Origin of the sequence: Modestobacter sp. DSM 44400 (assembly GCF_900107175.1) — a bacterium.
In the GTDB taxonomy this organism is placed as follows: domain Bacteria; phylum Actinomycetota; class Actinomycetes; order Mycobacteriales; family Geodermatophilaceae; genus Modestobacter.
Genome location: NZ_FNOZ01000004.1, coordinates 1 through 57671, shown reverse-complemented (window position 1 = coordinate 57671; position 57671 = coordinate 1). Strand labels below are relative to the sequence as shown.

General features: G+C 73.9%; 53 protein-coding genes, 1 tRNA gene and 1 pseudogene. 13 read left to right on the top strand and 42 right to left on the bottom strand.

Annotated elements, in window-relative coordinates; genetic code table 11:
- Positions 1-117 precede the first annotated feature (117 nt).
- The 3 genes from BLW04_RS04510 to disA all read left to right on the top strand — a co-directional run bounded on the left by BLW04_RS04510 (position 118) and on the right by disA (position 3423).
- Positions 118-714, top strand: a complete 597-nt coding sequence (locus BLW04_RS04510; protein ID WP_091537590.1) for a copper chaperone PCu(A)C domain-containing protein — start codon at positions 118-120, stop codon at positions 712-714.
- 52 nt (positions 715-766) lie between these two features.
- On the top strand, positions 767-2128 hold the full coding sequence (gene radA, locus BLW04_RS04505) for a DNA repair protein RadA (RefSeq protein ID WP_254781051.1): 1362 nt from the start codon (positions 767-769) through the stop codon (positions 2126-2128).
- Between the two features lie 212 nt (positions 2129-2340).
- Positions 2341-3423, top strand: a complete 1083-nt coding sequence (disA, locus tag BLW04_RS04500) for a DNA integrity scanning diadenylate cyclase DisA (protein WP_091537588.1) — start codon at positions 2341-2343, stop codon at positions 3421-3423.
- A 56-nt stretch (positions 3424-3479) separates the two neighbouring features.
- Here the strand turns inward: disA and BLW04_RS04495 are convergent, their stop codons facing one another.
- A complete protein-coding gene (locus BLW04_RS04495) occupies positions 3480-4184 on the bottom strand; it encodes a MucR family transcriptional regulator (protein ID WP_091537587.1) in 705 nt (234 codons plus the stop codon).
- 163 nt (positions 4185-4347) lie between these two features.
- Between BLW04_RS04495 and BLW04_RS04490 the strand changes: the two genes are divergently transcribed.
- Positions 4348-5259, top strand: coding sequence for an HhH-GPD family protein (locus BLW04_RS04490; protein WP_091537686.1), 912 nt, complete (start codon positions 4348-4350; stop codon positions 5257-5259).
- A gap of 62 nt (positions 5260-5321) precedes the next feature.
- On the opposite strand, the gene BLW04_RS04485 is transcribed toward BLW04_RS04490, so the two are convergent.
- From BLW04_RS04485 to BLW04_RS04440, 10 genes are all read right to left on the bottom strand, one after another.
- Positions 5322-5528 carry a hypothetical protein gene (locus BLW04_RS04485; RefSeq protein ID WP_091537586.1) on the bottom strand — a complete coding sequence of 69 codons (207 nt, stop codon included), beginning with the start codon at positions 5526-5528 and terminating at the stop codon, positions 5322-5324.
- 162 nt (positions 5529-5690) lie between these two features.
- Complete coding sequence (locus tag BLW04_RS04480; RefSeq protein WP_091537585.1) at positions 5691-8231, bottom strand: ATP-dependent Clp protease ATP-binding subunit; 2541 nt, start codon at positions 8229-8231, stop codon at positions 5691-5693.
- Between the two features lie 341 nt (positions 8232-8572).
- The gene (locus tag BLW04_RS04475) at positions 8573-8926 is read right to left on the bottom strand and encodes a histone-like nucleoid-structuring protein Lsr2 (RefSeq protein ID WP_091537584.1); all 354 of its coding nucleotides are present in this window, start codon (positions 8924-8926) and stop codon (positions 8573-8575) included.
- 142 nt (positions 8927-9068) lie between these two features.
- A complete protein-coding gene (lysS, locus tag BLW04_RS04470) occupies positions 9069-10655 on the bottom strand; it encodes a lysine--tRNA ligase (protein WP_091537685.1) in 1587 nt (528 codons plus the stop codon).
- Between the two features lie 37 nt (positions 10656-10692).
- Positions 10693-11493: a type III pantothenate kinase gene (locus tag BLW04_RS04465; RefSeq protein WP_091537583.1), complete on the bottom strand. Its 801-nt coding sequence runs from the start codon at positions 11491-11493 to the stop codon at positions 10693-10695.
- Positions 11494-11496: 3 nt separating this feature from the next.
- Positions 11497-12438, bottom strand: a complete 942-nt coding sequence (nadC, locus tag BLW04_RS04460) for a carboxylating nicotinate-nucleotide diphosphorylase (protein WP_254781050.1) — start codon at positions 12436-12438, stop codon at positions 11497-11499.
- Positions 12435-14105, bottom strand: coding sequence for an L-aspartate oxidase (locus BLW04_RS04455; RefSeq protein ID WP_091537582.1), 1671 nt, complete (start codon positions 14103-14105; stop codon positions 12435-12437). The genes nadC and BLW04_RS04455 overlap by 4 nt, the downstream gene beginning before the upstream one ends.
- A complete protein-coding gene (gene panD, locus BLW04_RS04450; RefSeq protein ID WP_091537581.1) occupies positions 14102-14524 on the bottom strand; it encodes an aspartate 1-decarboxylase in 423 nt (140 codons plus the stop codon). The genes BLW04_RS04455 and panD overlap by 4 nt, the downstream gene beginning before the upstream one ends.
- Complete coding sequence (gene panC, locus BLW04_RS04445; RefSeq protein ID WP_254781049.1) at positions 14521-15366, bottom strand: pantoate--beta-alanine ligase; 846 nt, start codon at positions 15364-15366, stop codon at positions 14521-14523. Before panC ends, panD begins: the two co-directional genes overlap by 4 nt.
- Positions 15367-15389: 23 nt before the next feature.
- Positions 15390-16319, bottom strand: a complete 930-nt coding sequence (locus tag BLW04_RS04440) for a Rossmann-like and DUF2520 domain-containing protein (RefSeq protein ID WP_091537580.1) — start codon at positions 16317-16319, stop codon at positions 15390-15392.
- Positions 16320-16622: 303 nt separating this feature from the next.
- Between BLW04_RS04440 and BLW04_RS04435 the strand changes: the two genes are divergently transcribed.
- Positions 16623-17375 carry an SDR family oxidoreductase gene (locus BLW04_RS04435; RefSeq protein ID WP_091537579.1) on the top strand — a complete coding sequence of 251 codons (753 nt, stop codon included), beginning with the start codon at positions 16623-16625 and terminating at the stop codon, positions 17373-17375.
- A gap of 76 nt (positions 17376-17451) precedes the next feature.
- On the opposite strand, the gene BLW04_RS04430 is transcribed toward BLW04_RS04435, so the two are convergent.
- Positions 17452-17664, bottom strand: a complete 213-nt coding sequence (locus BLW04_RS04430; protein ID WP_091537578.1) for a hypothetical protein — start codon at positions 17662-17664, stop codon at positions 17452-17454.
- A 586-nt stretch (positions 17665-18250) separates the two neighbouring features.
- Between BLW04_RS04430 and BLW04_RS04425 the strand changes: the two genes are divergently transcribed.
- A complete protein-coding gene (locus BLW04_RS04425) occupies positions 18251-18859 on the top strand; it encodes a DUF1684 domain-containing protein (RefSeq protein WP_091537577.1) in 609 nt (202 codons plus the stop codon).
- A gap of 131 nt (positions 18860-18990) precedes the next feature.
- Here BLW04_RS04425 and BLW04_RS04420 read toward each other — a convergent pair whose 3' ends face one another.
- The 3 genes from BLW04_RS04420 to BLW04_RS04410 form a co-directional block, all read right to left on the bottom strand.
- The gene (locus BLW04_RS04420) at positions 18991-20010 is read right to left on the bottom strand and encodes a glycine betaine ABC transporter substrate-binding protein (RefSeq protein WP_091537576.1); all 1020 of its coding nucleotides are present in this window, start codon (positions 20008-20010) and stop codon (positions 18991-18993) included.
- 144 nt (positions 20011-20154) lie between these two features.
- Positions 20155-20889 carry an ABC transporter permease gene (locus tag BLW04_RS04415; protein ID WP_091537682.1) on the bottom strand — a complete coding sequence of 245 codons (735 nt, stop codon included), beginning with the start codon at positions 20887-20889 and terminating at the stop codon, positions 20155-20157.
- On the bottom strand, positions 20886-21584 hold the full coding sequence (locus tag BLW04_RS04410; RefSeq protein ID WP_091537575.1) for an ABC transporter permease: 699 nt from the start codon (positions 21582-21584) through the stop codon (positions 20886-20888). Before BLW04_RS04410 ends, BLW04_RS04415 begins: the two co-directional genes overlap by 4 nt.
- A 26-nt stretch (positions 21585-21610) precedes the next feature.
- Between BLW04_RS04410 and BLW04_RS04405 the strand changes: the two genes are divergently transcribed.
- Positions 21611-22801 carry an ABC transporter ATP-binding protein gene (locus tag BLW04_RS04405; RefSeq protein ID WP_217630836.1) on the top strand — a complete coding sequence of 397 codons (1191 nt, stop codon included), beginning with the start codon at positions 21611-21613 and terminating at the stop codon, positions 22799-22801.
- A gap of 48 nt (positions 22802-22849) precedes the next feature.
- On the opposite strand, the gene BLW04_RS04400 is transcribed toward BLW04_RS04405, so the two are convergent.
- The 10 genes from BLW04_RS04400 to dacB form a co-directional block, all read right to left on the bottom strand.
- Entirely contained in the window at positions 22850-23356 is a 507-nt protein-coding gene (locus BLW04_RS04400; RefSeq protein ID WP_091537574.1) for a DUF3180 domain-containing protein, read from the bottom strand.
- On the bottom strand, positions 23353-23856 hold the full coding sequence (gene folK / locus BLW04_RS04395) for a 2-amino-4-hydroxy-6-hydroxymethyldihydropteridine diphosphokinase (protein ID WP_091537573.1): 504 nt from the start codon (positions 23854-23856) through the stop codon (positions 23353-23355). The genes BLW04_RS04400 and folK overlap by 4 nt, the downstream gene beginning before the upstream one ends.
- Positions 23853-24368, bottom strand: a complete 516-nt coding sequence (gene folB / locus BLW04_RS04390; RefSeq protein ID WP_254781048.1) for a dihydroneopterin aldolase — start codon at positions 24366-24368, stop codon at positions 23853-23855. Before folB ends, folK begins: the two co-directional genes overlap by 4 nt.
- Positions 24361-25221: a dihydropteroate synthase gene (gene folP, locus BLW04_RS04385; RefSeq protein ID WP_091537571.1), complete on the bottom strand. Its 861-nt coding sequence runs from the start codon at positions 25219-25221 to the stop codon at positions 24361-24363. Before folP ends, folB begins: the two co-directional genes overlap by 8 nt.
- Positions 25222-25425: 204 nt before the next feature.
- The gene (folE, locus tag BLW04_RS04380) at positions 25426-26025 is read right to left on the bottom strand and encodes a GTP cyclohydrolase I FolE (protein ID WP_091537570.1); all 600 of its coding nucleotides are present in this window, start codon (positions 26023-26025) and stop codon (positions 25426-25428) included.
- Complete coding sequence (gene ftsH / locus BLW04_RS04375) at positions 26022-28016, bottom strand: ATP-dependent zinc metalloprotease FtsH (RefSeq protein ID WP_091537569.1); 1995 nt, start codon at positions 28014-28016, stop codon at positions 26022-26024. The genes folE and ftsH overlap by 4 nt, the downstream gene beginning before the upstream one ends.
- A gap of 212 nt (positions 28017-28228) precedes the next feature.
- Complete coding sequence (gene hpt, locus BLW04_RS04370) at positions 28229-28825, bottom strand: hypoxanthine phosphoribosyltransferase (RefSeq protein ID WP_371327769.1); 597 nt, start codon at positions 28823-28825, stop codon at positions 28229-28231.
- Complete coding sequence (tilS, locus tag BLW04_RS04365) at positions 28822-29841, bottom strand: tRNA lysidine(34) synthetase TilS (protein ID WP_217630835.1); 1020 nt, start codon at positions 29839-29841, stop codon at positions 28822-28824. The genes hpt and tilS overlap by 4 nt, the downstream gene beginning before the upstream one ends.
- An 11-nt stretch (positions 29842-29852) precedes the next feature.
- Positions 29853-30947 (bottom strand): zinc-dependent metalloprotease, encoded by a 1095-nt coding sequence (locus tag BLW04_RS04360; RefSeq protein ID WP_091537678.1) that lies wholly within the window; start codon positions 30945-30947, stop codon positions 29853-29855.
- 133 nt (positions 30948-31080) lie between these two features.
- Positions 31081-33135 carry a D-alanyl-D-alanine carboxypeptidase/D-alanyl-D-alanine endopeptidase gene (gene dacB, locus BLW04_RS04355; RefSeq protein ID WP_254781047.1) on the bottom strand — a complete coding sequence of 685 codons (2055 nt, stop codon included), beginning with the start codon at positions 33133-33135 and terminating at the stop codon, positions 31081-31083.
- A gap of 179 nt (positions 33136-33314) precedes the next feature.
- Here dacB and BLW04_RS04350 point away from each other — a divergent pair, with 179 nt between their 5' ends.
- The 3 genes from BLW04_RS04350 (at position 33315) to BLW04_RS04340 (ending at position 35423) form a co-directional block, all read left to right on the top strand.
- Complete coding sequence (locus tag BLW04_RS04350) at positions 33315-33806, top strand: inorganic diphosphatase (RefSeq protein ID WP_091537568.1); 492 nt, start codon at positions 33315-33317, stop codon at positions 33804-33806.
- 702 nt (positions 33807-34508) lie between these two features.
- On the top strand, positions 34509-34931 hold the full coding sequence (locus tag BLW04_RS04345) for a tyrosine-type recombinase/integrase (protein ID WP_091537567.1): 423 nt from the start codon (positions 34509-34511) through the stop codon (positions 34929-34931).
- A 12-nt stretch (positions 34932-34943) separates the two neighbouring features.
- Entirely contained in the window at positions 34944-35423 is a 480-nt protein-coding gene (locus tag BLW04_RS04340) for a site-specific integrase (RefSeq protein ID WP_091537566.1), read from the top strand.
- 55 nt (positions 35424-35478) lie between these two features.
- On the opposite strand, the gene BLW04_RS04335 is transcribed toward BLW04_RS04340, so the two are convergent.
- A complete protein-coding gene (locus BLW04_RS04335) occupies positions 35479-35658 on the bottom strand; it encodes a helix-turn-helix domain-containing protein (protein WP_217630834.1) in 180 nt (59 codons plus the stop codon).
- Positions 35659-36390: 732 nt separating this feature from the next.
- Here BLW04_RS04335 and BLW04_RS04330 point away from each other — a divergent pair.
- Entirely contained in the window at positions 36391-36834 is a 444-nt protein-coding gene (locus BLW04_RS04330; RefSeq protein WP_091537565.1) for a hypothetical protein, read from the top strand.
- Positions 36835-37179: 345 nt separating this feature from the next.
- Here BLW04_RS04330 and BLW04_RS04325 read toward each other — a convergent pair whose 3' ends face one another.
- From BLW04_RS04325 to tmk, 5 genes are all read right to left on the bottom strand, one after another.
- Complete coding sequence (locus BLW04_RS04325; RefSeq protein ID WP_091537564.1) at positions 37180-37728, bottom strand: GNAT family N-acetyltransferase; 549 nt, start codon at positions 37726-37728, stop codon at positions 37180-37182.
- Positions 37729-38072: 344 nt separating this feature from the next.
- Positions 38073-38420 (bottom strand): DUF4288 domain-containing protein, encoded by a 348-nt coding sequence (locus BLW04_RS04320; RefSeq protein ID WP_091537563.1) that lies wholly within the window; start codon positions 38418-38420, stop codon positions 38073-38075.
- Positions 38421-38727: 307 nt separating this feature from the next.
- Positions 38728-38800 (bottom strand) — tRNA-Thr (locus tag BLW04_RS04315).
- A gap of 69 nt (positions 38801-38869) precedes the next feature.
- Positions 38870-40066, bottom strand: coding sequence for a DNA polymerase III subunit delta' (locus tag BLW04_RS04310; RefSeq protein WP_091537562.1), 1197 nt, complete (start codon positions 40064-40066; stop codon positions 38870-38872).
- On the bottom strand, positions 40063-42462 hold the full coding sequence (gene tmk / locus BLW04_RS04305; protein ID WP_254781046.1) for a dTMP kinase: 2400 nt from the start codon (positions 42460-42462) through the stop codon (positions 40063-40065). Before tmk ends, BLW04_RS04310 begins: the two co-directional genes overlap by 4 nt.
- A gap of 43 nt (positions 42463-42505) precedes the next feature.
- Here tmk and BLW04_RS04300 point away from each other — a divergent pair, with 43 nt between their 5' ends.
- Positions 42506-43303 (top strand): trans-aconitate 2-methyltransferase, encoded by a 798-nt coding sequence (locus BLW04_RS04300; RefSeq protein WP_091537561.1) that lies wholly within the window; start codon positions 42506-42508, stop codon positions 43301-43303.
- A gap of 15 nt (positions 43304-43318) precedes the next feature.
- Here BLW04_RS04300 and BLW04_RS04295 read toward each other — a convergent pair whose 3' ends face one another.
- From BLW04_RS04295 to BLW04_RS04275, 5 genes are all read right to left on the bottom strand, one after another.
- On the bottom strand, positions 43319-44062 hold the full coding sequence (locus tag BLW04_RS04295; RefSeq protein WP_091537560.1) for a class I SAM-dependent methyltransferase: 744 nt from the start codon (positions 44060-44062) through the stop codon (positions 43319-43321).
- Positions 44063-44073: 11 nt separating this feature from the next.
- Entirely contained in the window at positions 44074-46917 is a 2844-nt protein-coding gene (gene topA / locus BLW04_RS04290) for a type I DNA topoisomerase (protein WP_091537559.1), read from the bottom strand.
- A gap of 197 nt (positions 46918-47114) precedes the next feature.
- Positions 47115-48674, bottom strand: a complete 1560-nt coding sequence (locus tag BLW04_RS29295) for an alpha/beta hydrolase (protein ID WP_091537558.1) — start codon at positions 48672-48674, stop codon at positions 47115-47117.
- Positions 48671-48988 carry a hypothetical protein gene (locus BLW04_RS04280; protein WP_091537557.1) on the bottom strand — a complete coding sequence of 106 codons (318 nt, stop codon included), beginning with the start codon at positions 48986-48988 and terminating at the stop codon, positions 48671-48673. The genes BLW04_RS29295 and BLW04_RS04280 overlap by 4 nt, the downstream gene beginning before the upstream one ends.
- A gap of 215 nt (positions 48989-49203) precedes the next feature.
- Positions 49204-51534 (bottom strand): sodium-translocating pyrophosphatase, encoded by a 2331-nt coding sequence (locus BLW04_RS04275; RefSeq protein ID WP_175483897.1) that lies wholly within the window; start codon positions 51532-51534, stop codon positions 49204-49206.
- Between the two features lie 194 nt (positions 51535-51728).
- On the opposite strand from BLW04_RS04275, the gene BLW04_RS04270 reads away from it, so the two are divergent.
- The gene (locus BLW04_RS04270; protein WP_254781045.1) at positions 51729-54386 is read left to right on the top strand and encodes a DEAD/DEAH box helicase; all 2658 of its coding nucleotides are present in this window, start codon (positions 51729-51731) and stop codon (positions 54384-54386) included.
- A gap of 57 nt (positions 54387-54443) precedes the next feature.
- On the opposite strand, the pseudogene BLW04_RS29110 reads toward BLW04_RS04270, so the two are convergent.
- The 6 genes and pseudogenes from BLW04_RS29110 to BLW04_RS04235 all read right to left on the bottom strand — a co-directional run.
- Positions 54444-54779, bottom strand: a pseudogene (locus BLW04_RS29110) (Rv3654c family TadE-like protein); the annotation flags it as partial.
- Positions 54776-55117, bottom strand: coding sequence for a TadE family type IV pilus minor pilin (locus tag BLW04_RS04260; RefSeq protein WP_091537556.1), 342 nt, complete (start codon positions 55115-55117; stop codon positions 54776-54778). The pseudogene BLW04_RS29110 and the gene BLW04_RS04260, both read right to left, overlap by 4 nt.
- A 59-nt stretch (positions 55118-55176) precedes the next feature.
- The gene (locus BLW04_RS04255; RefSeq protein WP_091537555.1) at positions 55177-55443 is read right to left on the bottom strand and encodes a DUF4244 domain-containing protein; all 267 of its coding nucleotides are present in this window, start codon (positions 55441-55443) and stop codon (positions 55177-55179) included.
- Between the two features lie 157 nt (positions 55444-55600).
- The gene (locus BLW04_RS04250) at positions 55601-56347 is read right to left on the bottom strand and encodes a type II secretion system F family protein (RefSeq protein ID WP_091537554.1); all 747 of its coding nucleotides are present in this window, start codon (positions 56345-56347) and stop codon (positions 55601-55603) included.
- Positions 56344-57141, bottom strand: a complete 798-nt coding sequence (locus BLW04_RS25685) for a type II secretion system F family protein (protein ID WP_139306727.1) — start codon at positions 57139-57141, stop codon at positions 56344-56346. Before BLW04_RS25685 ends, BLW04_RS04250 begins: the two co-directional genes overlap by 4 nt.
- Entirely contained in the window at positions 57138-57461 is a 324-nt protein-coding gene (locus BLW04_RS04235) for an ATPase, T2SS/T4P/T4SS family (RefSeq protein ID WP_256375462.1), read from the bottom strand. Before BLW04_RS04235 ends, BLW04_RS25685 begins: the two co-directional genes overlap by 4 nt.
- Positions 57462-57671 lie beyond the last annotated feature (210 nt).

Sequence of the window (57671 nt, the reverse complement as noted above, 5' to 3'; positions counted from 1 at the left end):
GTCGGGCGCCCCCGCCCGCCGTGCCGCCTCCCAGCGGGCCCCCTGGGGCGACCGTTACGCTCACCCCGACCCGGCCACCTCCTTCCTCGGTGGCCACACGTCCTGGAGGTCGACGCTGTGAACCGCGCACTGCGCGCTGCCGCGATGGGTGTCCTGCTGCTCACCCCGACCGCACTCTCCGCCTGCAGCGCCGGCCAGGTGGCACAGACCGCCGAGCAGATCCGGGACCAGGACGGCGGCCAGGCGAGGGCCGGGGACATCGCCATCCTCAGTGCCCGGCTGGCCTACCCGGTCAGCGGCGAGTATCAGGAGGGCGGCGACGCCCGGCTGGTACTGGCCATCGCCAACAACGGCCAGACCGACGACACGCTGGTGTCGGTCGAGGGCGAGGGCTTCGACGGCGTCAAGGCGACCGGCACCGGCGAGGCTGCGCCGGCCGCCTCCCCCGCGGCCGGCTCCGGCGACCTGGACCTGCTGATCCCGGCCGACTCCAACGTCTACGTGGGCGGCGACGGCCCGGTCGTCACCCTCACCGGGCTGTCCGGGTCTTTGGCGCCGGGCCAGGCACTGGACGTCACGATGACCTTCGAGGAGGCCGGTGAGGTGCCCGTCCAGGTCCTCGTCGGTGTCTCCTCTCGCGACGTGCCCCGCGGCAAGCCTTTCGGCTTCCACGACGAAGAGGCCCAGGGCGAGAACGCCGGCGCCGTCAACTGACGCAGGGGGCGTGTCTGTCGGGACTGTCGTACCTGCCCGCCACGATGACCGGGTGCCTCCCTCGATGAAGTCCACCCGCCCGGCACACCGCTGCACGGAGTGCGGCTACACCTCGGCCAAGTGGGTCGGCCGTTGCCCCGAGTGCCAGACCTGGGGCAGCATTCACGAGCTCGGCGCGGTCGGCTCACCGCTGCGCGCGGTGAGTGCCGGCCCGGTCAGCGCCAAGGCCCGGCCGATCGGCCAGGTCGATCTGGTCGGCGCCCGCGCGGTGCCCACCGGCATCGCCGAGTTCGACCGGGTGCTCGGTGGCGGCTTGGTGCCCGGCGCCGTCCTGCTGGTGGCCGGCGAGCCCGGAGTCGGCAAGTCGACCCTGCTGCTCGAGGTCGCCCACCGGGTCGCCGAGCGCAACGGCCCCACGCTGGTCGTCTCCGGTGAGGAGTCGGCGGCCCAGGTCCGGCTGCGGGCCGAGCGCATCGGAGCCCTGCACGACCAGCTCTACCTGGCCGCCGAGACCGAGCTGGGCGCCGTGCTCTCCCACGTCGAGGACGTCAACCCCTCACTGCTGGTCCTCGACAGCGTGCAGACCGTCCGTTCCCCCGCCGTGGACGGCACCGACGGCGGCGCGACGCAGGTGCGTGCGGTGGCCAGCGCGCTCAGCGGCGTCGCCAAGGCCCGTGGGATGACCACGATCCTGGTCGGGCACGTCACCAAGGACGGCGCGATTGCCGGGCCCCGGGCCCTCGAGCACCTGGTCGACGTGGTCATCTCCTTCGACGGGGAGCGGCACTCCACCCTGCGGATGGTGCGGGCGACCAAGAACCGCTTCGGGCCGGCCGACGAGATCGGCTGCTTCGAGATCGGCGACAGCGGCGTCGTGGGGGTGCCCGACCCGTCGCACCTGTTCGTCTCCCGCCGGTCGGCGCCGGTGCCGGGCAGCTGCGTGACCGTGACCATGGAGGGCAGCCGTCCGCTGCTGGCCGAGGTGCAGGCCCTGGTGGCCACCGCCGGCGGCGGCTCGCCCCGCCGGGCAGTGAGCGGGCTCGACCCCGCGCGGGTGGCGATGGTCAATGCCGTGGTCGAGCGGCGCGGCGGGGTCAAGCTCGCCGACGCCGACGTCTTCGCCGCCTCCGTGGGCGGTGTCCGCATCGTCGAACCGGCCGCCGACCTCGCACTCGCTCTGGCTATCGCTTCGGCCGCCAAGGACCGGCCGCTGCCGCACGGGATGATCGCCCTGGGCGAGGTGGGGCTGTCCGGTGAGATCCGGCGGGTCGGCGGCACCGGACGCCGGCTGGCAGAGGCCGCCCGGCAGGGCTACACCGCGGCCCTGGTGCCCGAGGACTCCGGCCCGGCTCCGGCGGGCATGCGGCTGATCGAGGTACCCGACATCGGGACGGCGCTGACCCGACTGCAGTGACCCCACCGGCGAGAGCCGACAGGGCGTGAGCATCGCAGCGAGCGCCAGCGAGCGAGGAGCGGAGCGCCCGCGGGCGAGGAGCGGAGCGCCCGCGGAGGCGACCCGTGCTGCCGGAACGCGCCGGCCGTCGGCGCACCCCACCCGAGGTCACGCCATCCCCGACCACGCCACGTAGGATCAGCCGCCGTACCGCCCGACCGTCAGGAGCGCTCGTGCCCCCCGCTGTGGACCCAGAGGCCGCGCTGCGGGAACTGCTCGGCCGGATCGCCCCCGGCACGGCCCTGCGGGACGGACTCGAGCGGATCCTGGCCGGTCGCACCGGCGCGCTGATCGTGCTCGGCTACGACCGGGTGGTCGAGTCCCTGTGCACGGGCGGCTTCGCCCTGGACGTCGCCCTGTCGGCCACCCGGCTGCGCGAGTTGGCCAAGATGGACGGCGCGGTGATCGTCTCCTACGACGGGTCCCGGATCGTGCGCGCCGGCGTGCACCTGATGCCCGACCCGACCATCCCGACCGAGGAGTCCGGCACCCGGCACCGCACCGCCGAGCGGGTGGCGCTGCAGACCGGGTTCCCGGTGATCTCGGTCAGCCAGTCGATGCACATCATCTCCGTCTACGTCGCCGGGCGCCGCTACACCCTCGAGCACCCCACGACGATCCTCGCGCGGGCCAACCAGGCGCTGGCCGCCCTGGAGCGGTACAAGCTCCGGCTCGACGAGGTCGCCAGCACACTGTCGGCATTGGAGATCGAGGACCTGGTCACCGTGCGCGACGCGATGAGCGTCAGCCAGCGCCTGGAGATGGTCCGGCGGATCGCCGACGAGATCGAGGGCTTCGTCGTCGAGCTCGGCACCGACGGCCGGCTGCTGGCCCTGCAGCTCGACGAGATGCTCGCCGGGGTCGAGGAGGACCGCGGCCTGCTGGTCCGCGACTACCTCCCCGGCGGCCGGCGCACCCGGTCGGGCGAGGAGGTGCTGTCCGACCTGCGGGCACTCACGGCCACCGAGCTGCTGGACCTGTCCGCCGTCGCCCGTTGCTACGGTCTGCCGACCTCCCCGGACGCACTGGACTCCCCGGTCAGCCCGCGGGGCTACCGGTTGCTCGCCCGGGTCCCCCGGCTGCCCGCCGGCATCATCGACCGCCTGGTGACCCACTTCGGCGGCCTGCAGAAGCTGCTGGCCGCCACCATCGAAGACCTGCTGGCCGTCGAGGGCGTCGGCGAGGCGAGGGCCCGAGGCATCCGCGAAGGACTGTCCCGGCTGGCCGAGACCTCGATCCTCGACCGCTACAGTTGAAGGACCCCCCGCCCCCACCGCTCGCAAGCTCACGGTGGGACCCTGCAGGGGGCCGATCAGGTGAGGTTGAGGGCGGCGTCGGCGCTGAGCTTGGTGTCCAGCCGGCCGCGCAGCACATACGTGCCCGGTGCTGGGGCGACCCGGGGAGCGGTGCAGGTCGGCTCGCTGGTGAGCCCGCCCCAAATGATCGGGAAGTCGACCGCCTGACCGGCAGGCAGGGGGCGGACGTCGGAGCTGGACTCCGGGAAGCAGTCGTTGCTGCCCCACACGCGCCCGCCACCGCCGTCGAGCAGCACGATCTCCTGCAGCCCCTTGTCCAGCGCCCGGGTGCACGACACCGGTGAGGTGTTCGTGACGACCAGCACGAGCGTGGGTTTGTCCCCCACGGCGACGGTCGGCGCGCTGGGTCGCACATCGACGCTGATCATGTCGTCGGTGCACGGTCCGCCGTCGACCAGCGCCGGCGCCGCCGGTGGCGCCGGCGTGGTGTCCGGGACCGGCGCCGGGGTCGAGCTCGGGGCCGGCGTGGGCACCTGGACGGCGGCCAGCGAGGGCACCACCTGCTCCAGGGACGGCGTCGCCGCGGACGAGCCGGCCTCGCGGGTGGCCGCGGCCGCCACCGAGGTGTCGCTCCCCGGCCCGGTCGCCGCCGCGACGGCCAGCCAGCCACCGCCGACCAGCACGGCCACGACCAATCCGAGCAGCACCGCACGGCGCCGCCAGTAAACGGCGGCGGGCTGGGGGCCGACCGGGTGCAGCACGTCCAGGACGCTAACCGTCGCAGGGCTCGGCCACGGCACGCCACGCCACGACACACCCGCCGCGCGAACTGATCCGTCACATCGGGCCGGGCGCGCCCGGCCCGCAGCAGCGACCAGCGGGTCCCCGGCTCCGGCACGCGTCGCGTCGGGGACACTCGTGGCGATGAGCCAGCCCTCCCCCGCCCACGACGACGCCCCGGACGGCGGAGACGCCGAAGTGGGCGACACGATCGTCGACTGGTACGCCGGCGCAGCCCGGGACCTGCCCTGGCGGGCGCCGGGCACCGACCCGTGGGCCGTGCTGGTCAGCGAAGTGATGCTCCAGCAGACGCCGGTCAACCGGGTCGAGCCGGTCTGGCGGGAGTGGCTGGCCCGCTGGCCGCAAGCTGCGGCCCTGGCGGCCGCCAGCCCGGCCGAGGTGATCCGTGCCTGGGGGAAACTGGGGTACCCCCGGCGAGCGCTGCGGCTGCGCGAGGCCGCGGTGGCGATCACCGCGCAGCACGCCGGGCGGGTGCCGGCCGACGTCGCCGAGCTGGAGGCGCTGCCGGGGATCGGCACGTACACCGCCCGGGCGGTGGCCTGCTTCGGCCACGGGCAGCGTCAGCCGGTGGTCGACACCAACGTGCGCCGGGTGGTCGCGCGGCTGGTGCACGGCCGGGCCGAGGCGGCGCCGGCCCGGGCCACGGACCTGACCGACGTCGCCGTCCTGGCGCCGGTGGATCACGACCGGGCGGTGCGGTTCTCCGTCGCCGTCATGGAGCTCGGCGCGCTGGTCTGCGTCGCGGGTACCCCGCGGTGCGGCGTGTGCCCGGTGCGCGACCGCTGCGCCTGGCGACTGGCCGGCAGCCCCGCGTACGAGGGACCACCTCGGCGGGTGCAACGCTTCGCGGGGACCGACCGGCAGGTGCGCGGCCGGCTGCTCGACGTCCTGCGGACGGCCGCCGGGCCGGAGGCCGCGGCGGAGCTGGCCGCGGTCTGGACCGACGACGTCCAGCGGGCCCGCTGTGTGGACTCCCTGCTCGTCGACGGCCTGGTAGTGCAGACCGAGGACGGCCGCTTCGCCCTCCCCGACTGAGCACACCGCGGTCCTCCGGCCATTGTGGCCACTCTGGCCGGGTCGGCGGGGCGGCGGCGGGTTCAGCGCCGGCGGGTGCCACTGAGGTCGCGGAAGGTCATCAGCCACCCGGCGAGCGCCGCGATCAAGGCGAGCACCAGCAGCGCGACGTGCAACCAGCCGGGCAGGCCGGCGCCGGCGTAGACCACGAGGGTGGCGCCGATCATGGCCGCCGCGATGAGCAGACCGCCGTAGACCGGCGTCCGCATCGGGTGGTCACCGCGGGCCATGCACCAGGTTCTACCCCACGGGGAGGGGACCTACCTGGTGGCCGGCCGACCGGGGGGTGGCCCCTGAGTTCGAGTGACCTGATCCCGGGGACGGGGAGACGACAGCGGCCGCCTTCCGCTCGCGTTCGAACGGAGGGCGGCCCCTGTCAGGAGGACCTCAGGTCACTCGGCCGAGGCGGCCGCCGGACCCTCGTCCCCATCGGCACCCGTGAGGGCGACCGGCGGGGTGTCGGGCAGGTCGATCGGCTTGGCCTCACCGCGGAAGGTGAAGGTCGACTTGCTCGCGTCGGCGTCCTCGTCGACATCCACCACGATGATCTGGCCGGGGGCCAGCTCGCCGTAGAGGATCTTCTCCGAGAGCGCGTCCTCGATCTCGCGCTGGATGGTCCGCCGCAGCGGGCGGGCCCCCAGCACCGGGTCGAACCCGCGGGCACCCAGCAGCTTCTTGGCCGCCGGGGTGACCTCGAGCGACATGTCCTTGTTCGCCAGCTGACCTTCGACCCGGGCGAGCATCAGGTCGACGATGTGGACGATCTCGCTCTCGGTCAGCTGGTGGAACACGACGATGTCGTCGATGCGGTTGAGGAACTCCGGCCGGAAGTGCTGCTTGAGCTCCTCGTTGACCTTGAGCTTCATCCGCTCGTAGTTGCTGGCGGTGTCGTTCCCGGCCTGGAAGCCCAGGCCGACGGCCTTGGAGATGTCCCGCGTCCCGAGGTTCGTGGTCAGGATCAGGATCGTGTTCTTGAAGTCCACGACCCGGCCCTGGCCGTCGGTCAGCCGGCCGTCCTCCAGCACCTGCAGCAACGTGTTGAACACATCGGCGTGCGCCTTCTCGATCTCGTCGAAGAGGACCACCGAGAACGGCTTGCGCCGCACCTTCTCGGTCAGCTGGCCACCCTCGTCGTACCCGACGTAGCCGGGAGGGGCACCGACGAGCCGCGACACGGTGAACCGGTCGTGGAACTCGCCCATGTCGATCTGGATGAGCGCGTCGTCCTCGCCGAACAGGAAGCTCGCGAGCGCCTTGGCCAGCTCGGTCTTACCGACACCCGAGGGCCCGGCGAAGATGAACGAACCGCCGGGACGGCGCGGGTCCTTGAGGCCCGCACGCGTGCGCCGGATCGCCTGGCTGACGCTCTTGATGGCCTCCTCCTGGCCGATGATCCGCTTGTGGAGCTCGTCCTCCATGCGGAGCAGACGGGTGGTCTCCTCCTCGGTGAGCTTGAACACGGGAATCCCGGTCCAGTTCGCGAGGACTTCGGCGATCTGCTCGTCGTCGACCTCGGCGACGACGTCCATGTCGCCGGCCTTCCACTGCTTCTCGCGCTCGGACTTCTCGCCGAGCAGCTGCTTCTCCTTGTCGCGCAGCGAGGCGGCCTTCTCGAAGTCCTGCGCGTCGATCGCCGACTCCTTCTCCCGGCGGACGCCGGCGATCCGGTCGTCGAACTCGCGCAGGTCCGGCGGGGCGGTCATCCGCTTGATCCGCATCCGGGCGCCGGCCTCGTCGATCAGGTCGATAGCCTTGTCGGGCAGGAAACGGTCGGAGATGTACCGGTCGGCCAGCGTCGCGGCAGCCACGAGCGCGCTGTCGGTGATGCTGATCCGGTGGTGCGCCTCGTAGCGGTCGCGCAGGCCCTTGAGGATCTCGATCGTGTGCTGGAGCGTCGGCTCGCCCACCTGGATGGGCTGGAAGCGCCGCTCGAGGGCGGCGTCCTTCTCCAGGTGCTTGCGGTACTCGTCCAGCGTGGTTGCGCCGATGGTCTGCAGCTCACCACGGGCCAGCATCGGCTTGAGGATGCTCGCCGCGTCGATCGCGCCCTCGGCGGCACCGGCCCCGACAAGGGTGTGGATCTCGTCGATGAACAGGATGATGTCGCCGCGCGTGCGGATCTCCTTGAGGACCTTCTTGAGCCGCTCCTCGAAGTCACCGCGGTAGCGGGAACCGGCGACGAGGGCACCGAGGTCGAGGGTGTAGAGCTGCTTGTCCTTCAGCGTCTCGGGCACCTCGCCCTTGACGATGGCCTGGGCCAGGCCCTCGACCACGGCGGTCTTGCCGACGCCGGGCTCGCCGATGAGGACGGGGTTGTTCTTGGTGCGGCGGGAGAGCACCTGCATGACCCGCTCGATCTCCTTGGCCCGCCCGATGACCGGGTCGAGCTTGGAGTCGCGCGCGGCCTGGGTCAGGTTGCGGCCGAACTGGTCCAGGACCAGCGAGGTCGACGGGGTGCCCTCGGCGGGGCCGCCGGCGGCCGCCGGCTCCTTGCCCTGGTAGCCGCTGAGTAGCTGGATGACCTGCTGGCGGACGCGGTTGAGGTCGGCGCCGAGCTTCACGAGCACCTGGGCGGCGACGCCCTCGCCCTCGCGGATCAGGCCGAGCAGGATGTGCTCGGTGCCGATGTAGTTGTGGCCGAGCTGCAGCGCCTCACGCAGCGACAGCTCCAGCACCTTCTTGGCTCGCGGGGTGAAGGGGATGTGCCCGGACGGCGCCTGCTGGCCCTGCCCGATGATCTCCTCGACCTGCTGCCGGACGCCCTCCAGCGAGATGCCGAGGGACTCGAGCGCCTTGGCGGCGACACCCTCACCCTCGTGGATCAAGCCCAGGAGGATGTGCTCGGTGCCGATGTAGTTGTGGTTGAGCATCCGGGCCTCTTCTTGAGCCAGGACGACCACCCGACGGGCTCGGTCGGTGAACCGTTCGAACATCTGCTGTTTCTCCTCTGCCCGGCTGGACCTGCTGTGCTCGTGCCCCCTTCGCAGGGGACGGTGGACACCCGACGTTCGTCGGCGCGCTGGGCACCGGTCGTTCCACTGTAGTTCGCACCACGCGACTGGCGCCCACACAGGACTGCGAGAACGGCGAGTGGCTCGTCTGCTCCAACTCCCGCCACAGGAGTGCTGTTCCGCCCCCGTTACGCCGACAGCGGACGCGAGACGGCCCGGCTCCCGAGTGGGGAGCCGGGCCGTCGTGCGGTGCGGTGCTGGAACGGCCCCCTCGCAGGGGCCCAGCACGAGCTCGCGAGTGCTGGGGGCGAGGGGGTCCTTCTTCAGTGCGCGGCCTCGAAGGCCTCGACGACGCTGGCCGGGATGCGACCCCGGTCGCTGACCTCGTGGCCGTTCTTGCGGGCCCAGTCACGGATCGCGCCGGCCTGCTCACGGTCCATCCGGCCACCGCCGCCGGTGGCGCGGGAGCGACCGGCCCCCGAGGCCCGGGTGCCACGGCTGCTCACCTTGCGGGCCGCGGAGACGTACTTGCCGAGGACGTCGCGCATCTCCGAGGCGTTCTTCTCCGACAGGTCGATCTCGTACGTCGTCCCGTCGAGGGCGAAGGTGACCGTCTCGTCAGCGGAGATGCTGTCGTCGAGGTCGTCGCTCAGGATCACCTGGACCTTGCGTGCCATTGTCTGCTCACTCCTGTTGCTGCGGGGATGTGGACCGTGGGAATTGCATGCCCCCATGCGTCTCGGGACCATTGCACCACATGTTGCCGCAATTGTGCGAATTCGACCCGCTCGGCGGGGAGTCGCCCCCCGAGTGGGTGAGCTATTGGTGGAGCGGCCGCACCAGGGGGAACAGAATCGTCTCCCGGATGCCGAGTCCGGTGAGTGTCATCATCAAGCGGTCGATGCCCATCCCCATGCCACCGGTGGGTGGCATGCCGTACTCCAGTGCCTCGAGGAAGTCCTCGTCCAGCACCATGGCCTCCGGGTCACCCGCCGCGGCCAGCAGCGCCTGGGCCTGGAAACGCTCCCGCTGGACGACCGGGTCGACGAGCTCGGAGTAGGCGGTCGCGCGCTCGGTCCCGGCGATGTAGAGGTCCCACTTCTCCGCCACCCCGGGCACTGAGCGGTGCGCCCGGGTGAGCGGCGAGGTGTCCACCGGGTAGTCGATGACGAACGTGGGGCTCTGCAGCGTGTCCTGCACCAGCGTCTCGAAGAGCTCCTCCACGACCCTGCCCGGCAGCCAGGCCGGGTCCACGCCCACGTCGTGCCGCTCGGCCAGCGCCCGCAGCTGCTCCACCGGGGTCCGCGGGGTGACCTCCTCACCGACCGCCTCGGAGACCGCGGTGTAGAGCGGGACCTGCGGCCACTCCCCCGAGAGATCCAGTTCCGTGCCGTCGTGGTGGCGCGCCACGTGGTCGCCGAACAGCGCCGTGGAACACTCCTGGATGACTTCCTGCGTCAACCTGGCCATTCCCTGGTAATCCCAGTACGCGGCGTAGGCCTCCAGCATCGCGAACTCCGGGGAGTGCGTCGAGTCCGCTCCCTCGTTGCGGAAGTTGCGGTTCACCTCGAACACCCGGTCCAGTCCACCGACGATGCACCGCTTCAGGAACAGTTCCGGCGCAATGCGCAGGTAGAGATCCAGGTCGAACGCGTTCATGTGCGTGCGGAACGGCCGCGCCGCAGCACCGCCGTGCACGGTCTGCAACATCGGCGTCTCTACCTCGAGGAACTGCCGTGCGGCCAGCCCGGAACGGAGCGTGCGCATCACCGTGGCCCGCTGGTGCACCGTGCGGCGCGCCTCGTCGCGCACGATGAGGTCGACGTAACGGCGGCGGACCCGCAGCTCCTCGCTCATCGGCTTGTGCGCCACCGGCAGCGGCCGCAGTGCCTTGGCGGCCAACTGCCAGGAGTCGGCGAACACCGACAACTCTCCGCGCCGCGACGTCCCGACCGCGCCGGTGACCAGCACGTGGTCACCGAGGTCGACGTCGGACTTCCACTCGGCCAGCCGCTCGTCGCCGACCCGGTCGACCGAGAGCATGACCTGCAGTTCGGTGTCGCCCTCGCGCAGCGTCGCGAAGCACAGCTTGCCGGTGTTGCGCGAGAAGATCACCCGGCCGGTGACGCCGACCTGCGCACCGGTCAGCGTGTCCGGCTCTAGGTCGGGGTGGGTGGCCCGCACGTCGGCCAGCGAGGCCGTCCGCGCCACACCGACCGGGTAGGGGTCGACGCCGGCCTCCCGCAGCCGGTCCAGCTTGGCCCGGCGGACGCGCAGCTGCTCGGGGAGTTCGTCGTCGGGGGGGCCGGCGCTCTGGCCCGGCTCCGCGCCCTGGTCCGCTCCTCGCTCGTTCCTCGCTGCGATGCTCCCAGGGCTGTCGTCGGACGGGTGCGGTTCCTCAGTCATCGGCACGGAGACTACGGGCCGGTGCCGGGGCCGCTGTTCATCGATGGGACCCACCGCTGGACTGGTGCCGTTCGAACGCCAGCCGCAGTCCGTGCACGGTGAGGTCGGGCTCCCGCTCAGCGATGGTTCGGCAGCTGTCGACCACCAGCCGGTGCAGTCCGCCGGTGGCCACCACCAGCGGCGCGGTGCCGAACTGCTCCACCAGCTCGCCGGCAATCCGGCCGACCAGGCCGTCGACGAGCCCGGCGAAGCCCAGCACCAGGCCGGACTGCAGCGCGGCGACGGTGTTCTTGCCGATGGCCTGCGGGGGCACGGTCAGCTCCACCGAGCGCAGCTGAGCCGCCCGGTTGGCCAGCGCCTCCAGGCTGACCTCCACGCCCGGGGCCAGCGCCCCGCCGAGGAACTGGCCGGCCGGCCCGACGGCGTCGACGTTGGTCGAGGTGCCGAAGTCGACGACGACGACCGGCCGAGCACTGCCGGTGGAGTCGGTCCCGAAGAACTCGTGGGCGGCGAGCGCGGTGACCACCCGGTCGGCGCCGACCTCGCGCGGGTTGTCGACGTGCAGCGGGACCCCCGAGCGGACCCCGGGCCCGATCAACGTCACCGGGACGGCGAGCCGGTCCAGCAGCTGGCGCATCGCTGGCAGCAGCGCGGGCACGGTGGAGCAGGCCGACACCCCGGTGACCTCGGTGTCGCGGAGCAGGCCGCGCCAGAGCATGTGCAGCTCGTCGGTGGTGGCCCGCGGGGAGGTGGTGACCCGCCAGCAGTCGACCCGGCGCTCGCCGGCGAAGGTGGCCAGCACGGTCTGGCTGTTGCCGACATCCACGGTGAGCAGCACCGGTCAGTCCTGCCGCAGGTCTGAGATGCGCAGATCCAGGGCGAGGTCGAGGATCGGCGCGGAATGGGTGAGTGCCCCGACCGACAGGTGGTCGACGCCGGTCTCGGCGACCGCCCGGGCCACGGCGAGGGTCAGCCCGCCGGTGGCCTCGAGCTCCACGACGTCGCCCACCTCGGCGACCACGGCCCGCAGTTGGTCGGGCGTCATGTTGTCGCAGAGCAGGAAGTCCGCCCCGGCGTCGACCGCCTCGCGGGCCTGGGCCACCTCGTCCACCTCGACCTGCACCGCCACCTGGGGCGCCCGCTCGCGCACCAGCGCCACGGCGGCGGCCACGGACCCCGCGGCGGCGACGTGGTTGTCCTTGATCATCGCCACGTCGTACAGGCCCATGCGCTTGTTCGAGCCGCCGCCGCAGCGCACCGCGTACTTCTCCAGCGGGCGCAGTCCCGGGGTGGTCTTGCGGGTGTCCAGCACGATCGCGCCCGTGCCGGCGACGGCGTCCACCCAGGCACGGGTGGCGGTGGCGATGCCGCTGGCCCGGCTGGCGATGTTCAGCGCGCTCCGCTCGGCGGCCAGCAGGGCCCGCACCGGGCCGGTGACGGTGAGCAGGACGTCGCCGCGCCCGACCCGGTCGCCGTCGGCCGCCACGGCGGTCAGCGTGGCGTCGGGCGCCAGTCGGACGATCACCCGGGCGGCCAGCGGCAGGCCGGCCACTACACCGGGAGCGCGCGCGACCAGGTCCGCGGTGCCGACCTGGTCGGCCGGGATGGTCGCCGCGCTCGTCACGTCCAGCGCGACCGCTGCCGCCGGGTCGGCCGGCAGCGGCGTGCCGCCGGTGAGGTCCTCGGCCAGGGTGCGCTCGACCAGCGTGATCACCCACGCCTCGTCCAGCCCGGTGCCGGTCAGGGAGGTCGGATCCGCGGTGCTTTCCGGGTTCCCGCTCACCAGGTCACCGCCACCGGCTCGTCCACCGGGCGGCGGGTCAGCCCGACGCACCCCGCGGCGTCCAGCCGGACGTCCAGGTGCACCCGCCAGGCGTCCTCGGCGTCGGGGTGGTCCTCCCGCCAGTGGCACCCCCGGGTCTCGCGCCGCTCGACGGCCGCCGCGGTCAACGCCGTTGCCACGGTGAGCAGGTCGGTCGCCTCCCAGCCGGCCACACCTGGGGCGACGTCTCCGCTCCAGCCGGCGAGCCCGCCCAGCCGGACGGTCGCCTCTGCCAGGCCCGCGCCGGTGCGCAGCGCGCCCACCGAGGCCGACATGGTGGCGGTGAGCTCGCTGCGCACGGCCGGGTCCAGCAGCCCGACCGGCACGGCCGGCCCCGGGACGGCGGCCGACAGCACCGGCAGGTCGCGGGCCAGCGCCGCGCCGATGCGCCCGGCGAAGACCAGCCCCTCCAGCAGGGAGTTCGAGGCCAGCCGGTTGGCGCCGTGCACGCCGGTGCAGGCGACCTCGCCGCAGGCGTACAGCCCGGGGACCGTGGTGCGCCCGGCGAGGTCGGTGGCCAGCCCGCCGGAGGCGTAGTGCGCGGCCGGGGTGACCGGGACCAGCTCGGTGACCGGGTCGATGCCGGCCTCCCGACAGCGGGCGATGATCATCGGAAAGCGCTCGGCCAGGCCGGAAACCTCGCGGGCGTCGAGCCAGACGTGGTCGATTCCGTCGCGCAGCTGTACCCGGGTGATGGCCTTGGCGACCACGTCCCGGGGGGCCAGCTCGGCCAGCGGGTGCACGCCGGTCATGAACCGCTCCCCCGCGGCGTCCCGGAGCACCGCGCCCTCACCGCGCAGCGCCTCGGAGACCAGCGGCTGCTGGCCGCCAACGTCGGGCCCCAGGTAGAGGGCGGTGGGGTGGAACTGGACGAACTCCAGGTCGGTGGCGACCGCGCCGGCGCGCAGGCCGAGCGCCACGCCATCGCCGGTGGAGACCGACGGGTTCGTCGTCGCGGCGTACACCTGGCCCATACCGCCGGTGGCCAGCACGACGGCGCGGGCCCGGACGGCGCCGACGCCGTCCGCACTGCCCTCCCCCAGTACGTGCAGCGTGACGCCCGCCGCCCGGCCGGCGGCATCGGTGAGCAGGTCGAGGACCATCGCGTGCTCGACCAGCGTGATGCCACAGGCGGCGACCGCCTCGCGCAGCGTTCGCTGCACCTCCGCGCCGGTCGCGTCGCCGCCGGCGTGCACGATCCGGTCGGTGGAGTGCCCGCCTTCCCGGGTGAGCAGCAGGGCACCGGCGTCGTCCCGGTCGAAGGCCGCGCCCCAGCTGATCAGCTGGTGCAGCCGCTGGGGGCCCTCGGTGACCAGGGCGTGTACGGCCGCGGGGTCGCACAGCCCGACACCGGCCACCTCGGTGTCCCGGGCGTGCGCGGCCGAGGTGTCGGCGGCGCCCAGCACGGCGGCGATGCCACCCTGCGCCCAGCGGGTGGACCCGTCGTCCACCTGCACCTTGGTGACCACGGCAACCGACAGTCCGGCCGCCCGGGCGCGGAGGGCCACGCAGAGCCCGGCGACGCCGGAGCCGACGACGCAGGCGTCGGCGGTCAGCTCCCAACCCGGTGTCGGAGCGGCCAGGCGCACCGGCAGCCCGGTGCAAGGAGCCGCCGCCAGCGTCGTCACCGCGGCTCTACGACGTCGCCGCGGACCTGCCCGAGCACGCCCGGGGACGGCGCCGCCGGGTCGGCGCCCAGCTCGACGATGCGATTGTCGCCGTCGACGTGCACCACCCGCGGCAGGTAGCTCTTCGCCTCGGACTCGTCCATCTGCCCGTAGCTGATCATGATCACCAGGTCGCCGGGGTGCACCAGGTGCGCGGCGGCGCCGTTGATGCCGATCACGCCGCTGCCCCGCTCGCCGGGGATGACGTACGTCTCCAGCCGGGCGCCATTGGTGACGTCGACGATCGCCACCTGCTCACCGGACAGCAGGTCCGCAGCGTCGAGCAAATCCTCGTCGATGGTCACCGACCCGACGTAGTGCAGGTCGGCCTGGGTGACCGTCGCCCGGTGGATCTTGGACTTGAGCATCGTGCGCATCATTCGGGGCTCCCCAGCTCGGAGTCGTGCAGCGTCAGGGCGAGGTTGTCGATGAGTCGGGTGCTGCCGGCGCGTACGGCGACCAGCAGCCGGGCGGGTCCGGCGGACGGCGCCGGGCCCAGGTCGGGGTCGGTCAGTTCCAGGTAGTCCGGCACCAGCTCGGGGGTGCCGGCCAACACTTCCCGGGCTGCGGTCAGGACGGCGTCAGCGCCGCGCGGCCCGGCGTGGGCGCCGGCGCGCAGGGCAGCCGAGATCGCGGCCGCGGCCGAGCGCTCCGCGGGTGAGAGGTAGCGGTTGCGGGAGGACAGTGCCATGCCGTCGTCCTCGCGCACGGTCGGGACGCCGACCACCTCCACGCCCAGCGCGAGCTCCCGGGACATCGCCCGGACCAGCGTCAGCTGCTGGTAATCCTTCTCACCGAAGACGGCGACGTCCGGGCGGACCAGGCCGAACAGCTTCGCGACCACGGTGAGCACGCCGGCGAAGTGGCCTGGCCGGACGGCGCCCTCCAGCACCGACCCCAGCAGGCCCGGGTGCACCGTGACCCCGAGGGAGCCCGGCGGGTAGATGTCGTCCAGGCCGGGGTGGAACACCAGGTCGGCGCCCGCGGCGGCCAGCGCGGCCAGGTCGCCGTCCCAGGTGCGGGGATAGCGGTCGAAGTCCTCACCGGGCGCGAACTGCGTCGGGTTCACGAAGACCGAGACCACGACGCTGCCCCCGCGGGCCTTCGCCGCCCGGACGAGGCTGCGGTGCCCCTCGTGCAGGGCGCCCATCGTGGGCACCAGCACGACGGGTGCAGGGAGCTGGGCGCGCAGCTCGCGCAGTTCGTCGACGGTCTCGGCCACGGCCGGAGCGTGCAGGATGCCGGTCACCGGGCCGCCTGGGAGGCGTTCCGCAGCAACTCCAGCAGCGGCGCACCCTCCTGGGCACGCAGCCGACCGGTGGCCAGCGCGCGCTCGGTGGTGCGCTGGGCCATCGCCACATAGGCCGGGACGGCGTCCGGCGCGCGGTCGGCAAGGGTCTCCAGGTGGTCGCGAACGGTGCCGGCATCCCCGCGGCTGACCGGCCCGGTGAGCGCCCGGTCACCGCGGCGGAGCCCGTTGTCCAGTGCGGCAGACAGCAGCGGGCCCAGCACGCGGGCCGGGTTCTCGACCCCCGCGGTGCGCAGCAGGTCCGCGGCCTCGGAGACCAGCGTGACCAGGTGGTTGGCGCCGGTGACCAGCGCGGCGTGGTAGAGGCGTCGGTCGGCCTCGGCCAGCCAGAACGGCTCCCCGCCCATCTCCAACACGAGCGCCTCGGCGACGACCCGGTGCTCGGGGTGGCTGCTGACGCCGAAGGGCGCCGCGACCAGCCGGGCGACGTCCTCCGGGCCACCAGAGAAGGTCATCGCCGGGTGCAGCGCCAGGCAGAGGACGCCGGCCCGCTCGGCCGGCGCGAGCACGGCGAGGCCGTGGGCGCCGGAGGTGTGGAAGGCCAGCTGGCCGCGGCGCCAGGCGCCGGTCTCGGCCAGCCCGGTGACGAGCCCGGCGAGGGTGTCGTCGGGAACGGCCAGCACGACCAGGTCGCTGACGGCGACGACCTCGTCGGCGGGCAGCAGCGGCACGCCGGGCAGCAACCGGGCGGCGCGGTCGGCGGAGGCGGTGGACAGGCCGGCGGCGGCGACCACGTCGTGGCCGGCGGCGGCGAGGGCCGCACCCAGCACGGAGCCGACCCGGCCGGCACCGATGACGCCGACGCGGAGCCGGGCGGGGGCCGCGGCGGCCGGGGGCAGCCCGGCGGGCAGGGGACGATCAGGCATCCCGTTGCACCTCTCGTTCCAGTCCCTCGCGGGTACCGGACTCGGGTAAGCCGGCCCACGTCGTCGTGGACCGGAGCAGGTCGTGCGGTTGGCGCTCCCCCTGCTGCAACCACCCGGCCGGACGCCGTCCGCCACGGGTGTGTCACGCAGGTGACACGCCAGTGGCAAGTGTGGAACCAGCTCCCCGCGGCTGCAACGTCCCAGGGTTGTGTCCTGACTCACCCGGGCGCGCCGTCGGCCGCCCGACGGCGCCGGTTACCTTGTGCCCGCCGGCACCACGGCCGGCAGGAGCGGAGGCAACCGGTGGGCTCGTTCGAGGGACGCACTGCACTGGTCACCGGCGCCAGCCGGGGCATCGGGCTGGCGATCGCACAGGCGCTGGTGGACCGGGGGGCGCGCGTGGTCGTCACCGCCCGCAAGCCCGAGGCGCTCGCCGAGGCGGTCGAGGCCCTGGGCGGCCCGGAGAAGGCTGTCGCCGTGGCGGGCAACGCCGCGGACGCCGAGCACCGCGCCGAGGCCGTCCGAACCGCCGTCGAGGTCTTCGGCTCCCTGGACGTGCTGGTCGGCAACGTCGGGATCAACCCGGTGTACGGCCCGCTGATGGACGCTCCGCTGGACGCCGTCTCGAAGATCATGGACACCAACGTCGTCGCAAGCCTGGGGCTGGTGCAGGCCGCCTGGCGGGCCTGGATGTCCGAGCACGGCGGTTCGGTGCTGATCGTCGCCTCGGTCGCCGGGCTGAAGTCCAGCGAGGGGATCGCGGCCTACGGCGTCAGCAAGGCCGCGCTGATCAACCTGACCACCCAGTTGGCGGTCGAGCTGGGCCCGAGGGTCCGGGTGAATGCCGTGGCCCCGGCGGTCGTGAAGACCCGCTTCGCCGAGGCGCTGTTCACCGGCCGCGAGGACGCGCTGGCCCGGCAGTACCCGGCCGGCCGGCTGGGCACCCCGGAGGACATCGGCGAGGCCGCGGCCTACCTGCTGGGTGACGGCGCCAGCTGGGTGACCGGCCAGACGCTCACCCTGGACGGCGGCGCGCTGGCCCGCGGGCCCATCTGAGGAAGGACCTCGTTCCTCCCCACGACCCGCTCCGCGCGCCGCGGGTCCCGGGAACGAGGCCGTCCAGTACGCCCGGCTAGTTCCGGCCGAGCACCCGGGCAGGGAGGTCGTCGCGGTCGGCCAGGTCCGGTGAGCCGGCCCAGCCCCAGGACGGCGGCTCCTCCGCTGCCGGATCCGCCCGCTTCCACGCCGGCTCCTCCGGTGCCCACGCGGGGGTCTCCTCGGCCGTCCAGGACGACTCGACGACCGGCGCGGGGTCCGGCGGCAGGACCGGCGGGGCGTCGGCCACCCGACGGTCGTCCTCGGGCTCGGCGGCGCGACGGTGCCGGCGGGGCGCCTGCCCGTCGTCCAGGCCGATCCGGTGCCGGTTCTGCCGGGGCGCCGGCGGCGGGGGGCCGCCGGGCGCAGCCGCTGCGGCTGCGGCTTGCGCTGCGGAGTGGGTACCGGGGCCAGCGTGTCCCGGGCGACCAGCGACCGGTCGGCCAGCCACTCGATCGGCGACTTCGGCGGATAGGCGACCAGCCGGACCGGCTCGTCGTCCCCAGTGCCGGTCCGCTGCCTCCCCCTCGGCGCGGCATTCGGCCGGTCGTCGGCCCGCTCGAGGCGCGAGCTCCCCCCGGGGGTCGCCTCCCACGTGGTGGTGCTCCACCGCTCGCCGTCGGTGGTGCGGCCGTCCAGCACGCGCGGATCGTCGCCTGGTCGGCGCGGCGGCCCCCCGGGACGGCGACGGGACCAGCGGTGCTGCCGTCCCGACGACCTGCCACAGGGCCTAGCTAACGGGGCGGAGCGCCCGCGCCCGGGTTGCCGCCGCAGCTCCGCGACCCGCTGCCCCCGGGGGCCGGGCCGCCCGTCCGCGGTCGTGACAGGGTGACCGGATGACGCTGTCCCTGCTCGACTGGCGCCGCCAGGTGTTCACGCTCTACGCCGGGGCGCGGGCTGCCGCCGACCCCGAGAAGGGCTGGCAGGCCTGGCGCTCCGGGCGCGACGCCCTGGCCGGCGACCATCCCGACTCACCGTTGGACGACGCTGCGCGCGCAGCCTTCACCGGCCTCCCGATGGCGCCCTACGACCCCTCACTGCGCTTCGTCGCCGCGGTCGACACCGACGTGGCACCGTTGCGGCTGCAGCTGCCGACCGCCGACGACGGCGTGGTCGCGATGGACCGGCTGGGCCGGGTGACGCTGGGCGAGCTCGGCCGCCTGGACGTCTGGTGGCTCGGCGGCTACGGCGGCGGGGTGTTCCTGCCGCTGCGCGATGGCAGCGCCGGGACGACGACCTACGGCGGCGGGCGCTACCTGCTCGACACCATCAAAGGCGCCGATCTGGGCGGGGACGGCGGTCGCCTGGTGGTCGACCTCAACTTCGCCTACCACCCGTCGTGCACCTACGACCCGCGCTGGTCCTGCCCGCTGGCCCAGGAGGGCAACCGGATCGACGCAGTGGTCGACGCCGGGGAGCAGCTGCCTCCCGGCGGCTGGTACTGACCCCGCCCGACGGATCGCGGAGCCCCACCTGACGAATCGCGGAGCCATTCGTCAGGTGGGGCCGCAGGCCCACTCCGAAGTGCTCGTCAGCACGGCGCAGCCGTTCCGGTCCGACACCGGTGGTGGATGGATCAGCCTTGGGCGAGGGCCCCGTCGGAGCTGAAGACCAGGCCGATGGAGACGTCGCCCTGCTGGATCGCGGTCTTGGTCAGCGGGCCACCGGTGTCGGTCGGCGTGAAGCCGGCGAACTGCAGGCCGTAGGTGTCTTCCAACCCGGGCTGACAGAACGGCCGGGTCGGGCACTCGGTCGGACCGGCCAGGGTCAGCGACCCGTCACCGCAGGCGTCGGCCAGCTCGGAGAGCGTGCTGATGTCCAGCTGGTCGGCGAACGCCTTCGTGACGGCGAAGGCGTTCTGGTCGGTGGCCTCGGACGGCGTCCCGAAGACCAGGCCGACCTTGTCCGCCAGCGGCTCGAGTGCGGCCACCGTGGCGTCCACGTCACCGGAGGCGACGGGCTCGGCGTCGGGGCCGTTGACCTCGGGCTGCTTGTTGATGAACTCGGTCACCGTGGAGAGGTACTCCGGGAACACCTGGATCTCCCCGCGTTCGAGCGCCGGCAGGTACAGCTCCCGGTTGCCGACGCCCTGCACGGTGGCGTCGAAGCCGGCGGCGTCGAGCACGTCGGCGTAGACGTTGGCCAGGACCAGGGACTCGGTGAACGTCGAGGTGCCGCCCACGACGATCGGCCCGCTACCGCCGGAGACCCCCGGGGCCAGGCCCTTGTCGGCCACGTAGGCCGCCGCGACGTCCTCGGCGCTCTGCCGCTGCACGTCGACCGCGGCGTTCATCCGCACGAGGTCGTCGGTGGTGAGCACCTCGGAGACCTTGTTGAGGGTGGGCAGCAGCGCCGGGTTGGCCGCAGCCGCGGCAGCGTTGACTGCCGGGATGACGTTGTCGGCGTTCTGCAGGTGCTGGTCGTCGTCCAGGACGACCAGTTGGTCCCCGGCGACCGGGACGCAAGCGTCGCCCGAGGCGGAGCCGTTGGCGGCAGCCCCGCCGGTGCCGGAGGAACCGGAGTCCCCGCAGGCGGCAGTCGCCAGTACCGCGGTGAGGGCCAGGGGGGTGAGGAGGGTTCGGGCACGCAACCGCATGGGGCTCGCCTTCTGTGTCCCGTGCAACCGTCGGACGGCGGCACGCGTGTCTGGCGGGAGGTGTCCCGCGGGGCCCAACTGAACCTGGGGAACAGCCGCTACGCAACCGAGATGGCCAGGCGTTCCCGATCCGTTACCGGAGGCTCACAGCGGGGCGACTCCGACAGCCCGGTGATCTGGCCCGGCGGCCGGGGCGGAACGCCCGTGGAGGACGGGCAACCGCTTCTCCCCCGGACTCAGTGCCCAGGACGCGACGGAGAGCACGAGTTCGGTCAGCACCGCGAGGGCGGCCACCAGGATCGCGCCGGCCAGCACGACCCCGTAGTCCTGCTGGCCGAACCCGAGGTTGATGATCCGGCCCAGCCCACCGCCGGCCACCAGCGCCGCCAGCGTCGCGGTCGCCACCACCTGCACCGCCGCCGTGCGCACGCCGGTCATGAGCAGCGGCGCGGCGAGCGGCAACTCGGCCTGCACGATCACCTGGCGTTCGCTGAGCCCCATCGCCCGCGAAGCCTCGACGACATCCCGGTCGACCCCGCGGAAGCCCACGTAGGTGTTGGTCAGGATGGGCGGGATGGCGAACACGGCCAGCGCGATCGTCGTCGCCCTGGGGCCGAAGCCGATCGGGGTGACCGCGAAGAGGGTGAGCAGCGCCAGCGTCGGTACTGCCCGCGAGACGTTGGACAGCGCCACCGGAAACCCGCCGCCGCGCCCGGTGTGACCCAGCAGCACCCCGATCGGGATGGCGATGACCATGGCCGCCAGCACGGCGACCGCCGAGATGGTCACGTGCTGGACGAGCAGGTCCAGGATGCCGTTGGCCCGGGTCCAGTTGAACGGGTCGTTGAGGTAGACGACCGCCCCCTGCCACACCCTCATGCCGCGGCCCGCCGGCTCCACGGCGTCAGCAGCCGTTCCACGCCGGCCAACAGCAGATCGGCCAGCAACGCGAGCAGCACGCAGCCGACCGAGCCGGTGACGATCTCGGCCCGGTAGAAGTTCGCGGCGAAGCCCCCCGTGATCAACTGCCCGAGCCCGCCATGGCCGACGATCACGCCCACGGTGACCAACGCGACGGTGGAGACGGTGGCGATCCGCAGTCCGGCCATCATCGAGGGCAGCGCGAGCGGCAGGTCGACCTGCCACAACAGGCGGCCGGGCCCGTAACCCATCCCCCGCGCGGCCTCCCGGACGTCGGCCGGCACCGCCTGCAGGCCGGCCAGGAAGTTGCGCACCAGGATCACCAGCGAGTACAGCACCAGCCCGATCAGCACCGTCGTCGCCGACAACCGGGTGATCGGGGCCAGGAAGGCGAACATCGCCAGGGACGGGATCGTGTAGATCAGCGTCGACAGCCCGAGAACCGGACCGGCGAGGTAGCGGCTGCGCCGCGCCAGCAGCGCCAACGGCAGCGCGATGAGGGCTCCCAGGACGACCGCGCCGACGGTCAGGCGGACATGCTCACCGAGCAACCCCACAATGGTGTGCCAGTTCCGCGTCACGTACGACGGGTCGAACCACGGGTTCGGCGCCGCATCCACCGCGAGCACGCCGTCGCTCGCCGCGCTCAGCACCGGGCGTTTCCCAGGGAGGCCACACCGTGGACGCTAACCCGCCCGCAGGACACCGCACCACCGCGTCGGGTTCCTCCGGCGCGGAGGAGATCCGGCTGGATGGCGTCAGCAAGACCTACCCCGACGGCACGATCGGCGTCCGGGAGTTGGACCTCACCTTCGCCGCGGGCGAGCTCAGCGTGCTGGTCGGCCCGTCCGGCTGCGGCAAGACCACCACCATGAAGATGATCAACCGGATCATCGAGCCGACCACGGGGCGCATCCTGCTCGGCGAGGACGACGTGACCCGGGTGGACCCGGTGCAGCTGCGCCGGCGGATCGGCTACGTCATCCAGAACGTCGGCCTGTTCCCGCACCAGAGCGTCCGCCGCAACGTGGCGACGGTGCCGCGCCTGGTGGGCTGGGACAAGAAGCGCACCCAGGACCGGGTCGAGGAGCTGCTCACCCTGGTCGGGCTGGACCCGGCCACCTTCGGCGACCGCTACCCGCATCAGCTCTCCGGCGGGCAGCGCCAGCGCGCGGGGGTCGCCCGGGCCCTGGCCGCCGACCCCGCGGTGCTGTTGATGGACGAGCCGTTCTCAGCCGTCGACCCGGTGGTGCGGGAGCGGTTGCAGACGGAGTTCCTGCGCCTGCAGGACACGGTGCGCAAGACGATCGTGTTCGTCACCCACGACATCGAGGAGGCCGTGCGGCTCGGCGACCGGATCGCCGTGATGAGCGAGGGCGGCACCGTCGAGCAGTTCGCGCCGCCCGCCGACCTGCTGGGCACCCCGGCGACGCCGTTCGTGGCCGACTTCGTCGGCGCCGACCGCGGGCTCAAGCGGCTGGCCGTCACCGGCATCGACCCCGACGACCTCGAGCACCCGCCGGTGGCGCACGTGGACGACGGCCTGGCCGACGTCCGAGCCTCGATGGAACGGGCCGGCGCCCGGTGGGCCGTCGTCCTGGACGACCAGCAGCATCTGCACGGCTGGATCTCCGCCGACCGCGCCGCCGGGGCGGGCACCGTGTACGGGGCCGGCAAGCGGATGGAGGCCTGGGTCCCGGTGGACGCGAGCCTGAAGGCGGCGTTCTCGACCATGCTGCAGCTGGAGGCCGGCTGGGTCGCGGTGCTCGACGGCGACCGGTTCCTCGGCGTCCTCACCCCGGCCTCGCTGCACGCGGCGCTGCGCCGCTCGGTGGACGGCACCGTCCCCGAGATCGCCGGCGCGGTGTGAGGCCTCCGTCCTCCCGCCGTCGACGGCCAAAGTGGCCACTTCGGCGGGTCAGGCGCGGGCGGTGCCGCTCTCCTCGTCTCGATCGGGTGGGACCTTGCAGACGTGCTCCAGCCACAGCGCCGCGGCGACCAGGGCGACGGACAGTACGACCCCCAGCACGCCGGTGACGGTGTCCCCGGGGGCCGCCGCGAGCCGGTCCAGGGCGGGGACGGTGTGCAGGAGCAGCCCCGCCCAGCAGCCGGCGAACACGGCCCCCACGTAGGCGCTGGCCTGGGCGAGCACGGCCAGCCGGGCAACCAGCATCGGCTCGACCGGGCGGGCGGCGGCCACCGGCGAGGGACGGCCGGGGCGCGGCCGGTGTTCGCGCTCGGCGGCCAGCCGAACAGCCAGGGTGCGCGCGCCGAGCACCTCGGCCAGAGCCAGGACGCCGAGCGGCACCGGCAGCCACCAGTCCATCTTCGGCAGCAGCTGGTACCCGACCCGCACCAGCAGCCATGCCCCCAGCGCGAGCCCGACGGCGACCACCAGCAGGTCGCGGCGCCGCACCGGGGTCATGCCAGTTGCTCCCAGCGCGCGACGGCGGCGACGTCCGCGGGCGGCAGGGCGGAGACCAGGTCGGCCACCCGCCCGTGGCCGGGCAGCACCGCGCGTGGGTCGAGGGACAGCCACGGCACCAGCACGAACGCGCGCTCGGCGGCCCGCGGGTGCGGAAGGGTCAACTCGGGGGCGTCGGAGAGCACCGGGGTCCCGTCGTCCGCGCTGACGGTCACCACGTCGACGTCCAGGGTGCGCGGGCCGAAGCGGATCTCGCGGGTGCGCCCGGCCGCCTGCTCCAGCTCGTGGGCGAGGGCCAGCCAGCCGGCGGCGTCCCGGTCGCCGCGGACGACGGCGATCGCGTTGAGGTAGGGCGGCTGCTCGACCGGACCCCACGGCGGCGTCTCGTAGAGCGTCGAGCCGGCCACCAGGCCGGAACCGGTGAGGGCGACCAGGGCCCCGCGCAGGTTGCCCACCCGGTCGCCGAGGTTGCCGCCGAGTGACAGCACCGCCCGGCTCATCGGACCCGCCCTAGGGGCCCGCCGGCCCCCTTCGGAGGCTCCCCCGAGCTCGTGAGGGGAGAGGGGAAGGGGGTCCTTTCGGAGTCGTGGGGAGGGGTGGGTTCCTTCTGTCGCCGGATCGCGACGGTGACGTCCGCGGCCGGGACGCCGAGGTCCACCTCCGGCTTGTGCACGGTGATCTCCACCGCCTGCACCAGCGGGTAGGCCAGGCAGACGTCAGCCAGCCGCTGCGCCAGGGTCTCGATGAGGTCGACCGGGTCGCTGGTGAGCACCGCGTGCAGCCGCTGGGACAGCTCGGCGTAGTTGACGGTGCGGGTGAGGTCGTCGGTGGCGGCCGCCGGGGCGGTGTCCAGCTCGAGAACGGCGTCGGCCCGGAAGGTCTGCCCGTGCTCGCGCTCGGCGGGGTAGACGCCGTGGTGGCCGTGGCCGGTGAGCCCGTGCACGGTGATCCGGTCCGGAACCGTGCGGCGGAGCCGCTCCGCTCCGGCACCGAAGGTGGGTCGGTCAGGCACGGGGCTGCCCCGTTCCGCGGCGGGCGGCCTGTACGGCGCCGACGGTGCGCACGGCGTCGACAGAGGCGGCCGCGTCATGCACCCGCACGCCCCACGCCCCGGCCTGGGCGGCCAGCACGGTGGTGGCCAGCGTGGCGGCCTCCCGGCCGTCCGCGGGCCGTGGCGTGCCGTCCGCGTCGGCCAGCAGGCGGCCGAGGAAGCCCTTGCGCGAGGCGCCGACCAGCACCGGCAGCCCGATCGCGACCAGCCGGTCCAGGCCGGCGAGCAGCGACCAGTTGTGCACCGACCGCTTGGCGAAGCCGAGCCCCGGGTCGAGCACCAGCTGCTCGGGGGCGACCCCGGCGGCCACGACGTCCTCCACTCGGGCGGTCAGCTCTGCGGCGATCTCGGTGACCACGTCGCCGTAGCGGGCCGCGGCATACATCTCCCGGCTGTGGCCGCGCCAGTGCATCAGCACCCACGGCACCCCGGCGTCGGCGACCAGCGGCGCCATCCCGGCGTCGGCCAGGCCGCCGCTGACGTCGTTGACCAGGACGGCGCCGGCCTCCAGCGCGGCAGCGGCGACCTCGGCCCGGGTGGTGTCGACGCTGACCCGGACCCCGGCGGCGGCCAGCTCACGGACGACCGGCACCACGCGCCGGCACTCCTCTGCAGCGTCGACCCGGTCGGCGCCGGGGCGAGTGGACTCCCCCCCGACGTCGACGTAGTCCGCGCCGGCGGCGTGCATCGCCAGTCCGTGCGCGACCGCGGCGCCGCGGTCGGCGAAGCAGCCGCCGTCGGAGAAGGAGTCGGGGGTGACGTTCAGGACGCCCATCACCACGCAGTGCCCGGGCCGCGGGAGGGTGGCGCTCATGGCCTCATCGCCGATGGCTCGACTCCGGGCTCGCTCCACTGCTCGCTCGACGACGCAGGTCGCCTCCGCGGTCGCTCCGCTCCTCGCTCGACGACGCAGGTCGCCTCCGCGGTCGCTCCGCTCCTCGCTCGCTGACGCTCGCTGCGATGCTCACGCCCTGTCGGCTCCGGGCATCTCGCTGCGAGGCTCACGACCCCGTCGCCTTCACGAACGGCCCAGGATGAGGCTCATCGCCTCGGCCCGGGTGGCCGGGTTGTCCCGGAACATCCCCCGCACCGCGGAGGTCATCGTCCGCGACCCGGGCTTGCGGATGCCCCGCATCGCCATGCACAGGTGCTCGGCCTCGATCACCACGATCACGCCCCGCGGCTTGAGCCCCTCGAACAGTGAGTCGGCGATCTGCCGGGTCATCCGCTCCTGGACCTGCGGCCGCCGGGCGTAGACGTCGACCAGCCGGGCCAGCTTGGACAGACCGGTCACCCGCCCGTCGGCCCCGGGGATGTAGCCGACGTGCGCCATGCCGTGGAAAGGGACCAGGTGGTGTTCGCAGGTCGAGTACATCGGGATGTCCTTGACCAGCACGAGCTCGTCGTGGTCCTCGTCGAACGTCGTCGAGAGGATCTCGTCCGCGTCCTGGCCAAGGCCGGCGAAGGTCTCGGCGTAGGCGCGGGCGACCCGGGCCGGGGTGTCCTGCAGCCCCGGGCGGTCGGGGTCCTCCCCGACCGCCAGGAGCAGCTCGCGGACGGCGGCCTCGGCCCGCGCCTGGTCGACCTCGAACCGCCCCCCGCTGGTACCGGCGGTCACCGGCCCGGTGCGGGTGCGCCGACGTCGCCGACCGGGATCGAGTCGCCGTGCACCTGCCCGTTGCCGTTCCCGTTGCTGCGGGCGAGCTCGCCCGGGGTGAGCACCGGCGGACGCTGCGACGGCGTCCGCTTGCCGAAGCCGTTGTACGGCGCCAGTGCGGGGCGCTTGTCGACACCGCCGGCGATCCGGGCGATGTCGTCCTTGGACAACGTCTCCTTCTCGATCAGCTCGAGCACGAGGGCGTCCAGCACATCCCGGTGGGTGACCAGGATCTCCCAGGCCTCGTCGTGCGCGGCCTCGATCAGCGCCCGCACCTCGGCGTCGATGTCGGCGGCGACGGCCTCGGAGTAGCCCGGCCGCGAGCCCATGTCCCGGCCGAGGAACGGCTCGGCGTCGGTGCTGCCGTACTTCACCGCGCCGAGTTTGGCGCTCATGCCGTACTGGGTGACCATCGAGCGGGCCATGCCGGTGGCCTTCTCGATGTCGTCGCCGGCACCGGTGGTGGGCTCGTGGTACACGAGCTCCTCGGCGGCCCGCCCACCCAGCATGTACGCCAGCGTGTCGATCATCTCCGACCGCGTCTGGGTGTACTTGTCCTCCATCGGCAGCACCAGCGTGTGCCCGAGCGAGCGCCCGCGCGGCAGGATCGTCACCTTGTGCACCGGGTCCAGGTTGGGCAGGGCGTGCGCCACCAACGCGTGCCCGCCCTCGTGGTAGGCGGTGACCTTCTTCTCCTTGTCGCTCATCGCCCGCGTCTTGCGCTCCGGGCCGGACAGCACGCGGTCGATGGCCTCCTCGAGGGTGGCGTCAGTGATCACCGTGCCGTTGTGCCGGGCCGTCAGCAACGCCGCCTCGTTGAGCACGTTGGCCAGATCGGCACCGGTGAACCCAGGCGTACGCCGGGCAACGGTCGCCAGGTCGACGTCGGGGGCCAGCGGCTTACCGGTGGCGTGCACCTTCAGGACGGCGGTGCGGCCGAGCAGGTCGGGGCGGTCGACGGCGATCTGCCGGTCGAAGCGGCCCGGGCGCAGCAGCGCCGGGTCCAGGATGTCCGGCCGGTTCGTGGCGGCGATCATGATCACTCCGCCGCGGACGTCGAAGCCGTCCATCTCGACCAGCATCTGGTTCAGCGTCTGCTCACGCTCGTCGTGGCCGCCACCCATGCCGGCGCCGCGGTGCCGGCCGACGGCGTCGATCTCGTCGATGAAGATGATTGCCGGGGCGTTGGTCTTGGCCTGCTCGAACAGGTCGCGCACCCGGCTGGCGCCGACGCCGACGAACATCTCGACGAAGTCCGAGCCGGAGATCGCGTAGAACGGCACACCGGCCTCGCCGGCGACCGCCCGGGCCAGCAGTGTCTTGCCGGTTCCGGGAGGACCGAACAGCAGCACGCCCTTGGGGATCTTCGCGCCGATCGCCTGATATTTCACGGGGTTCTGCAGGAAGTCCTTGATCTCCTGCAGTTCCTCGATGGCCTCGTCGGCACCGGCGACATCGGCGAACGTCGTCTTGGGGGTGTCCTTGCTGACCACTTTGGCCTTGGACTTGCCGAAGGCCATCACGCCCCGGCCGCCGCCCTGCATCGAGTTGAACAGCCAGAACAGCAGCAGCAGCAGGATGACGAAGGGCAGGAAGCTCACCAGCACGCTGACCAGGAGGTTGTCCTGGGTGACGTTGGTGTCGAAGTCGACCCGCGAGCTGCCGTCGCCACGCACCAGGTCGAACACCCGGTCCGAGGCGCCGATCGGGTAGGCGGCCGTGATCTTCGTGCTGCCGTTGACCGCGGACTCCAGGTCCAGGTCGAGGGTCTGTTCCTTGTCGTTGATGGTCGCCTTCGCGACGTTGCCGTCGTCGAACTGGGCCAGCGCCGTCGACGTCGGAACTGTGTCGTACCCATCGTTGCCCCGTAGGAAGGTGGAGGCGACGAACGCCAGCACAACGACGAGGGCGACCCAGAACCAGGCCGAACGGACGATCTTCTTACGCTCCATACACCGATGCCGGGCGATCCGGGACTCCCCGGCCGCCCGTCGACCCTCCTGATCGTCGGGGACGCCGCGCGACCCGGTGGGCACCCCGCCGCGGGGGCGACGTCGTTGCCACGAAGGTACACCGGGGACCCTGTGCCCCCGCCGTCCTCACTGCTGGCCCCGTCCAGGGCACCGCCCTGAGCTTGCGAAGGGTGGAAGGACAGTGTTCTTCTTCAGCCGGAGTAGACCTCCGGCTTGAGCGTGGCGATGTAGGGCAGGTCGCGGTAACGCTCGGCGAAGTCCAGGCCGTAGCCGACGACGAACTCGTTGGGGATGTCGAACCCGACGTACTTCACCGGGACCTCGACCTGGACCGCGTCGGGCTTGCGCAGCAGGGCGCAGACCTCGAGGGAGGCCGGCCGCCGGCCACCCAGATTCTTCAGCAGCCAGGACAAGGTCAGACCGGAGTCGATGATGTCCTCAAGCACCAGAACGTGCTTGTCGGAGATGTCCCGGTCGAGGTCCTTGAGGATGCGCACCACCCCGGAGGAGCTGGTGCCCGACCCGTAGGAAGAGACCGCCATGAACTCCATCTGGGTGGGCAGCTGCAGCGCCCGGGCGAAGTCGGACATGAACAGCACCGCGCCCTTGAGGACGCCGACGAGCAGCACCTCGCGGCCGGCGTAGTCGGTGGCGATGGTGGTGGCCAGCTCGCCGATCTTGGCCTGGATCTGCTCCTCGGACAGCAGCACGTGGTCGATGTCCGGGCCGTAGCCGTGGTCGGGGCCGAGTGGGCCCTTCACGTTGTCGGCGGTGGCGGGCTCGGTCACGGCTCGGACTCCTCGGGGAGGTCGGGGGCAAGGGGTCGGCCGGCGGTGCCGGGCGGCTGCAGGACCAGCCTGCCAGACGCCCGGACGACGCCCGCACCGCCGGGTAGGTCCACCCGGCCCTGGCCGTGCCAGCGGGTGAGCAGCTCGTCGACGCCCCGTAGGTGGACCCACTGCAGGTCCACCACGCCCGCCCCGGTCAGCCAGCCGCGGAGCACCCGGCGGCGCAGCGCGTCGGGCAGCGCGGTCATCCGCGCAGCCGGGAGTCCGCCGTCCCCGTCCAGCGCGACCAGTTCTGCCGCCGCCAGAGCGTCCAGGGCGTCGAGGTCCTCGCGCAGTAGGCCGGCGGTGCGGGCCAGGGCCGGGGCGACCCCTCCGCCGAGCACCTCCTCCAGCAGCGGCAGGACCTCGGTGCGCAACCGGACCCGGGTATAGGTGGGGTCGGTGTTCCACGGGTCGTCCCAGACCGGGAGATCCTGGTCGGCGCACGCCTGCCGGGTGGTGGCACGGCGCACCCCGAGCAGCGGGCGCCACCACGTCGCCCCAGCGGCAGTGCGGTTCTCGACCATGCCGGCCACCGACCGCGGGCCCGACCCGCGGCCCAGCCCGAGCAGCACGGTCTCGGCCTGGTCGTCGAGGGTGTGCCCCAGGGCGACCCGGGCGCCGTGCTGCTCGGCCACCGCGGCCAGGGCGGCGGAGCGGGCGGTGCGGGCGGCGGCCTCCGGGCCCCCCTCCTCCCCCACCGTCACCGGGACGGCGAGCACCGGGTCCAGACCCAGCCCGCGCAGCAGCACCGCGGTGCCGGCCGCCCGCTCGGCGGAGCCGGGCTGCAGGCCGTGGTCGACGGTCACCCCACCGGCACGCACTCCGGCCGCGCGTGCCTCGAAGGCCACGGCGGCGGCGAGCGCGACGGAGTCCGCTCCGCCGCTGCAGGCCACGAGCACCGGCTGCGCCGGGTACCGCAGCCCACCCCGAACGGCGTGCCGGACCATGGCGACCGCCCGGGGCGGACCGACCACCGGCGGCCGGCTCAGGCGGGGATGGCCGGGCGGGTGCCCAGCACCCGCTCGACCCAGCGGTCCGGCTCGGTCAGCTCGTCCTTCAACGGCAGGTTCGCCGGACCGGCCCAGACCTGGTTGAACCCGTCCATGCCGGCCAGCTCGACGGCGCCGGCCACGAAGACCCGGCCGTCGGCGTACTGCTGCATCTTCTGCTCCAGCCCGAGCAGGCGGCGCAACACCCGGTCGATCGGGCCCCGGCCCTTGCGCCGCTGGGCGAACCGCTTGCGCAGGGTGCGCACCGAGGGGACGACGTCCGGGCCGACGCCGTCCATGACGAACTCGGCGTGCCCCTCGACCAGGCTCATCACCGCGGTGACCCGGTCCAGCACCGCCCGCTGCTCGGGGTCGCGGACCAGCGCCATCAGGCCCTGCGGGGCGTCCTCGTCTTCGGGGGCGCCGCGCACGGCGGCGCCCAGGCTGCGGACGACGTCGGTGAGCCGGTCGCGCAGCACGTCGACGTCGAGATCGGTGGCCTCGACGAACTCCTGGATCTGCCGCTCGAGGTAGGGCTGCAGCCAGGGGACGGCGGTGAACTGCAGCTGATGGGTGACCTCGTGCAGGCACACCCAGAGCCGGAAGTCGCTCGGGTCGACGCCCAGCTTGCGCTCGGTCTCCACGATGTTGGGTGCTACCAGCAGCAGCCGGCCGCCACTGCCGAAGACCTCGTACTGGCCGAGCACGCGGGAGGAGAGGAACGCCAGCAGGCCGCCGGCCTGCACCCCGGTGGCGCGCGAACCGATGGCGGCGACCAGCGGATTGGTCGGCTTGTCCTGCTTGGCCTGCAGCGCCGCCGCGAGCGGGTCGAGCAGCGCGGCCATGCCGCTGGTGTTGGCGTCGACCCAGCCGGGCCGGTCGACCACGGCGACGGTCGGCTCGGGGCCGCCGAAGACGGGGTGCAGTCCGGTAAGTGCCTCGACATGCGCGACGGCGGTGGCGGCGGCCTGGTGCAGCTCGGCGACGACCGCGGCGGCCTCCTCCCGGGTGGTCTCCGGGCCGGGACCCTGCAGCCGGCGGGCGGTGCGTTCGGCGAGGTTCCAGTCGACCAGCGAGGCGGGGCGGCTCATCGACCCACCTCCGGTGCAGGAGCGGAACGGCTGCGCCGTGCTGTCGAGCACGTCATCGGCTCACCGTACGCGGAAGAAGGACCACCCTCCCCCACGCCTCGCAGGCTCGGCGCGGGCCCCTGACGGGTGGCCATCAGCGGCAGCCACAGCCGGCGAGCGCCGCGGCGACGTCGTCCAGGGCCGTCTCGGTGGTGCTGAGGCTGCCCGCGGCGCCGTCGGCGAGGACGGCGAAGGCCAGCAGCCGGCCGTCGGCGGTCAGCACCGTGCCGGCCAGGTCGTTGACGGCCAGCAGGGTGCCGGTCTTGGCGCGCACGGCCCCGGGGATGCCGTCCCCGTCGCCCTCCCGCTCGGCGAGGGTGCCGTCGTAGCCGGCGACCGGCAGCCCGGACAACAGCCCGGCAGCGTCCGGGACCGTGCCGTCGGAGGCGGCTCGAACCACGTCGACCAGCAGCCGGGCCGGGACCAGGTCCTGCTGGGACAGCCCGCTGCCGTCGAACAAGGTGAGCCCGGTGGTGTCCAGGCCGGCGTCGGCGACCGCGGAGGTGATGGCCTGGGCAGCGCCGGCGAAGGTGGCCGGCAGGCCGCGGGCGATGGCCACGTGCCGGGCGAGCGACTCGGCCAGCAGGTTGTCCGAGGCGGTGAGCGCCTGCTCGACCAGCCGCTCGACCGGCGCCGACTCGACGGTGGCCAGCGTCGCCGCACCGGCCGGAGCGGTGCCGAGGACGACGGCGGCGTCCGGGGCGCCGAGCGCGGTGGCCAGTGCCTGCCCGGCGTCGGCGCCCGGGGCGCCGCTGCGCTGGCTACTGCCGGGGTCGACCCGGGCGCCGTCCACGGCAGTGGCGGTGACCGGGGCGGCGTAGGTGGAGGGGGCGTCGTCCGGCCCCCAGCCGGGCGCGGTCAGCGGGCCGCTGAACAGCGAGCTGTCGACGACGACGCGGGTGACCGGGGCCCCGCCCAGCTGCGCCTGCACCTGCGCGGCCAGGTCGTCGACGGTGGCCGCGCCCGGATAGGCCACCGATGGCGCGGTCGTGGACAGCGTCGGGTCGCCCCCGCCGACGAGCACGACCTCGCCCGGGGTCGCGCCGGCCACCACGGTGGTGGACAGCGTGCTGGCCGGGTCGACGGTGGTGAGGGTGGCCAGTGCGGTGAGCAGCTTGGCGGTGGACGCCGGCGTGCTCGGGTCCCGGGCGTCCTGGGCGAACAACACCTCGCCGGTGGCCACGTCGACGACCTGGGCGGACAGCCCGGCGCCCAGCGCCGGATCGCTCAGCAGCGGGGTCAGCACGGCGGCCAGCGCGGCCGGGTCGGGGACCAGGGCGGCGGTGGAGAGTGCGGCCAGCACCGGGGTGGGCTCGCCGAGGTCGGGCAGGACGGCATCGGGCACTGGCTCCGCCGCCGTGGGGTCGCTGCGGTCGCCCAGGAAGGTGATCGCCGCGACGGCGGCAACAGCCAGGACGACGACCGCGACCAGGGCGGCCAGCAGCACCCGGCCCCGGCGTCGCCCCGGGCGCTCGGCGGATGCTGCTGCTGCGCGGCCGGCGCCGCGGCGGGCGGGCGGCACGGCGGGGGTCGCACCGGTCCGCCGGGACGCCCGGGTGGGGCGCGGGACAGGCGCCAGCCGGCTGTCCACGGGCACCGGCGGCGGCTCGGGGCCTCCGGCGGCGGCGGGGCGCGGGGTGGGGACCGGCCGCGGGGTCAGCTCCGTGGTCGGGACCGGAGCGGGTGGCTGCGGCCAGACCGGTGCGTCGACCCCCGGCTCCGGCGCCCAGCTCACCGGCCACGCGGGTTCCTCTGCCGCGGGCGGTTCGAGGTCGGCCACGGGCGGGGGCACGAGCTCCGACTCTGCCGGCACGACAGGCGCCGGCACGGGCTCCAGGTCCGGCTCGGGCTCCTCTGCCACGACCGGCTCCGGCTCGGGCTCTCCCCCCACGACGAACCCTGGCTCCCGCTCGACGGGCACCTCGGACTCGGGAACGGTGTCCCCCGCCGGGGAGCTGTCGTCCACGGCGTCGGCCGGGGGCTCCTCGTCGACCTGGCGCTCCTCCTCGATCCGGAGCTGAGCGCCGGCGCCGGGAGCCGCCCCGCCGGGGGTGGCCGCTTGAGCCTCTGCATCCTGGGGAGGCGCCGGAGACCCGGCTGCCGGGGCGCCGTCCGAAGTGGTCGGGGCTCCGTGATAGTCCGGGCTCACCGGGGCATCGTCGTCCGGAACCGGCGGCGGAGCCGCGACCCCCGGGGTGACCGGCGCGTCGTCCGGGAGCCGTACAGCGCCGTCCTCGGACGCTGAGCCAGAACCCGATGAGATGCCCCTCACCCCCTCGAGCGACCTCACCGAGCACGGTCCGACGGTCGTACGACAGACTATCGGGCGTGCAGTTCGACGTGACGGTAGAGATTCCCAAGGGCCAGCGGAACAAGTACGAGCTGGACCACGCCACCGGACGCATCCGTCTCGACCGGATGCTGTTCACCTCGACCCGGTACCCGGCTGACTACGGGTACATCGAGGAGACGCTCGGGATGGACGGTGACCCCCTCGACGCCCTTGTCCTGCTGGAGGAGCCGACGTTCCCCGGGTGCCTCATCACCTGCCGGGCGATCGGCATGTTCCGGATGACCGACGAGAAGGGCGGGGACGACAAGGTCCTCACCGTTCCCGCGACCGACCCGCGGATGGCCCACCTCAAGGACATCAACGACGTGTCGGAGTTCGACCGGCTGGAGATCCAGCACTTCTTCGAGACCTACAAGGACCTCGAGCCGGGCAAGAGCGTCGAGGGTGCCGACTGGGTCGGTCGCGAAGCGGCCGAGGCCGAGATCGAGGCCTCCCGGCAGCGCGCGCTCGACACGCCGATGCACTGACCCCACCGCGTCCGACAGCGCCCCGGTCCCCCTCGTGGGGGCCGGGGCGCTCGTTCTCGTGCGTGAGGGACGCCCGACGGACCTGGCTGGGGACGGAGGAGAGCCGCCTGTCGGAATCGAACCGACGACCTTCTCATCACGAGCGCGCCCGGGGCTTCACCGGGCACCGCCGGGTGCCGCTGTGCCAGACCGTTTTGCCAGCTCAGGGGCGGTGTCGGAGACCGCCTTCGACCATCGAGAACCAGGTACCGCTGGACACGGCGTGACCATCTCGTGCCCAGCTTCTCCCCCGCTGAGCCGGTGTCAGAACCCTTCGCGACGCTGCCGACCGCCGCTCGAGCCCCCGGCTCGACCGGTGGGCGGTCGGGCGGTGCGGAGGGAGCTGTCAGTGACCGGAACGGTGTTCAAGCGGTGCCCGTGCCCGCCGGTCCTCGACGCGGGCGGCCGGCGGAAGAGCTGCCCGAAGCGGCACGGGTCGTAGTTCTTCGTCCATGACGTCCGCGACCCCTCCGGACGGCGACGGCAGGTCCGGCGGGGCGGCTACGAGACCGCCGCTGACGCCCAGGTCGCGCTACAGGCCTCGTTGACGGCGACGGGACAGGGCGTGCGGGTGCTGGACCAGCGCCGAATCACGGTGGCCGGCTACCTGGAGGGCTGGCTGGAGCGGAAGAAGGACACCGGCCGGTCCGCCCCTCGACCGCGTTGCACACGCAGCAGCACCTGCGGGACTACTGGATCCCGCTGCTGGGTCACTTTCGGCTCTCGGACCTGACCGTGGACGACGTCGACCGGGCGCGGGTCTCGTTGCGCCGGCAGGGCACCCGTCGCCAGCGGTTGTCGCCGTCCTCGGTGCGCCGGATCCACGCCACCCTGCGGTCGGCGCTGAACGACGCCGTCCGTCGCCGCATGCTCCGGTACAACCCGGCGGCGCTGGCCGAGCTGGAACCCATGCGCCGACCCGAAGTACGGCCCTGGGAGCCCGAGGAACTCGGCGCGTTCCTCGACATCGCCGCCGGCCACCGGCTGGGTGTGCTGTTCGAGGTGCTCGCGATGACGGGGCTCCGTCGCGGTGAGGTGGTGGGTCTGCGCTGGGGTGACGTACACCTGGACAAACGGGTGCTCTGAGTTCGCCAGGCGGTGGTGCAGGTCGGCTACGAGAGCGTGGTCGGGCAACCCAAGACGGCCAGCGGTGAGGACCGGCGGGTGGATCTCGACGCCGCGACGGTCGGCTCGCTGATCGCCCACAGGCTCCAGCAGGACGCGGAGAGGGCCGCGTTCGGCACGGCCTACGAGGACCACGACGTGGTCTTCGCCCGCGAGGACGGGTCCTACCTCAAGCCCGAGGTCGTCTCCAAGACGTTCCGGGCGCTGGTCGCCGAAGCAGGGCTGCGGCGGGTGCGGCTGCACGACCTCCGGCACGGGCAGGCGTCGATCATGCTGGCGGCGGGCGTCGACATGACCGTCATCTCCAAACACCTCGGGCACTCCGGCATCCGGATCACCTCGGACACCTATACGCATCTGCTGGAAGGCGTGGGCCGACAGGCGGCCGAGGCCGCGGCTTGCACTCGTCCCGCGTGGAGCATCGGCGGGAGCCGGAGCTGGCCATCCGGGTGACGTTCCGGCGGGCAGCGTCACCCCTGCGCTCGCCGTATGACCGGTCGACTTGGGGTCAGGAGGTGACCGGCGTGGTCGACTCCTGCTGCGGCAAGCCCAGGAAGGCCCGGAGACCGGCGGTGGGCACGACCCACTGCCGGCCGACCCGGCAGGCAGGGAACAGAAGCTCGCCGCGGCCTGCCAGCGCATAGGCCGTCGTAGATCCGACGCCGAGGGCGATGCGGCAGGCAGTCACCAGGTCGGTCCGGACACCGAGGTCGTCGACGTCCTGGACCCCCAGCGCGCGCGACCGCGCGGAGCGGCCGGCAGCTGCACTATCAGGACTGTCGCCCCTGCCGGGAGCAGCCCAGAGATGCCATTTCCCGGCATCGGCGGTCGCGGACGCGGGTTTGAGCGGATCGCCCGAAGACCGCGGGGGTCGCGCCACCCGCCGGCCATCGGGACCCCGCAGATGGTCAGCTGCTCGTTGTCCACGCCCGTCCTCCCCTGCTGCCGAGCCCACCTGGTACGGGGCGGCCCTGACTCAAGAGGCGTCGATGACGGCCTCCTACTGACTGCCGCGATGCACCGGTCGCCGCTGTCGGTCCGCTTCGGTTCAGCTGGCGCTTCCGGAAGCTGGCCGAGGTCGGGTGACAGACACCGCGGCGCATCGGCGAAAAACTCGTCACGACGAATCGCGTGGGCCTGGACGCAAGGGGTGCGACGGCTGCGGTCTTGGTGTTGTCCAGGTGGAGACATGCGGTGGGACTGGAATCGCTGGGCTGCCGGCTCGAGGTGGCAGCGTCGCCTGGCCGCAGGCAGCGGGAGACGCCGCGTGGGGCAGCGCAGACGGATAGCGTCTGTCTGCCGGCCGTGACCGCGACGGGGAACACTGGCGCCATGGCCAAGCGAGCGGACGCAGGAGTGGACGCGCCCCACCGTCAGGCCCAGAAGGCCGTGCTGTCGGGCCTCCGCCGCGGCGAAGGCCGTGCTGTCGGGCTACCGCCGCGGCGACGACGTTCAGGACCTCGTCGGCGCCCTGGCCCCTCACCATGTGGGCGGTTCCTTCACGCCGGACGTCGCCATGCTCGATCTCGCGGTCACCGCCCTGGATCTCGCCTGCCCGGTCGGCGGGAAACCCCTGGCCTACGAAGGGCTGCAGGGGCGCCACTTGCCCGAGGCGACGTTCGGCGGCCGCGTCGAGCACCGCAACAGTCAGTACGCCCTCTACGCCGCCGCCTGCATGCGCGGCGGCCTGCGGCCAGATCTACTCCACGACGCCGGCTGGTGGCAGTCCCCGCTGTGGACCTACGCGCTCTTCGTCGCCGTGATCTACGCCCGGGCAGCCGCCGAGCGTCTCGACGTCCGCGCGACCCAGATCGCCCAGCGAATCGCCGCGCCACATGGCATCACCCTTTCTGCCACCACTTGACCTGTTCAACGCTGGTTGGGCCTGTTCCGCTGGGCGTCCGAGCGCTGTCCGGCTCCGAGGGCGGATATCCCGCCTCCGGCACGGATCGCCGAGCGAGGAGCGCCCTGGAGTGGATGGTGCCCTGAAGGCGGCCTCTGCCTCGGCCGTCGCCGCCTGGGTCAACGATCGAGCCACCGCCGTCGGAGCCGCGCTCGACGCCCGGTTCTCCCGCCCCGGCGGCTCCCGCGCAGTGGCCCTCGGCGACTCCTTCACCGCCTACGCCGGCGGCGTGGTGTCCAACGGCGGCATACTCGCCGTCGGCCCAGACCGACAGCAAGGGCTTGGGCCGCACTGTCGAGCCCGAGCTCAACCGGGCAGTGTGACCGAAGACCACGCGCCGAACCACTGCTCGGCGCCGTAGTCCTCGAACCGTTTCACCTCTGTGAACCCCAGCTTCGCCGCGAGGCGCATCGCGCGGTCGTTGGCGGCCTGGGTGCAGAGCACCACCGGCTCGCTGGGGAGCGCGCCGGCGAACCAGTCGAGTGCGGCTGCGCACGCCTCGGCGGCGTACCCACGTCCCCACGCCTCCGGCAGGAACAGGTAGCCGAGCGCGGCCTCACCGGCCTCCGGACGGACGTGACCCGGATGCTCTGCGCCGCGCCGGTCGAACGTGATGTAGCCGATCATCGCTCCGTCGAGATCGACCACGAAACAGCCGGGGCGCCGCCCGGGCACCTCGGGCACCGCGCGCTCAAGCTCATCAGGCGGTCGGGCGCCACCGATGTACGTGCCTACCTGAGGCGAGGCGAACAGCTCGATGAACGCCGCACGGTCCCGAGCCTCGGACTGACGAAGCGTGAGCCGCTCGGTCCTGATCGGGGCAGGTAGCCAAGCGACAGGTCCGAGCTCGGTCACGGCGGGCAGCCTATCGCGCGCAAGCGCCAGGCAGGAGCCACGGACGACCGGCACCGCAGCCGCTCTTGACCCGTCGGCGCCGCGGATTCGCCCAACGAGTCCGGATGGCCTCGCATGGGCGGGCCTCCGACCGTTCGCTCGTGCTCGGCCGGTGCAGTCGTGACCCGAAGGGGCGCAACGTGCCAACTTGGGAGCCAGCACGGGTTCAGCGGCCTCGACCAGCGCACCAGTTCCCTTTGGCTGATTCGGCCTGCTGGACCAGTCGCCGGCTGCCAGACCCGCGGCGTGCACCGTGCCCGACCGCCATGCGCTCGCAGTCGTTGATGTGTCCCTGAGTGGGCCGCTCAGGGCGACGACTGTTGGTGTTCGGTCCCGCTGTCGAAGTACGCGTCCAGGTACTCCGAAGGACCCAGGTCGCTCGTGCGCATCAGCGAGAACACCTCCGCACCGTCGCCCGGCGAGTCGAACAGATGGAAAGACTGAGCCAAGCCGAGGTAGGTCGACGGGGAGTCCTCGATGGTGGCGGCGTACTGCCTCGCCTCGGTCTCCGCCCGCTCGATCGCCTCGTCAGCCGTGCTCGCCTGCCACAGAGTGACGCGCTCTTCGTAGGTCTGGCCCGCGGCCTTCGGTGGCCACTCCACGGAGAAAACGCACCGCACTGCGTACCAGCCTGACTCCGGGTCGTTCGTCACGACGAGGATGGTGTCAGGCCCGCGGTTTGGCGGACTGACAACCGCCCGATAGTGGGCCGCCCAGGGCGACGGGGACCGGCGACTCGCTGCACGCGGTGCGGCCCCGGGCGCGCGCCCGGCTGGGACTGCGATGCGCTCGCCGCGCCGCGCCGCGACAGATGGTCGGTCCGTTCGCCTGCCACGACCACCGTGCGACACCGAAGACCGGAATCGACCGGATGCAGTCCCGTTCCCAACTCGTGCCCAGTCAGCCCCAGAAGTCGGCCTTGAGCGGGTCGACCCGGTGCGAACAGGCTGGTCGGGTGCGAGCCGCCTGTCGGAATCGAACCGACGACCTTCTCATTACGAGTGAGATGCTCTACCGACTGAGCTAAGGCGGCGGGCGTGCGGCGCCGAGCTTACGGCACCCCCTGCCCCGTCCTGCGGACCCCCGGGGGCGCCGCGAGCTGTCAGGCGGGCAGCCGCAGCGCCACGGTGAGCGCTTCGATGGCGATCTGCGGCTTGACGTTCTGCTCGACCGCCGTGCGCGCGGCCAGGATGGCGTCGATCCGTCTCAGCGCGCCCTCCGGGCCGATCCGGCGGGCCAGTTCAGCGGCGTCGGCGCGTCGGTCCGGGTGCGCGAGGGTGACCGGTGTCTCCCCCGCCGACGCCTCGACCACGCTGATCACCAGCGCGTCCCGGTAGAGGGCGGCCAGGTCGACCAGCGCCCGGTCCAGCGAGTCGCGCCCGAGCCGGGTGGCCCGCGACTTCTGCCGCTTCTCCAGCTCCTTGAGCACGCCGGCGCCCCGGCTGGCCGCAGCGACGCCCGGCCCGCGGGCACCGACGCCCAGGCTCGCCTTCACCGCGTCGGTCTCCACCCCGTCGACCGCGGCGGTCGCCCGGTCGGACTCCTCCTTCGCCGAGCCGACCAGGTCGTCGGCGGCGTTGAGGCAGGCGGCCAGCGAGACCAGTGACAGCGGGATGTCCAGCACGGCCTTGCGAGCCAGCCGGGCCGACTCGTCGCGGGCCAGGTGCCGGGCCCGGCCGACGTGGCCACCGGCCGCGGCCGCCGACCACGCCGCCAACGCGGGGTCGATGCCGTCCCGGCGCACCAGCACCTCGGCGACGGCGTCGACCGGCGGGGTGCGCAACCCCACCACCCGGCAGCGGGAGCGGATGGTGACCGGCACGTCGTCGGGGTGCAGCGAGGGCGCGCAGAGCAGGAAGACTGTGCGCGGCGGCGGCTCCTCGAGCATCTTCAGCACGGTGTTGCCGGCCTGCTCGGTCATCCGGTCGGCGTCCTCGACCACGATGATCTGCCACCGTCCCTGGGACGGCGCCCGGCCGGCCACCCGCACCAGCTCACGGACCTCGGCGACCCCGATGGACAGCCCCTCCGGCACCACCCGGTGCACGTCGGCGTGGCTGCCGCTCAGTGCTGTGCGGCAGGCATGACAGGTGCCGTCACCCCCCTGCGGGCACTGCAGCGCGGCCGCGAAGGCCCGGGCGGCGACCGAGCGGCCCGAACCGGGCGGGCCGGTGAACAGCCAGGCGTGGGTCATCGACGCCGGCTGGGCCACGGCCGCCTGCAGCTCGGCGACCACGTCGGGCTGGCCGATGACGTCGGCCCAGACCCCGGGGGTTAGGCCGGCCGGCGGGGCACTCACTGGTGCGACTGCACGGTGGCGCCGTGCGGGCTGCGCGGCGCCCGCTCCCCCTCCGGCACCGTCTGCACCGGCAGACCGGCCAGCAGACCCCTGACCCGGGCCTGGATCGCGGCGGCCAGTTCCTCGGGGGAACGGGTCGCGTCGAGCACCAGGTACCGGTCGGGCGAGGACTCGGCCAGCGCGGCGAAGGTGCGCCGCACCCGCTGGTGGAAGTCCAGGGACTCCGCCTCCAACCGGTCCGCGGTGGCCCGGCCGCGGGCGCGGGCCAACCCGGTCTCCGGCGGCAGGTCCAGCAGCACCGTGAGGTCGGGCTGCAGCCCCTGGGTGGCCCAGCGGGAGATGGAGCGGACGTCGTCCATGGGGATGGTGCGGCCAGCACCCTGGTAAGCCAGCGAGCTGTCGACGAACCTGTCGGTGATGACCACCTCCCCCGCGTCGAGGGCCGGGCGGAGCACGTCATGCACGTGTTGGGCCCGGTCGGCGGCGTACAGCAGCGCCTCCGCCCGTGCGGACAGCCCGGCGCTCGCCGGGTCCAGCACGATCGAGCGGATGCCGGCCCCCGAGGCGGTGGCCCCCGGCTCGAAGGTCGACCGGGCGAGGAAACCCTCCTGCGCCAGCCACTCTTGCAACTGCCGCACCTGGGTGGACTTGCCGGCGCCCTCGCCGCCCTCGAAGGCGATGAGCACCCCGCCGCCGGCCAGCCGGCGCCGCGCGGTGGTGTCCCGGCGCAGCGCGGTGACGACGTCGGCGACCAGCGGCACCGGGCGGCCGTCGTCCATCTGCCGGTAGGCGACCACCCCGACGCCCACGGCGAGGACGCCGGCGATCAGCAGCATGATCCGTTCCCCGGTGACCGGGAAGACGAACGCGCCGACGTCGACCTGGTGCTGGCCGAGCAGGCCGACCCCGAAGGGAACCAGCGCAAGGGACAGGATCAGCGCGGCCCGCACCAGGGACTGGACCAGCGCGAACGTGCGGCCGCGGATCGCGTCGTCGATCTCGGTGCCCAGCAGGGTGAACCCGGCGAGGTAGGCGATGCCGGCGAAGAAGCCCATCAGCACGACCAGCAGCAGGGCGATCCACAGCGCGAAGGTGCAGGCCAACAGGACGACGACCACGCCGGCGCCGACGATCGCCACGCCGAACAACCGCTCGCGGGCCAGGTCACGGGCGACGCTGGGGCCCAGCGCGATGCCGATGCCCAGCCCGATGAACACCGCCCCGAACAGCAGCCCGTAGGCCGCCTGCCCGCCACCCAGGGCGTTGGCGAACGCCTGGCCGGTGGCGATGACGACGCCGGCGGCGACGAACGCGCCGGTGATGCCGACGACCAGCCCGCGGACCAGGGGGGTGTGCCCGGCGAAGGAGAAGCCGTGCCGCAGCGACCCCAGGAAGCTCTCGCCGGTGATCTGCTCCCCGACGGCGCGGCGCCCGCTGATCGAGGGGAGGTTCCAGATGACGACCGCGGCGACGAGGAAGGTGAGCGCGTTGAGGTACAGCGCGAGGTCGACCTCGTTGACGTCGGGCAGCATGCCGCTGACACCCCCGCCGATGCTGGTGAGCAGCGCGAACACGGCCGCCGCCAGCACCGGGGTCAACCCGTAGGTGGTGACCAGGGAGAGCTGGTTGGCCGGCTCCATCTGGTCCTTGCGCAGCATGTTCGGGACCGCGGCGTCCTTGGCCGGGATCCAGAAGAGGCTGAGCGCCTCGATGATGAACTGGGCGACGAACAGCCAGACCAGGTTGTTGACCAACGGGATCGAGGCGAAGAAGGCGAAGCGCAGGACGTCGGTGACCACCATCGTCTTGCGCCGGTCGAACCGGTCGGCGAAGGCGCCGGCGAGCGGGCCCAGCAGGATCGCCGGCAGCAGCCGGAACAACAGCACCGCGCCGAGCGCGTAGTTCTTGCCCGCGAAGCTGTCGACCAGCGACGTCGCGGTCGCGGTGATCGCCAGCAGGCCCAGCCAGTCACCGAAGCTGGACAGCGACATCGACAGCCACAGCTTGCGGAAGTCGCGCACCCGCAGCACCGCACGCAGCTTGGCGACCAGGCTGAGCGGGTTCGGCGCGCCCTCGTGGTCGTCGGTGGTCACCGCGCCCGAGCTGCGCAGCTCGTTGTCCAGCGGCTCATCGTGCAGCCCGGCCAGCGAGGCCACCCCCTCGTCCTGGGCGGTCGGCAGCCCGGCCGAGGAGAGCCCGTCGGCGGGGACGGAGATACCCGGCCCGGTGACGGCGTCCGGCGCCGGGACGGCGACACCGTCGGGCGGACCGCCTGCAGCGGGACGGCTCGGGAACGAACCGGCCGTCGGGTCGGAGCTGATCGAGACCCCCGGAGGTGGGTTGGCGCTGGGTGCGGTCGGGCGTGGGCTCGGCGCAGCAACCGTACCGGCCGGCACCGACGCGACTGCCCCTTCCCGCTCCGGAGCTACCCTCGGCCGCGTGCCGGACCGAGGAGCGCCTGCGTGGGACCCCGCCGCCTACCTGAGCTTCGCCGACGAGCGCGCCCGCCCCTTCGCCGACCTGCTCGGCCGGGTCGGCGCCGAGCACCCGGCCGTGGTGGTGGACCTGGGCTGTGGCGACGGGTCGGTCACCGCGAAGCTTCTGCGGCGCTGGCCGCGGGCGCGCGTCACCGGCGTCGACAGCTCCGCGAGCATGCTGGCCGCGGCGGCCGAGCACGCCGTGCCCGGCCGGCTGGAGTTCACCCGGGCCGACGTCCGCGACTGGCTGCCGGACGGGCCGATAGACGTCCTGGTCAGCAACGCCACGCTGCACTGGGTCCCCGAGCACCCCGAGCTGCTGGCCGGCTGGGCGGCGGCCGTTCCGCCGGGCGGCTGGCTGGCGCTTCAGGTGCCCGGCAACTTCCGCGCCCCCTCGCACGCCCTGCTGGCCCAGCTGTGCCGCTCAACACGGTGGGTGGCGCAGCTCGCCGACGCCGCGCCGGACCCGGACGCCGCCCTGCCGCCGGCCGGCTATCTCGACGTGCTCACCGGAGCGGGGCTGGCTGCCGACGCTTGGGAGACCACCTATCTGCATGTGCTGACCGGGGAGGACGCGGTGCTGCGCTGGGTGGGCGGGACCGCGCTGCGCCCGGTGCTCGCCGGGCTCGACGAGGAGGCAGCCGCATCGTTCACTGCCGAGTACGCCGCCGCCCTGCGGGAGGCGTACCCCCCACGGGACGACGGGACGACGGTGCTGCCCTTCCGCCGGGTGTTCGCCGTGGGGCACCGGGCGAGTTGAGGCGCCCGGCCCGGGTCAGCGGGGGGTGAGTCGGTACGCCCGGGTCGTGTACGGCAGCTCGAGCTGCTCGCGACCGCCGGTGTCGGGGTGGGTGGCCAGCAGGTCGCGGACCCGGCCGAGGAATTCCGCCCGGCGCGCGCCGTCCATGGTGGCCACGTAGCTGCGGGTGCCGATGCCGCCGACGACCTGTTCCGGCCTGATCCGCTGGATGATCGCGGAGTCGGCCACCTCGACGGTGGCGGGCAACTCGGTGGCGAACCGGTCGACGACGCCCTGGTCGGCCTCGTGGTCGCGTGCCTCGACGGCCAGCAGCTCGCCCAGGGCATGCACCCAGGGCACCCGCTCGTCGCGGGTGTTCCAGATCAGCCCGACCACCCCGCCCGGGCGCAGCACCCGGCGCAGCTCGACCGCCGCCGGCGCCGGGTCGAACCAGTGCGCGGCCTGGCCGGCGACGACGGCGTCCACCGATGCGTCCGGCAGCGGCACGGCCTCTGCTCCCCCCTCGCCCGTCTGCACCTGCGGCAGCCGGTGCCGCAGCTGGAAGAGCATCGGCGGCGACGGGTCGACGGCGACCACCTCGTGCCCGGCGGCCAGCAGGACGTCGGTGAGCAGCCCGGTGCCGGCGCCCAGGTCGAGCACCCGCAGGGCCCGATCGCCCAGCATGAACGCGACCGCGTCGGCCGGATATCCCGGGCGCAGCGCGGCGTAGTCGGCCGCGACCGAGCCGAACGACGTCCGGCGCTCCTGCCAGCCCTCCACCGCGCCCGACCTCAGCCGGCCGGAACGGTGTCGGCGGCAGCCTTCGCCGCCGCCTTCTTGGCGGTCGTCTTCTTCGCCTCCGCCTTCTTCGCCGGGGCCTTCTTGGCCGCCGTCTTCTTGGCGGCCTTCTTCTTCACCGGTGCCCGCTCCCGTCGGTCGGCCAGCAGCTCGGCGGCCCGCTCGAGGGTGATCGTCTCGATGTCGTCGCCCTTGCGCAGGCTGGCGTTGTGTTCACCGTCGGTGACGTAGGGCCCGAAGCGGCCCTCTCGCACGGTGACCTGGCCCTCGCTCACCGGGTCGGCGCCGAGCTCCTTCAGCGGCGCCGCGGCGGCGGCGCGGCCACGCTGCTTGGGCTGGGCGAAGATCACCAGCGCCTCGTCCAGGGTGATCGTGAACAGCGCCTCCTCACTCGGCAGGGAGCGGGAGTCGGTGCCCTTCTTCACGTAGGGCCCGTAGCGGCCGTTGAGCGCCTGGATCTCCTCGCCCTCCGGCGTGCTGCCCACGATGCGCGGCAGGGTGAGCAGCTGCAGCGCCTGCTCCAGGGTCACCGTCTCCGGCGACATGGTCTTGAACAGGCTCGCCGTGCGGGGGCTCTCTTTGCTGCCCTCGGGGACGACGGTCGTGACGTAGGGCCCGTACCGGCCGGCCTTCACGGCCACCGGGTGCCCGGTCTCCGGGTCGGTGCCCAGCTCACGGTCGCTGGACGGGGCGTCCAGCAGCTCGGTGACCCGCTCGCTGGTGAGCTCGTCGGGAGCGATCTCGTCCGGGATGCTCACTCGGGCGCCGTCCTCGCCACCGGCCTGCAGGTAGGGCCCGTACCGGCCGACCCGCACGACGACCGGATCGCCGTTGGGCGCGGTGGCCCGCAGCGGGATTGAGTTCACGCCGCGGGCGTCGATCTCCTCCAGCCGCTGCCCGACGACCGACTTCAGTCCGCCGGAGGCGGCGATGCCGCCGGCGTGGCCGCCCTCGCCGCCGAAGTAGAACTCGGTGAGCCAGTCGACCCGGCGCAGTGTGCCCCCGGCGATCTCATCCAGCTCGTTCTCCAGCCGGGCGGTGAAGTCGTAGTCGACCAGCGCCGCGAAGTGCTGCTCGAGCAGGTTGACGACGGCGAACGCGACGAAGGTCGGCACCAGCGCCGAGCCCTTCTTCCACACGTACCCGCGGTCCTGGATGGTCTGCATGATCGAGGCGTAGGTGGATGGCCGGCCGATCTCCAGCTCCTGCAGCCGGGCGGTGAGGCTGGGCTCGGTGTAGCGCGCCGGCGGGCTGGTGGTGTGTCCCCGGGGGTCGAGCTCGCGGGTGTCCAGCCGCTGGCCCCGCTCCACCCGCGGCAGCCGGCGCTCGCTGTCGTCGGCCTCGGCATCGTCGGTGCCGTGTCCCTCGTCCCGCCCCTCGACATAGGCCCGCAGGAAGCCGGGGAAGGTGATGGTGCGCCCCGAGGCGGTGAACTCCACGGTCTCGCCGGTGCTGGAGCTGCCGGCCAACCGGATGCTCAGGGTCTTGCCCACGGCGTTGGCCATTTGGGAGGCGATGGTGCGCTGCCAGATCAGCTCGTAGAGACGGAACTCGTCGCGGGCCAGCTGCCCGGCCAGCTGGCCGGGGGTCCGGAAGGAGTCACCGGCCGGACGGATGGCCTCGTGCGCCTCCTGGGCACCTTTGGCCTTGGTCGCGTAGCGACGCGGCTCCGCGGGGACGTAGGCGTCCCCGTAGAGCTCGGCGGCCTGCCTGCGGGCGGCGGTGATCGCCTCGGTGGACAGGTTGGTCGAATCGGTCCGCATGTAGGTGATGTGGCCGTTCTCGTACAGCCGCTGGGCGACCCGCATGACCTGCGCCGAAGACCAGCCCAGCTTGCGGCCGGCCTCCATCTGCAGGGTGGAGGTGATGAACGGCGCGTAGGGCTTGCGGGTGTAGTCCTTCTCCTCGACCCGGCTCACGGTGACCGGGCGACCTTCCAGGCGCGCCGCCAGCCCCCGGGCACCGGCCTCGTCGAGATGAACGACGTTGCTGGTGACGGCACCGGTGTCGGCGTCGAAGTCGCGGCCGGTGGCGACCCGGCTGTCGTCGACGGTCACCAGCCGGGCTCGCAGGGTCGTCGGCTCCCCCGCATCGGCGTCGGCACGCCGGTCGGCCACCTCGAATAGGCCGTCGAGGCTCCAGTAGTCGGCGGCGGTGAAACGCATCCTGGCACGTTCGCGCTCGACGACGATGCGCGTGGCCACCGACTGCACGCGACCAGCCGAGAGCTTGGGCAGCACCTTCTTCCACAGCACGGGTGAGACCTCGTAGCCGTAGAGCCGGTCGAGGATCCGGCGGGTCTCCTGCGCGTCGACCAGCGCGGTGTCCAGCTCACGGGGGTTGGCCACCGCCCGGGCGATCGCCTCCCGGGTGATCTCGTGGAAGACCATCCGGCGGACCGGGACGGTCGGCTTGAGGGTGTCGATGAGGTGCCAGGCGATGGCCTCGCCCTCGCGGTCCTCATCGGTGGCGAGGTAGATCTCGCTGGCGTCCTTGACCAGCTGCTTGAGCCGGGTGACCTGCTGCCGGCGGTCGGGGCTCACCACGTACAGCGGAGAGAACCCGTTGTCGACGTCGACGCCCAGCCGGGCCCACGACTCCCCCTTGTGCGCCGCCGGCACGTCCGCGGCGTTGCGCGGCAGGTCGCGGATGTGCCCGACGCTGGCCTCGACGACATAGTCAGCGCCCAGATAGCCCGCGATCTTGGTCGCCTTCGTCGGCGACTCCACGATGACCAGCGGCTTGCCACCGCCCGCGGCGGCACGCTTGCGGGGCGTGCGGGTACCGGCGGCCGAGTCGGTTGTGGTTGCGGACTTCGCGGTCTTGGTGGGCGGCACGGTGCTCCTGTCGGGGTGCTGACTGCAGGCGCCGGGACGGACCCGGACGCACGCGGCTGCACTGGACGTGCACCCGCTCGGCGAGGCCACGGTAGGCCACGGCCTCCCGGCACGGCCGGACGGCGAGGCGACACGGGCGCGCCGCAATCGGCACAACGACTGGCGCGGACGGCTGTTCCCGCGCGTTCGGCAGCCGGTCAACCGGGATCCCGGCGGCCCGCCACGACCTCGCCGATCGCGGCCAGGGTCGGCCGATCGGCGTCGTAGTAATGGGCGTGCCCCTGGGTGGGGTCGGTGGGCAGCTCGACGTCGCCGAACCAGGGGTCGGTGGGGCCGGACCCGAAGCCGGCCGTCACCGCGACCAGGTCGGCCGGGGACCAGGCGCCGTAGATTTCCGGGGCCTCCAGGTCCCGCGCCGTCCACCCCTCCACGCCGGGGCTGCCCAGCAGGACGACCGCGTCGGCCGCCAGCCGGCCGGGCTGCCGGGCCGCGCGGCCGGTGACCAGCGTGCCGTAGCTGTGGGCCAGCACCGTCGTGCGCGGCGGCGGTGCCGCCCCGGGAGCGGAGCGGGCGGCCGCCAGCCCGTCGAGAGCGCCGTCCAGGGCGGGTGCCGCGCGGTCGGCGGCCCAGCGGAATGGTGCGCCGAGCAGGTGCGGCGTCCGGTAGCCGAGCCAGACGACCGTCGCCACGGCCAGTCCGGGGGCGGCCGCCGTGGCCGCGGCCGCCACGTCGGCGGCGTCGTCGGTGACGTTGCGGAGGTCGTCGGCCGGCGTCGTGCGGATACCGGGGACCAGCAGCGCGACCGCCGCGGCGGTGTCGACGTTCCCCAGGGACAACGAGACCAGGTCCCCGGCGGGGTCGAACTGCAGGAGCCGGACCGGCTGTCCGGCGCCCTCCCGGTGGCGCACCTCGGCGGCGACGGCGGTGGCCATGTCGCGCGCGCCGCCAGGCGGCAGCTCCCCCAGGGAGCGGTCCAGCAGCCGCCGGTTGGCCAGGTCCCGTGCCCAGCCGGGCAGTCCGTCCAGTCCGCCCACCTTGCCAGGCCTCGTGGCGACCACGGCCCGCTGCTGCGCGGCCGACAGCCCCGCCCACCAGGTGGCCACTGCGCCCGGCCCGCGGTCGCCGGGCAGCGGTGGCGGTGGCGGTGGCGGTGGCGGTGGCGGGACGATGGGGCCGACCGGGGCGAGCCGCGCGGTGAGGTCGTCGAAGCCCACCGCGCCGGGCCCGGCGGCCTGGCGGAGGCGGCCGACCGGCTCCGCGGCGGAGTGCACCGCGATGAGCGTCCGGGTGGCCGCCGCGAGTGCCTCGTCGGCCAGCGCGCCTGACCGCGCAGTGGTCAGCCGACGGTCGGCCCGGTCGCCCGGCGGCAGCACGGCGGTGGGCCCGCCGGCCTCGGGGAGCGGCTTCCCGGTGCTGTCGAGGGGCACTCCCCCGGCCGCGGCGACCGACAGCGCGGCGGAGGCCAGGTGCTGGGCCTCGGCCGCGTCCGTCACCGCGGCGGCCAGGAGGCCGGAGGCGGCGTCCAGCGCGGTTCGCACCCTGCTGGTGACCGCGGACAGCTCGACGAGGGCGGCCGCGGCGGCCGTGCCGGCCGGACCGGACCAGCACTCGGCACCACCGAACTGCCGGCCGACAGCATCGAGCCGCACCCGCCAGGGCACCAGCCGCTGAATCACCAGGCCCAGGGTGCCGACCGCGCCACGGAGCAGGGGGACGTCCCAGCCGGCCACCTCGGTCAGCGTCGGGGCGCCGGTCACCGGGCACCTGCGACCAGCCGACCGCCGACGATCTCGCGGCCCAGCCCGGCATCAGCGCTGCGGTAGGCGGCCAGGGCGGCATCCACCGTGGCCGCCACCGCCAGCGTCCGGCCGGCCAGCGCGGTCACCACCGCCGTCCAGTCGGCGCCGACGTCCCCTGCGGCCAGGCCACCCACTCCGCCCAGCGCCTCGCCCAGCGACCGGCCGGTCGACGCGCAGAGCTCCGCCTCCTCCGCCAGCTGGCGACCCAGCGCGGTCAGCTCCTCCAGCAGGACGGCGAGGACGTCGAGCTGCACGGAGATCAGGTGGGACACGGTGCCTCCCGGCGTTGCCGCGGCCCCGGGACGGGACCGACACGGCGACGCTAGGAAGACCGGTGGTCCCGCGGGCGCCGTCATCCACAGCCGGCTCCGCCGTCCACAACCGTCGGGCAGGGGTGGCGCCGCCGCGTCCCACGACCGGCTGACCCCGCGCAACCGGGCGCAGGCGACCGCCCGGCCCGGCAATCGTCCCAGCGGCGTCCGGCGCCTCAGCGACCTTCGGCTTCACCGGGGAGACGCGCGCCCACCGAACGGTCCTCGTCGAGGCGGTCGTCGCTCAGCTCGCGCCGCGGACCGGCCTGCCGCGCCGTCGAGTCGCCGTCCCCGCCGACCACGACCGAGCGCCGCTTGCTCACCACGACCGACCCCACGATGATCGCGACAGCGACCAGCGCGATGAGCACCCGGACGGCGGTGTTCGCGTCGTCCCCCGCGGTCAGCCCCACGACGGCCGGCGCGATCAGCAGCGCGACCAGGTTCATCACCTTGATCAGCGGGTTGATCGCCGGCCCGGCGGTGTCCTTGAACGGATCGCCGACGGTGTCGCCGATGACGGTGGCGGCATGGGCCTCGCTGCCCTTCCCGCCGTAGGCGCCGTCCTCCACCATCTTCTTCGCGTTGTCCCAGGCACCGCCGGAGTTGGCCAGGAAGACCGCCATCAGCGTGCCGGTGGCGATGGCGCCCACCAGGTAGGCGGCCAGCGGCCCGAAGCCCAGCCCGAAGCCGACGGCGACCGGGGCGAGGACGGCGAGCAGGCCAGGGGTGGCCAGTTCCCGCAACGAGTCCTTGGTGCAGATGTCGACGACCGCGCCGTAGTCGGGGCGCTCGGAGTAGTCCATGATCCCGGGCCGGGTACGGAACTGCTCGCGGACCTCGAACACCACCCGGCCGGCGGCGCGGGAGACGGCGCTGATCGCCAGGCCGGAGAAGAAGAAGACGACCGCGGCGCCGATGACCGCGCCGACGACGTTGTTGGGTGAGACCAGCGTGAAGGCGTCTCCCAGCGTCGCGCCTGCGTTGTCCAGCGCATCGCCGATGCTGGCGTTGTAGGAGCCGAAGAGCGCGGTCGCGGCCAGCACCGCGGTGGCGATCGCGATGCCCTTGGTGATCGCCTTGGTCGTGTTGCCGACAGCGTCGAGGTCGGTGAGCACCTGGGCGCCCTCCTCGTCGATGTCGCCGGACATTTCGGCGATGCCCTGGGCGTTGTCGCTGACCGGCCCGAAGGTATCCATGGCGACGATCACCCCGGCCGTGGTCAGCAGCCCGCAGCCGGCCAGCGCGACGGCGTACAGGGCCGCGGCCCCACCGATCAGGAAGGCGCCGTAGACGGCCGCGCCGATGAGCAGCGCCGCGTACACGGCGGACTCCAGGCCCAGCGAGATGCCCGAGAGGATGACGGTGGCCGGCCCGGTGAGGGAGCTGCGGGTGACGTCGCGGACCGGCTTGCGCGTCGTCCCGGTGAAGTAGCCGGTGAGCAGCTGGATGGCCGCAGCCAGCACGATGCCGATGAGGACCGAGACGAACCCGAGGACCTGCGGGCTGACGGAGACGTCCAGCCCGTCGGAGATCGCCGGGAGGATGGTGAAGGAGGCGACCGCGACCAGGATCAGCGAGACGACCGCGGAGGTGAAGAAGCCGCGGTTGATCGGCGCCATCCAGGACCGGTCGTTTGCGGTGGGATTGCTGGCCAGGACGCCGACCGCCGAGGCGATGATCCCGACCGCGGAGACGACCAGTGGGAACACCATGCCGACGGCGCCGAAGAAGACCTGGCCCAGGATCAGCGCGGCGACCAGGGTGACCGCGTAGGACTCGAAGAGGTCCGCGGCCATGCCCGCGCAGTCGCCCACGTTGTCCCCGACGTTGTCGGCGATCGTGGCGGCGTTGCGCGGGTCGTCCTCGGGGATGCCGGCCTCGACCTTGCCGACCAGGTCGGCGCCGACGTCGGCGGCCTTGGTGAAGATGCCGCCGCCGACCCGCATGAACATCGCCAGCAGTGCGCCGCCGAAACCGAAGCCCTCGAGCACCACGGGCGCGGTCTCCTGGAAGAGCAACAGGGCCAGCGAAGCGCCGAACAGGCCCAGGCCCACCGTCATCATCCCGCAGACCCCACCGGTGCGGATCGCGGTGCGGAACGCCGGCCGGTGCCCGCCGGCCGCCGCGGCGGCGGCCACGCGCACGTTGGCGCGGGTGGCCAGCGTCATCCCGATGAACCCGACCATCGCCGAGAAGAGGGCCCCCAGCAGGAAGAACACCGCGCGGCCCAGCCGGGTGCCCAGCCCACCGTCGGAGACGGGCAGGACCAGCAGCAGCACGAAGACGATGGCGGCGAAGACCGCCAGAGTCCGGAACTGCCGTCGGAGGAATGCGCCGGCACCCTCCTGGATCGCCTTGGCGATCTCCTGCATCTTCGCCGTCCCCTGGTCCGCGGCGATGACAGCCCGCGACAGATAGACGGCGAAGCCGAGCGCGGCCAGGGAGATGACGAGGACGACCGCCACGAGGGCGTTGTCGCCCCCGGACAGGGTGGGGTCTGGCATTCGGGTCCTCCACGGCGAGACGGGGTCACACTTTGTCGGGACCTGCTCGGGCTCGCACCCGGGACGGTCGCGGCGTGGCTGCACTGTGCCGTAGCGGCGAGCCCACCGCCAGACCCCTCCGTGATCTGACTCACACCGTAGGTGAACCCGCACCTCCGCGCCCGCACCTTGCGGAGGGGTGTGACAGTGGGGTGGTGACGTCGCTGCACCCTTCCCCGGTCGCGACCGACGGGCAGGGCGCGGTTCCTGGGGCCGCGCCCGCCGCGCTCCCCGGTGCGGACCTGCTCGAGGCGCTGCTGTCCGACACCGATCCCGAGCACGACCCGGTCACCCATGTGCACCGGCTGCCCGCGCGGGACCCCCGGGTCTCCGAGTGGCCGGCCTGGGTGGGCCCCCAGCTGCGCGGCCGGCTGGCCGAGCGGGGCGTGCTGGCACCCTTCAGCCACCAGGTGGCCGCCGCCGAGCTGGCCCGCTCCGGGCGGCACGTCGTGGTGGCCACCGGAACGGCGTCGGGCAAGTCGCTGGCCTACCAGCTGCCGGCGCTGACCGCCCTGGCCGAGGACCCCCGTGCCTGCGCGCTCTACCTCGCCCCGACCAAGGCGCTGGCTCGCGACCAGCTGGCCTCGGTGGCCGCGCTGGCGGACTCCTCGGTGCGGCCGGCCGCCTACGACGGGGACACCCCGATGGAGGAGCGGGACTGGGTCCGCCGCCACTCGCGGTGGATCGTGACCAACCCCGACATGCTGCACCGGGGCGTGCTGCCGGCCCACCAGAAGTGGTCGAGCACGCTGCGCCGGGTCACCTACGTGGTGGTCGACGAGTGCCACGCCTACCGCGGGGTGTTCGGCTCGCACGTCGGGCACGTGCTGCGGCGGCTGCGCCGCATCTGCCGCCGCTACGGCGCGAACCCGGTGTTCGTGCTCGCCTCGGCCACCGTGGCCGATCCCGCCGCGGCGGCCTCCCGGCTGGTGGGCGCGCCGGTCACCGCGGTGACCGAGGACGGCTCGCCGCGGCCGGGGGTGACCTTCGCCCTGTGGGAGCCGCCGCTGACCGAGCGCACCGGGGAGCACGGCGCGCCCCTGCGGCGCTCCGCGGTCGCCGACGCCGCTGGACTGCTCGCCGACCTGGTGGAGCGGGGCGCCCGCACCCTGGCGTTCGTCCGCTCCCGCCGCAGCGCCGAGTCCGTCGCCGACCAGGCCCGCCGGGTGCTGGTCGAGCGGGGCCGGGCCGACCTGGCTCCGCGGGTGGACTCCTACCGCGGCGGCTACCTCCCCGAAGAGCGTCGGGAGCTGGAGCGGGCGCTGTCGAGCGGGGCCCTGCTGGGCGTGGCCACCACCAATGCCCTGGAGCTCGGCATCGACATCGCCGGCCTGGACGCCGTCGTGCTGGCCGGCTACCCGGGCACCCTGGCGTCGCTGTGGCAGCAGGCCGGCCGTGCCGGGCGGGCACAGCGGGAGTCGCTGGTGGTTTTCATCGCCCGGGACGACCCGCTGGACCACTACCTCGCCCACCACCCCCGCGCGGTCTTCGGCCGCCCGGTCGAGGCCACGGTCACCGACCCGACCAACCCCTACGTGCTGGGGCCGCAGCTGTGCTGCGCCGCCGCGGAGCTCCCGTTGCTGCCCGAGGAACTCACGGACTTCGGCGGCGCCGCAGCCGAGGCGCAGGTCGCCGAACTGGTGGCCGCCGGGCAGCTCCGGTCGCGGCCGACCGGTTTCTACTGGGCCGGCCGCGGCCGGCCCGACGTCGACATCCGCGGCGACGGCGCCGCCCCCGTCTCAATCATCGAGGGGTCCACCGGCCGGCTGCTCGGCACCGTGGACGGCGGCGCCGCGCACGCGACCGTGCACGGAGGTGCGCTGTACGTGCACCGCGGCGAGACCTACGTCGTCGACGAGTTCGACGTCCAGGACGCCTGCGCCGTCGTGCACCCGGAAAGCCCGGAGTGGACGACGGTGGCCCGGGACGTCACCGACCTCACCGTCGTCTCCACCGACCGCACCCGCCGGCTGGGCACGGTGACGGCGCACACCGGCGTGGTCCACGTGACCAACCAGGTGGTGGCCTACCAGCGCCGGCGTCTGGGCACCGGCGAGGTGCTCGCCGAGTTCCCGCTGGACCTGCCGCCCCGGCAGCTGCGCACCCGGGCCGTCTGGTTGACCTTCGACGAACGGGCCATCGCCCGGGCCGACCTGGACGACGTCTCGGTGCCCGGGTCGCTGCACGCCGCCGAGCACGCCTCGATCGGCATCCTGCCGCTGCTGGCCACCTGCGATCGCTGGGACCTCGGTGGGGTGTCGACTGCGCTGCACCCGGACACCGGGGCGGCCACGATCGTCGTCTACGACGGCCACCCCGGCGGCGCCGGTTTCGCCGAACGCGGGTTCGCGGTGCTGCGGCAGTGGCTGCAGGCGACCCGGGCGACGGTGGCCAGCTGCGAGTGCGAGGCCGGCTGCCCCTCCTGCGTCCAGTCGCCCAAGTGCGGCAACGGCAACGACCCACTGGACAAGGCGGGGGCGGTCCGGGTGCTCGACGTCGTCCTGGACGAGTTGGCCGCGGCCGCGGACCGGGAGCTCGACGAGCAGACCGACGGCGGTCGGGATTTGGCCGCGGACGTGCCCTCGGAGGCGGATCGAACCCCAGTCGCGGGGCCGGCATCCAACCTACCCGCCGACGACGCAGCCGAAGCCGGAGCCGGGGCCTCGCTGCGCCGGCGCAGCGACGGCGCGAGCGGCCGGGGCCGCCCGACCCAGGGGGACGACCGGACCGACATCGGGCGGCGGGCCGCCGGGGCGGACGACGGGCCCGCCAGGGGCCCGAGCGATGACCTGAGCGACGACCTGGTCTTCTGAGTCGGCGGCCGGCTTACCGGCTCCTTCGGTGACCTTGGGCGGCGCCGGGCCGGCGCGCGCCCGGCCGGGCGCGTCGAGCACGCCGAGCGGACCCAGCCGGACCGGGACCCGCACCCGGACCTCGACCACCGCGCCGGCGGCCACGGTGCAGCTGTCGACGGTGGCGCCGTTGGCCGCGGCGACCCGGCCGGCGACGTCACAGGCCTGCGGGTCCCCGACGACGGCCCGCCCGGCGGCGGCCAGCGCGGCCAGGTCGGCCGCCGTGCCGGCCCGGTGCCGCCCGATCACCGCGGCTCCGACGAGCACGGCGGCCATCCCGACGGCCGCGAGCAGCCCGGCGAGCGCCACCATCCACACGGTCGCCGACCCGCGTTCACCGTCGTCCGGTCTCACGGGCCCGCACCACGTACGCCCGGCTCCACGACGGCACTGGCCGAGGCGTGCACCTGCAGCCGCAACGGCAGAGGGCCCAGCGGCTGCACCGTGGCGGCCACCGTGACCGTGACCGTGTCCTGCCCGCCGGCCACGGTCGTCCGGGCACCGTCCGGCACCGCACGGCCGGCGAGCTCGGTGACCACCGCGACCGGCTCCCCGCGGGCCGCCGCCCGGGCACCCTCCCGGGCGGCGTCGACGCACCGCAGCTGGCTGCCCACCACGACGACCGCGGCCACCGCGGCGGCCAGCACGAACAGCAGCACCGGCAGGACCACCGCGGTCTCGGCGGTGACCATCCCGGCCTCCCGGTCGGGGCGAGGGCGGAGGGGTGGGCGGAGGGGTGGGCGGACCACGGTCAGGACAGGGTCGACAGCGCGGACTGCACCAGGTCGCCGAGAGCGGCGACCACCGATCCACCGGTGACGACCTTGTAGAGCACGGCTGCGAAGGCGCACGCGGCCACGGTGCCGACGGCGTACTCCGCGGTGCTCATCCCGGCCTCGCCGGAGTCCGGCGGCCCCGCCCACCGGTCGGCCAGCGCCCGGCGCACGGATCGCCGCGCGCCGTCGCCGCCAGGCGGCTGGTCTCCGCTCGCCCGCGGTTCGTCCTCGATGATCGCCATGGCTCTCCCTCCCGCGGGCCGGCGGCCGGCCCGTCCCGGTCAGCCTGCGGCGATCCGGCGACCGGACCCAGCGATCCCGGCGACCTGTGGAACGCCACCCCGGCTGGGGACGGCGGCTGGCGGACCGGCCGCCGCTGTGCTGGCCCACGACGCGTCCTCACGACCCGGCGCCGAAGACGTCCGCGGCGATGCCGAGCACCAGCGGCACGACGCCCAGGCAGAGGAACGCGGGGAGGAAACACAGCCCGAGCGGCGCCAGCACCCACACCCCGGCCCGCCGCACCGAGGCCTCCACGGCGCTGCGCTGGGCACTGCGGACGTCGGCAGCCAGCCGGTGTAGCGCGGGGACCACAGTGGAGCCGGACTCCCCCGCGCGCACCAGCACCCGGCCCAGCGCCTCCGTCCCCTGCGGCGCCCCGGCCCAGGCCTGCCGTGGCGCGGCCCCCAGCCGGTACAGCGCACCGACCTCGGCCAGCCACTCCCCGAGCGGCCCCGGCACAGCGGTGGCCACCGCGGCGACCGCGGCCGAGGTCGGCGTCCCGGCGGCCAGGCAGACGGCCAGCAGGTCACAGGCCACCGGCAGGTCGCGCCGGACGGCCGCCCCCACCTCGCCGGCAGCCGTCGGGCTGCTGCGCAGCAGCCGCTCCGTGCCCACGGCCACCCCGGCGGCGGCCAGCAGACCCAGCACGCCACCGCCCAGCAGCGCGCCGGCCGCCAGCCCCGCCACCCCAGCCGCTGCCCAGCGGCGCACCGGTCCGGGCGGCGCGTCCGCCCGGACCTGCCGGACCCGCCCGGGGGCCGGGACGAGCACGCGGATCCGCGCCCGCCGGCCGGCCCCGGGCGGACGCCAGAGCAACAGGGCGGCCGACAGCAGGACCAGGCCGGCGACCGGGCCAGAGCTCATCGCCGCACCGCGCGCTGCACCAACCGGGCCGACCAGGCCAACCCGGCGCCCTCCAGCGCGACCCCGGCCACGAGCAGAACCGTGCCGGGGCCCGTGGTGGTGAGCACCCGCCACGGGTCGGCGCCCACCCCGCTGCCCATCAGCAGCCCGAGCACCGGCAACCCGGCCAGCACGCTCGCGCTGGCCCGCGGCCCGGCGACGGCGGCCCGCAGCTCGGTCTCCGCGCGGACCCGCGCCCGCAGGTCATCCTCCACGGCGGTCACCACGGCGGCCAGCGAGCAGCCGGTGCGGGCGCTCAACCGGACGGCGCAGGCCACCCGGGTCAGCACCGCCCCGGTCTGCGCCGGCGCTGCGGTGTCCGGGTCGACGCCCAGCCGCAGGACCGGGCCCAATGCCGCCGCCACGGTCGGCTCGGGGCAGCCGGCCACCGCGGTGCCGGCTGCGTCGTCCACGGAACGCCCGGCCCGCAGCTCGGCCGCCAGCACGCCGAGCGCCTCGGCCAGCGCCGCGATCTGCCGTTGCTCCGCGGCGGTCCGACGCCGCCCCTGCACCGCCCGCACCCCGAGGGCGGTGCACCCGCCCGCCAGCCCGGCGACCACGACGGTGGACAGCACCGCGCCGGCGGAGACGGCCAGAACGGCAGCCAGCCAAGGGGCCGCCCGCCGGTCGACCAGCGCTCCGCCCGCACCTGGGCGGCCGAGCGCCGGGGTCCGCAGCCGGGCCGGCCGGTGCGCCGACCGGCGGGGCGGCCAGGCGAGCGCGGCGGCGGCCAGGCAGAACAGCACCCCACTCATCCGGGCACCCGGCAGGCCAGCAGGTCCGCCAGCTCGTCGCGGGCTGGGCACGGAGCCCCGTCGGCCCGCCAGCCGGGCACCACCTCGATGAGCTCGCGGGAGCGACGCACGACGGCCACCTCGGCGACCTGCCGCCCGGTGGTGCCGCGCCGCAGGTGCACCACCAGGGCCAGCGCGGCGGCCGCCTGGCTGTGCACCGCCTCCCGGCCGAGGCCGGCTGCGACGCCGAGCGCCTCGAGGCGCGCCGGCACCTCGGCGGCCCGGTTGACGTGCAGGGTGCCGCAGCCGCCGTCGTGCCCCGTGTTGAGCGCGGCAAGCAGGGCGCAATGTCGTCGTTTGGCTCGTTACAATCAACAGGTGAGACGGGTTTATCGTCGGCTGCGCGTAGCCATCTACTGCCGGATTTCCAGCGACCGTGACGGCGAGGGGCTTGGCGTCGAGCGGAGGTTGTCCCGGGTCTCGTGGAAGTTGAGGTGGCGGTCCCCCGCCTGCACCGGCCGTGAGGTAGGTGTTGGGCGTCCGCCAAGACT

Excerpts from the sequence above, each read along its gene's own strand:
- BLW04_RS04490 (WP_091537686.1), top strand. The coding sequence starts at position 4,348 with ATGAGCCAGCCCTCCCCCGCCCACGACGACGCCCCGGACGGCGGAGAC.
- BLW04_RS04485 (WP_091537586.1), bottom strand. The coding sequence starts at position 5,528 with ATGGCCCGCGGTGACCACCCGATGCGGACGCCGGTCTACGGCGGTCTG.
- BLW04_RS04480 (WP_091537585.1), bottom strand. The coding sequence starts at position 8,231 with ATGTTCGAACGGTTCACCGACCGAGCCCGTCGGGTGGTCGTCCTGGCT.
- BLW04_RS04475 (WP_091537584.1), bottom strand. The coding sequence starts at position 8,926 with ATGGCACGCAAGGTCCAGGTGATCCTGAGCGACGACCTCGACGACAGC.
- lysS (WP_091537685.1), bottom strand. The coding sequence starts at position 10,655 with ATGACTGAGGAACCGCACCCGTCCGACGACAGCCCTGGGAGCATCGCA.
- panD (WP_091537581.1), bottom strand. The coding sequence starts at position 14,524 with ATGATGCGCACGATGCTCAAGTCCAAGATCCACCGGGCGACGGTCACC.
- BLW04_RS04440 (WP_091537580.1), bottom strand. The coding sequence starts at position 16,319 with ATGCCTGATCGTCCCCTGCCCGCCGGGCTGCCCCCGGCCGCCGCGGCC.
- BLW04_RS04425 (WP_091537577.1), top strand. The coding sequence starts at position 18,251 with ATGACGCTGTCCCTGCTCGACTGGCGCCGCCAGGTGTTCACGCTCTAC.
- BLW04_RS04420 (WP_091537576.1), bottom strand. The coding sequence starts at position 20,010 with ATGCGGTTGCGTGCCCGAACCCTCCTCACCCCCCTGGCCCTCACCGCG.
- BLW04_RS04415 (WP_091537682.1), bottom strand. The coding sequence starts at position 20,889 with ATGAGGGTGTGGCAGGGGGCGGTCGTCTACCTCAACGACCCGTTCAAC.
- BLW04_RS04400 (WP_091537574.1), bottom strand. The coding sequence starts at position 23,356 with ATGACCCCGGTGCGGCGCCGCGACCTGCTGGTGGTCGCCGTCGGGCTC.
- folK (WP_091537573.1), bottom strand. The coding sequence starts at position 23,856 with ATGAGCCGGGCGGTGCTGTCACTCGGCGGCAACCTCGGCGACCGGGTG.
- folP (WP_091537571.1), bottom strand. The coding sequence starts at position 25,221 with ATGAGCGCCACCCTCCCGCGGCCCGGGCACTGCGTGGTGATGGGCGTC.
- ftsH (WP_091537569.1), bottom strand. The coding sequence starts at position 28,016 with ATGGAGCGTAAGAAGATCGTCCGTTCGGCCTGGTTCTGGGTCGCCCTC.
- BLW04_RS04360 (WP_091537678.1), bottom strand. The coding sequence starts at position 30,947 with ATGAGCCGCCCCGCCTCGCTGGTCGACTGGAACCTCGCCGAACGCACC.
- BLW04_RS04275 (WP_175483897.1), bottom strand. The coding sequence starts at position 51,534 with ATGCCAGACCCCACCCTGTCCGGGGGCGACAACGCCCTCGTGGCGGTC.
- BLW04_RS04260 (WP_091537556.1), bottom strand. The coding sequence starts at position 55,117 with ATGGTCACCGCCGAGACCGCGGTGGTCCTGCCGGTGCTGCTGTTCGTG.
- BLW04_RS04255 (WP_091537555.1), bottom strand. The coding sequence starts at position 55,443 with ATGGCGATCATCGAGGACGAACCGCGGGCGAGCGGAGACCAGCCGCCT.
- BLW04_RS04250 (WP_091537554.1), bottom strand. The coding sequence starts at position 56,347 with ATGAGCTCTGGCCCGGTCGCCGGCCTGGTCCTGCTGTCGGCCGCCCTG.
- BLW04_RS25685 (WP_139306727.1), bottom strand. The coding sequence starts at position 57,141 with ATGAGTGGGGTGCTGTTCTGCCTGGCCGCCGCCGCGCTCGCCTGGCCG.